Source organism: Psychrobacter sp. NPDC077938, from assembly GCF_044542635.1.
Taxonomy (GTDB): Bacteria; Pseudomonadota; Gammaproteobacteria; order Pseudomonadales; family Moraxellaceae; genus Psychrobacter.
This window is the reverse complement of record NZ_JBITUW010000009.1, coordinates 1-41,286: the sequence shown is the minus strand read 5'-3', so window position 1 is coordinate 41,286 and position 41,286 is coordinate 1. Positions and strand designations below refer to the sequence as shown.

General features: G+C 40.6%; 37 protein-coding genes and 1 pseudogene. 11 read left to right on the top strand and 27 right to left on the bottom strand.

Going from position 1 to position 41,286, the window contains the following annotated elements; all coding sequences use genetic code 11:
- The first annotated feature begins 117 nt into the window (after nucleotides 1-117).
- The 5 genes from parA (at nucleotide 118) to ACIGBM_RS13365 (ending at nucleotide 8,633) form a co-directional block, all read left to right on the top strand.
- Complete coding sequence (gene parA, locus ACIGBM_RS13385) at nucleotides 118-756, top strand: ParA family partition ATPase (RefSeq protein ID WP_114701984.1); 639 nt, start codon at nucleotides 118-120, stop codon at nucleotides 754-756.
- Complete coding sequence (locus tag ACIGBM_RS13380; RefSeq protein WP_114701983.1) at nucleotides 757-969, top strand: plasmid partition protein ParG; 213 nt, start codon at nucleotides 757-759, stop codon at nucleotides 967-969.
- A 231-nt stretch (nucleotides 970-1,200) separates the two neighbouring features.
- Nucleotides 1,201-4,071 (top strand): ATP-dependent helicase, encoded by a 2,871-nt coding sequence (locus ACIGBM_RS13375; RefSeq protein ID WP_397478075.1) that lies wholly within the window; start codon nucleotides 1,201-1,203, stop codon nucleotides 4,069-4,071.
- A gap of 37 nt (nucleotides 4,072-4,108) precedes the next feature.
- Complete coding sequence (locus tag ACIGBM_RS13370; protein WP_397478074.1) at nucleotides 4,109-5,956, top strand: site-specific DNA-methyltransferase; 1,848 nt, start codon at nucleotides 4,109-4,111, stop codon at nucleotides 5,954-5,956.
- Entirely contained in the window at nucleotides 5,949-8,633 is a 2,685-nt protein-coding gene (locus ACIGBM_RS13365; RefSeq protein ID WP_397478073.1) for a type III restriction endonuclease, read from the top strand. Before ACIGBM_RS13370 ends, ACIGBM_RS13365 begins: the two co-directional genes overlap by 8 nt.
- Nucleotides 8,634-8,795: 162 nt before the next feature.
- Here the strand turns inward: ACIGBM_RS13365 and ACIGBM_RS13360 are convergent, their stop codons facing one another.
- The 7 genes from ACIGBM_RS13360 to ACIGBM_RS13330 all read right to left on the bottom strand — a co-directional run bounded on the left by ACIGBM_RS13360 (nucleotide 8,796) and on the right by ACIGBM_RS13330 (nucleotide 12,600).
- Nucleotides 8,796-9,788 carry a DNA-processing protein DprA gene (locus ACIGBM_RS13360; protein ID WP_397478072.1) on the bottom strand — a complete coding sequence of 331 codons (993 nt, stop codon included), beginning with the start codon at nucleotides 9,786-9,788 and terminating at the stop codon, nucleotides 8,796-8,798.
- A gap of 38 nt (nucleotides 9,789-9,826) precedes the next feature.
- Entirely contained in the window at nucleotides 9,827-10,504 is a 678-nt protein-coding gene (locus ACIGBM_RS13355; RefSeq protein WP_397478071.1) for an amidophosphoribosyltransferase, read from the bottom strand.
- A 14-nt stretch (nucleotides 10,505-10,518) separates the two neighbouring features.
- Entirely contained in the window at nucleotides 10,519-11,049 is a 531-nt protein-coding gene (locus tag ACIGBM_RS13350) for an HAD hydrolase-like protein (protein WP_397478070.1), read from the bottom strand.
- Between the two features lie 73 nt (nucleotides 11,050-11,122).
- Complete coding sequence (locus tag ACIGBM_RS13345) at nucleotides 11,123-11,500, bottom strand: hypothetical protein (protein ID WP_397478069.1); 378 nt, start codon at nucleotides 11,498-11,500, stop codon at nucleotides 11,123-11,125.
- Nucleotides 11,501-11,555: 55 nt separating this feature from the next.
- Nucleotides 11,556-12,017, bottom strand: a complete 462-nt coding sequence (locus ACIGBM_RS13340) for a hypothetical protein (RefSeq protein WP_397478068.1) — start codon at nucleotides 12,015-12,017, stop codon at nucleotides 11,556-11,558.
- Between the two features lie 88 nt (nucleotides 12,018-12,105).
- Nucleotides 12,106-12,291 carry a hypothetical protein gene (locus ACIGBM_RS13335; protein WP_397478067.1) on the bottom strand — a complete coding sequence of 62 codons (186 nt, stop codon included), beginning with the start codon at nucleotides 12,289-12,291 and terminating at the stop codon, nucleotides 12,106-12,108.
- A 54-nt stretch (nucleotides 12,292-12,345) separates the two neighbouring features.
- Nucleotides 12,346-12,600, bottom strand: a complete 255-nt coding sequence (locus ACIGBM_RS13330; protein WP_397478066.1) for a hypothetical protein — start codon at nucleotides 12,598-12,600, stop codon at nucleotides 12,346-12,348.
- Nucleotides 12,601-12,902: 302 nt separating this feature from the next.
- On the opposite strand from ACIGBM_RS13330, the gene ACIGBM_RS13325 reads away from it, so the two are divergent.
- Together ACIGBM_RS13325 and ACIGBM_RS13320 are read left to right on the top strand one after the other, a co-directional pair.
- Nucleotides 12,903-13,499 (top strand): recombinase family protein, encoded by a 597-nt coding sequence (locus ACIGBM_RS13325; protein ID WP_114701980.1) that lies wholly within the window; start codon nucleotides 12,903-12,905, stop codon nucleotides 13,497-13,499.
- A 164-nt stretch (nucleotides 13,500-13,663) separates the two neighbouring features.
- Nucleotides 13,664-15,247, top strand: a complete 1,584-nt coding sequence (locus ACIGBM_RS13320; RefSeq protein WP_114701979.1) for a Fic family protein — start codon at nucleotides 13,664-13,666, stop codon at nucleotides 15,245-15,247.
- Between the two features lie 234 nt (nucleotides 15,248-15,481).
- Here ACIGBM_RS13320 and ACIGBM_RS13315 read toward each other — a convergent pair.
- From ACIGBM_RS13315 to ACIGBM_RS13280, 8 genes and pseudogenes are all read right to left on the bottom strand, one after another.
- Nucleotides 15,482-16,173, bottom strand: a pseudogene (locus tag ACIGBM_RS13315) (recombinase family protein).
- Between the two features lie 375 nt (nucleotides 16,174-16,548).
- Nucleotides 16,549-16,911: a DUF3817 domain-containing protein gene (locus ACIGBM_RS13310; protein ID WP_058023733.1), complete on the bottom strand. Its 363-nt coding sequence runs from the start codon at nucleotides 16,909-16,911 to the stop codon at nucleotides 16,549-16,551.
- A gap of 333 nt (nucleotides 16,912-17,244) precedes the next feature.
- The gene (lspA, locus tag ACIGBM_RS13305) at nucleotides 17,245-17,952 is read right to left on the bottom strand and encodes a signal peptidase II (protein WP_037026031.1); all 708 of its coding nucleotides are present in this window, start codon (nucleotides 17,950-17,952) and stop codon (nucleotides 17,245-17,247) included.
- Nucleotides 17,953-18,093: 141 nt separating this feature from the next.
- The gene (gene ccmI / locus ACIGBM_RS13300) at nucleotides 18,094-19,374 is read right to left on the bottom strand and encodes a c-type cytochrome biogenesis protein CcmI (protein WP_025643930.1); all 1,281 of its coding nucleotides are present in this window, start codon (nucleotides 19,372-19,374) and stop codon (nucleotides 18,094-18,096) included.
- Nucleotides 19,371-19,853, bottom strand: coding sequence for a cytochrome c-type biogenesis protein (locus ACIGBM_RS13295; RefSeq protein ID WP_020443538.1), 483 nt, complete (start codon nucleotides 19,851-19,853; stop codon nucleotides 19,371-19,373). The genes ccmI and ACIGBM_RS13295 overlap by 4 nt, the downstream gene beginning before the upstream one ends.
- Before the next feature lie 83 nt (nucleotides 19,854-19,936).
- Complete coding sequence (locus tag ACIGBM_RS13290; RefSeq protein ID WP_379545049.1) at nucleotides 19,937-20,599, bottom strand: DsbE family thiol:disulfide interchange protein; 663 nt, start codon at nucleotides 20,597-20,599, stop codon at nucleotides 19,937-19,939.
- A complete protein-coding gene (locus ACIGBM_RS13285) occupies nucleotides 20,600-22,648 on the bottom strand; it encodes a heme lyase CcmF/NrfE family subunit (protein ID WP_379545051.1) in 2,049 nt (682 codons plus the stop codon).
- A 121-nt stretch (nucleotides 22,649-22,769) separates the two neighbouring features.
- A complete protein-coding gene (locus ACIGBM_RS13280; RefSeq protein WP_102083145.1) occupies nucleotides 22,770-24,971 on the bottom strand; it encodes a heavy metal translocating P-type ATPase in 2,202 nt (733 codons plus the stop codon).
- Between the two features lie 142 nt (nucleotides 24,972-25,113).
- On the opposite strand from ACIGBM_RS13280, the gene cadR reads away from it, so the two are divergent.
- Nucleotides 25,114-25,524 carry a Cd(II)/Pb(II)-responsive transcriptional regulator gene (gene cadR, locus ACIGBM_RS13275; protein WP_007394845.1) on the top strand — a complete coding sequence of 137 codons (411 nt, stop codon included), beginning with the start codon at nucleotides 25,114-25,116 and terminating at the stop codon, nucleotides 25,522-25,524.
- 147 nt (nucleotides 25,525-25,671) lie between these two features.
- Here cadR and ACIGBM_RS13270 read toward each other — a convergent pair whose 3' ends face one another.
- Together ACIGBM_RS13270 and ACIGBM_RS13265 are read right to left on the bottom strand one after the other, a co-directional pair.
- Nucleotides 25,672-26,394, bottom strand: coding sequence for a CHAP domain-containing protein (locus ACIGBM_RS13270; RefSeq protein ID WP_057758750.1), 723 nt, complete (start codon nucleotides 26,392-26,394; stop codon nucleotides 25,672-25,674).
- 796 nt (nucleotides 26,395-27,190) lie between these two features.
- Complete coding sequence (locus ACIGBM_RS13265; protein WP_082787298.1) at nucleotides 27,191-27,835, bottom strand: DUF411 domain-containing protein; 645 nt, start codon at nucleotides 27,833-27,835, stop codon at nucleotides 27,191-27,193.
- A 239-nt stretch (nucleotides 27,836-28,074) separates the two neighbouring features.
- On the opposite strand from ACIGBM_RS13265, the gene lnt reads away from it, so the two are divergent.
- Nucleotides 28,075-29,643 carry an apolipoprotein N-acyltransferase gene (gene lnt / locus ACIGBM_RS13260; RefSeq protein ID WP_068039556.1) on the top strand — a complete coding sequence of 523 codons (1,569 nt, stop codon included), beginning with the start codon at nucleotides 28,075-28,077 and terminating at the stop codon, nucleotides 29,641-29,643.
- Nucleotides 29,644-29,829: 186 nt separating this feature from the next.
- Here lnt and ACIGBM_RS13255 read toward each other — a convergent pair whose 3' ends face one another.
- The 8 genes from ACIGBM_RS13255 to ACIGBM_RS13220 all read right to left on the bottom strand — a co-directional run bounded on the left by ACIGBM_RS13255 (nucleotide 29,830) and on the right by ACIGBM_RS13220 (nucleotide 36,190).
- The gene (locus ACIGBM_RS13255) at nucleotides 29,830-30,756 is read right to left on the bottom strand and encodes a cation diffusion facilitator family transporter (RefSeq protein ID WP_114701933.1); all 927 of its coding nucleotides are present in this window, start codon (nucleotides 30,754-30,756) and stop codon (nucleotides 29,830-29,832) included.
- A gap of 1,429 nt (nucleotides 30,757-32,185) precedes the next feature.
- Nucleotides 32,186-33,187: a DNA-binding protein gene (locus tag ACIGBM_RS13250; protein ID WP_114701934.1), complete on the bottom strand. Its 1,002-nt coding sequence runs from the start codon at nucleotides 33,185-33,187 to the stop codon at nucleotides 32,186-32,188.
- A gap of 258 nt (nucleotides 33,188-33,445) precedes the next feature.
- Nucleotides 33,446-33,610: a hypothetical protein gene (locus ACIGBM_RS13245; protein ID WP_156410068.1), complete on the bottom strand. Its 165-nt coding sequence runs from the start codon at nucleotides 33,608-33,610 to the stop codon at nucleotides 33,446-33,448.
- Nucleotides 33,597-33,860: a BrnT family toxin gene (locus ACIGBM_RS13240; protein ID WP_226949371.1), complete on the bottom strand. Its 264-nt coding sequence runs from the start codon at nucleotides 33,858-33,860 to the stop codon at nucleotides 33,597-33,599. The genes ACIGBM_RS13245 and ACIGBM_RS13240 overlap by 14 nt, the downstream gene beginning before the upstream one ends.
- A gap of 18 nt (nucleotides 33,861-33,878) precedes the next feature.
- Nucleotides 33,879-34,106 carry a type II toxin-antitoxin system RelB/DinJ family antitoxin gene (locus tag ACIGBM_RS13235; protein ID WP_114701935.1) on the bottom strand — a complete coding sequence of 76 codons (228 nt, stop codon included), beginning with the start codon at nucleotides 34,104-34,106 and terminating at the stop codon, nucleotides 33,879-33,881.
- A gap of 83 nt (nucleotides 34,107-34,189) precedes the next feature.
- Complete coding sequence (locus ACIGBM_RS13230) at nucleotides 34,190-35,146, bottom strand: replication initiation protein (protein WP_058368520.1); 957 nt, start codon at nucleotides 35,144-35,146, stop codon at nucleotides 34,190-34,192.
- 327 nt (nucleotides 35,147-35,473) lie between these two features.
- Nucleotides 35,474-35,644, bottom strand: a complete 171-nt coding sequence (locus ACIGBM_RS13225; protein ID WP_162799535.1) for a hypothetical protein — start codon at nucleotides 35,642-35,644, stop codon at nucleotides 35,474-35,476.
- Nucleotides 35,645-35,848: 204 nt separating this feature from the next.
- On the bottom strand, nucleotides 35,849-36,190 hold the full coding sequence (locus ACIGBM_RS13220; RefSeq protein WP_114701936.1) for a hypothetical protein: 342 nt from the start codon (nucleotides 36,188-36,190) through the stop codon (nucleotides 35,849-35,851).
- A gap of 263 nt (nucleotides 36,191-36,453) precedes the next feature.
- Here ACIGBM_RS13220 and ACIGBM_RS13215 point away from each other — a divergent pair, with 263 nt between their 5' ends.
- Nucleotides 36,454-39,090: a MobA/MobL family protein gene (locus ACIGBM_RS13215; RefSeq protein WP_397478065.1), complete on the top strand. Its 2,637-nt coding sequence runs from the start codon at nucleotides 36,454-36,456 to the stop codon at nucleotides 39,088-39,090.
- A gap of 30 nt (nucleotides 39,091-39,120) precedes the next feature.
- A complete protein-coding gene (locus ACIGBM_RS13210) occupies nucleotides 39,121-40,077 on the top strand; it encodes a hypothetical protein (protein ID WP_114701938.1) in 957 nt (318 codons plus the stop codon).
- Between the two features lie 187 nt (nucleotides 40,078-40,264).
- Here ACIGBM_RS13210 and ACIGBM_RS13205 read toward each other — a convergent pair whose 3' ends face one another.
- Both ACIGBM_RS13205 and ACIGBM_RS13200 read right to left on the bottom strand, forming a co-directional pair.
- Entirely contained in the window at nucleotides 40,265-40,540 is a 276-nt protein-coding gene (locus tag ACIGBM_RS13205; RefSeq protein ID WP_095570655.1) for a hypothetical protein, read from the bottom strand.
- Nucleotides 40,541-40,695: 155 nt separating this feature from the next.
- Nucleotides 40,696-40,920 (bottom strand): helix-turn-helix transcriptional regulator, encoded by a 225-nt coding sequence (locus ACIGBM_RS13200; protein ID WP_057758779.1) that lies wholly within the window; start codon nucleotides 40,918-40,920, stop codon nucleotides 40,696-40,698.
- Between the last annotated feature and the right edge of the window lie 366 nt (nucleotides 40,921-41,286).

Genomic DNA, 41,286 nt, shown 5'->3' with positions numbered 1-41,286 from the left:
ACTCAAATACTCAAATACTCAAATACTCAAATACTCAAATACTCAAATACTCAAATACTCAAATACTCAAATACTCAAATACTCAAATACTCAAATACTCAAAATTAGGATTGCTCTATGAAAGTCATTGCTGTGTTGAATCAAAAAGGAGGCAGTGGCAAGACAACTATTGCCACTCAATTAGCTCGTGGCTTGCAGCTGCAAGGACATAGTGTATTGCTAGTAGATAGTGACCAGCAGGGCAGTGCACGTGATTGGCGAGCTGTAGATGAAGATAATCCAGTACCAGTGATAGGTCTCGATAGACCTACGCTTGATAAAGATCTAAAAAATGTCTCTGATAAAGAGTATGTGGTGATTGATGGTTCACCACAAGCAACTAGTTTGGCTTTATCTGCAATTAAAGCAGCTGATTTTGTATTAATTCCTGTACAGCCTAGCCCATACGATGTTTGGGCGACTAGCGATTTAGTAGACTTAGTAAAGCAGCGTATAGAGATGACTGACGGTAAACTAAAAGCAGCCTTTGTAGTGTCTAGGGCAATCCAGAATACTAATATTGGTAAGGAAGTGGCTTCAGTTTTACTAGAGTACGGTCTACCTGTGTTAGATAGTAGAATTATGCAGCGTGTAAGTTATCCAAATAGCGCAGCATTAGGCAAGACCGTATTTGATACTGAGTCAGTGAACAGTAATGCAGTACAAGAAATGACGGTATTGGTTAATGAAGTTAAAACATTTTTTGATAAGGAGTAAATGATGAGCTTAGCAGCAGGTCGTCCCAGTAAGAAGGTAAAAGATGAGTTATCTTTGTCAGACGTGACCGATAGTCCTCAAAAAACGGCACGAGTAAACTTTAACATTGACAAAGATAAGTATATTGCATTCAAAAAGTTTGCGCTTGATAACCGAAAGACAGTGACTGAGCTATTAACTGAAATGATTGATGAGAAAATAGTTGAACGATAAATATCAGAAATGAAAAAATATTGGTTATCGGATTTTAGGGCTAATTTTTTACAACAACTATTCAGCCAGAATTTTTCATAATGACAGACTAATGACGAGTATTTTTATCATTGATCTGTTACTGTTAACCTATACGTATTTAGCGCCTTGCTGGCCTAAAAATTTGGATTAACCGTAGGACGGCGTGCTGGTCATTGTTGCGCTGACTTCATTATGTAGCTGAAGGTAAAAATGCTTGACGTTCATCCATCAAAGAAAAAAGCCATTGAGCACCACCAAGGCCCGCTATTGATCATTGCGGGCCCGGGATCTGGGAAAACTTATACCCTAGTTGAGCGCATCATGAACCTGATTCATGTACATAGTGCAAAACCAGAACAGTTGCTTGTTGTTACTTTTACAGAAAAAGCGGCGCAAGAGCTGAAGACGCGTATTTCTAATCGCTTGTTAGAGTTAGGGGCTTTGTTCAATGTGAACGAGATGTACTTGGGGACATTTCACTCGATATGTTTGCGCATTCTCGAAGAGTATCGCGATTTCACGCGACTTAAGCGCAGTTTTGTGCTTATGGATCAGTTCGATCAGCAGTATTTTTTGTATCAAAGACTACGCGATTTTAAAGATATCGAGGGCATAGAACATATTCAAGGTGAGCACAAGATTCCTGCATGGGCAAAGTCTGAGAATCTGCTTGGTTGGTTGAATAAGGCGTCAGAAGAGGTTCTTGATATCGACCAACTGGTTGCTTCACCAGATGAAGCGATTTCTGCGCTTGGCGAGGCATACAAGGTTTATCAAGGGCTTTTATTGAGTGAGAACGCCTTAGATTTTTCCTGTATTCAACTTGAAACACTCGTGCTTCTACAGCAGCATCCGCATATCTTGGAAGAATTGACTACTAAAATTACTTATTTGATGGTCGATGAATATCAAGATACCAATACCATTCAAGAGCACTTACTGCAGCTATTAATGGGATCCAAGCGTAATTTGTGTGTAGTAGGAGATGACGACCAAGCTCTCTACCGCTTCCGTGGTGCAAGTGTGCGTAATATCCTAGAGTTTCCTGCTCAGTTTGCTCCGAATGAGTGTGAACAAGTAAAACTATCGATTAATTATCGTTCGCACCCTGATATTGTTAGCTTTTACGACTCCTATATGGGAGATAAGCCTTGGCTACGCGAAGGTGTTAATTATCGTTATGCTAAAACAATACGTCCGCGTGAGGGTGAATTTAAAGCAGGGCCTACCGTCGTCAGCGCGATCACACCAGAAGGTGATGATTGGCATGAAGATGTTTATCAAATGCTCATGCATCTAAAACAAAACGGTAGACTGACGGACTGGAATCAAGCGGCATTTTTATTTCGTTCCGTGAAATCAGATAAGGTTCGAGCACTTGCTCAGTCTTTAGAAGAGAAAGGCATTCCGGTTTATTCTCCGCGTGCGAATCTATTTTTCGAGCGAGAAGAAATCTGTTACATGTTAGGTGCGTTTAATTTGGTTTTCCCTATGGTGATGGCCGAGCGTAAGAAAAAAATAGCTGATGGACGTAAGCTCCCTATATGGGATTATTATACCAATCATTGCTTAGCACCGTTTATAGCCAAGTTAAAAGAACCAGAACAAGCAGATTTGCTCAGATGGTGCCAGCAAAAAGCGAAAGCGCACATAGGTCTAACCAAGAATGCTGATTCAGCTTTTCTCGGCCTGTTTTATGAGTTATTGCAGTTTCCTTTATTCTCAAACTACCTTGAACAACACAGCGGCAACGAACGCGCTCAGCGTAACCTTGCTCAGCTAAGTCGAATGCTTGGTAAGTTTGAATATTTGCACCGAGTCAGTGTTCTGAACCCCAAATACTTACTGTCTAACCTAACGTCCTTATTTGATAATTTTCTAAAATTTTTATTTGAAGGGGGGATAGATGAATACGAAGATATGTCCGAATATGCACCATCAGGATGCGTGTCCTTCTTAACCATTCACCAGTCTAAAGGATTAGAATTTCCGATTGTTTTTGTCGGTTCACTTGAAGGTGTTCCGCGCAAACAATACACAGACCTTGATGAGATTATTGAACATCAATACATGGCCAAGCCTCCCTTTGAGCCACTAGATGACACTAAGTATTTCGATTTTTGGCGTTTGTTCTATACTGCTTTTTCGAGGCCGCAAAACTTATTGGTCTTAACAGGGCAAGAAAAATCAGGGCATGGCAAGACACCTTCCAGACATTTCACGGATTACACCACAAAGCTACCTTACTGGCGCGATGTGAAGCACAAGCTTGCTGAAATAGAGTTTGAGCAAGTAAAAGATGTGAACATCAAGCATGAGTATGCCTTTACCTCTCACATTACCTTGTTCGAGACCTGCGCAGAGCAATATCGATTATTCAAAGAGCTCGAGTTCCAACCTGTAAAGGCAAGTCCAATGCTATTCGGTACTTTAATTCATGAGACGCTAGAAGATGTCCATAAGTCGGCGATTCGTGGTGAAACTGAGCTGCTAACGAAAGATAAGATTGAAAGCTGGTTGCTTAATAACTATCAAAACTTAGCCAATCGTGAACGTATGTATTTAGGAGAGTCGACATTAGGCGCGGCACTAAAACATGTGATGCGTTATGTTGAGCGAAAGGATAATGATTGGTCTGATATAAAAGAAACAGAGGTGGATATTTCGTTAGTCAAAGAACGTTATGTGTTAACCGGTAGCGTCGATTTGATTAAAGGGGAAGGAGATAGCGTTGAAATTGTTGATTTCAAATCAGAGCGTAAGCCAAATATGGAAAAAGATCGAGAGCGTATCTTACATCATCAGCGTCAGTTAGAAATTTATGCGCATTTGGTGGAAGCAAACACTGATTACAAAGTCAGTAAGATGCACTTGTATTTTACTGGCGAAACAACCGGCTTACCGACCATTAGCTTTAATAACAATACCTCAGCAATTGGTCATACTATCCAGCAATTTGATAGTATTGTCGACAGAATTGAAAGCAAAGACTTTTCACTTAAAGCGCGACCAGATAAAACCTGTGTAGATTGCAGCGCACGCGTCTATTGCGACCGAAAAAATTGGACATTTTGTGCTTAGTTTTAGCTAAGTAATACGAACATCAAGAGAATAAATCATGTCAAACGACCAGACCAATATAGAACACTACGAATTTGAGCCGATCAAAGGCTATCCTATGCTGAACTGGAAAGGCAAACGCCCTTTCCGTTCAACACAATACTTCCCCGCTCAACTCAAAGAAGCCTATGGCCAAGAAGACGATTCAGGTTGGATTAATAAGATTTTCTGGGGCGACAATCTTCAGGTGATGAGCCATTTGCTTAAAGAGTTTCGAGGTAAAATTGATTTGATTTATATCGATCCGCCTTTTGATTCAAAGGCGGACTATAAAAAGGTTGTTAGTTTAAAAAAGCAAAGAGTTACTAATGATTTAATGTCTTTTGAGGAAAAACAGTATTCTGATATTTGGTCTAATGACGACTATCTTCAATTCATCTATGAACGAATCGTACTGATGAAGGAATTATTGAAAGATGAAGGGATTTTATCTATTCACTGTGACTGGCATAAAGGTCACTATATCAGAGCAATTTTAGATGAGGTATTCGGTCCTCAAAATTTTGTTAATGATATTATTTGGCAAAGAACGGGAGCTCACAACGATGCAGACCGTTTTGGTATTGTCCACGATTATATCTTTGTATATAGCAAGTCTACGAAGCACCCTTTCAACCCTGTTCATGTGCCTCTTTCCGAAGAGCATGTCAGTTCTCGTTTTAAGCTGGAAGATAAAAATGGTAGGCGTTTTTTTGCAGGGCCAATAACAGCCCCAGGGCCTGGGCCAGACCGAATTTTTGATGGAGTCAGTATATCTCCACCTGCAAATAGACACTGGAGTTACTCTCAAGAAAAAATTGATGAACTGATTGTAGAAGAGAGAATTTATTATAGTAGTACTGGTACTCCATACTTAAAGCAATACATGGATGAGTACGTTAAGAAAGGACGTCGAGTTCAGTCGATATGGACTGATATTCTGCCTTCAAAAACTGGTAGCGAGTTAGTGGGTTACCCAACTCAAAAACCAGAGAAGCTTCTTAATAGATTAATTGAAGCATACAGCGAGCCAGGTTGCCTTGTTTTTGATTGCTTTATGGGATCTGGTACAACACTTGCGGTGTCTAGTAAGCTAGATAGGAAATTTATAGGAGCTGACATAAACTTAGGTTCAATTCAATTGACAACAAAAAGACTAGCAAGAATTGGCTCTAATTTTGAAGTGCACAATGTAAATAACTACGAGATTTTCCGTAATCCGGTAGAAGCAAAAGAGTTACTCATAGAAGCGCTAGAAATTCAAAAGCTCGATGCAACTTCAGTCTACGATGGTGAGAAAGACGGTTATAAAGTTAAAATCATGCCGGTTAATCGTATTGCTACTAAAGAAGATTTGAATGAGCTAATCGCAAACTTGCCTTACAGACAATTTGAGTCGCGTAAAGAAGCCAACCCAAACCAACCAGTGGAAGAAATCATGCTGATCTGCATGGGCCATGAGCCAAGTTTAGGTGCCACACTTGAAAATGAGTCAGGATATAAACTTAAGGTTCAAGTGGTCGATATTCTACGCGACAAATCTGACCTAACGTTCAAGTACGATTCAGAAGCTGCCATTAAAATAGAAGGTAACAAGTTGGTTGTTGAAGCCTTCTATCCACGTAACTTGCTTCAAAAGCTTAGCCAACAAAGAGATGATGTGGAAGAGTGGCGCGAGATGGTAGAGTCCATAATGATCGACTGGAACTTCGATGGCGCGGTTATGGAACCCGTAGTAATCGATATCCCACCTAAAGATGAGTTCGTCATCGGTGAATATGATGTCCCAGAAGGGGCTAGCAACATCAAAGTGAAGATCACTGACTTACTTTCGGAATCTTACGAAGAGGTGATCGTTCATGGCTAAGAACGCCCAAGATAACTTCGAGTTAAATAACTCGTTTTACGTCCACTTGCATGAATTCTATAAAATACATCGTGGCACCATACGTAAAAATTACACTCGCCTAAGTAAAGCCTTCTTAGATTTCAATGAGCCATCGCGCCCCGGTAGTTTTTTACGTGTGCCCCAGTTCGAAGCTCTAGAGATCTATGTGTTCCTAAAGGAGTTCTTAGATAACAAACCCGTCTTCCAACTATTTGAAGATTGGTATACAAGCCAAAGTAAATTTGCAGAGCGCGTATCCGGCATCAGCACCGTAGATGGCCAGATTATGCAAGGGGATATGTTCTGGGAGATGTCTGAAAAAGACTACAAAGGCATTTTCAAAAAGATGAAAGCCAGCAACGATGGCCGCCTTTACCCGAACTACATTTTCGCCCTGACCATGGGTACCGGAAAAACCATTCTCATGGCCACTTGTATATTCTATGATTTCTTAGCTGGTAATAAAAAAGGTAAAGATGAGCGTTTTATTCAAAACGCTCTGATTTTTGCCCCAGATAAAACGGTATTACAGTCTTTGCGAGAAATAGAATCCTTCGATCATTCTAAAGTCGTGCCGCCGGAGTACATGCCAATTGTTGCGGAATTCAAATTCCACTATCTCGAAGATGCTGGTGTCTCTCTTAATACCATGGACGGCTCTAAGTTCAATATAATCGTATCGAATAGCCAGAAAATCATTTTACGTCGCGACAGCAAAGGTAAGTCGACGGTAGATAAGCTCTTCAGCTCCGGCAAAGAGATGTACCAAGGTCTTGGTGATGTAGAAGATGAAGCGATGGCAATGCTTGGCCTAGACGATGATTCTATCGCTGCCGCGCCTCAAGATGAAGCAGATCTTGTGACTAACCAACGTTTCGAGAAAATTAAGCGGCTTCCTCAGTTAGGTATCTTTGTTGACGAAGCCCACCACGCATTTGGTGCAAAGCTTGCCAAAGATATGGGTATAAAAGCCGATAATACGGCGAACTCGTTGCGTAAAACCATTGATGAGTTGGCGATAAATTTGAAACAAGCCGGAACTCGAGTGGTGGGTTGTTATAACTACACTGGTACACCTTATGTAGGTAAAGACGTTTTACCAGAAGTGGTCTATGCCTATGGATTGCGCAAGGCGATTGATAACAATTACTTGAAGCAAGTTAAGCTTAATGGCTATAGCAATACGCGCCACGAGGAGTTTTTAGAGATAGCCATCAATGATTTCTTAGCAAAGGCCGATGAGATTGGACGCCCTGAGAATATACTACCGAAGATGGCAATTTTTGGTACGACTGTCGAAGAATTGACGACTGAAATTCGTCCGGCTGTAGAAAAGATACTAGCGAAGCACGGCATATCTTCTGACCGTATATTGATTAACGTCGGTGATGCGAAACATACCACCGATGATGATATCCGCGAATTCAACCGTCTAGATAGCCCGAACTCAGAAAAACAGTTCATCCTGCTGGTCAATAAAGGCCGAGAAGGTTGGAATTGTCGCTCTCTATTTTCAGTTGCGCTTTATCGTGAACCAAAATCTAAGGTGTTCATACTTCAAGCGACTATGCGTTGTTTACGTGCCATAGGTGACAGACAGCATGTTGGCCACATTTATCTTACTAAAGAGAACATGGCACTTTTGGATAAAGAGCTTCAAGCGAACTTCCGTATCTCAACGGATGAACTTAAAGAACCTGATCCGAACAAGGAAACGGTACATGTAAGAGTTGAGCAGCCGAGTATCAAAGTGCCAATCAAACGTGTTCGTCGTCAATTCAAGTTAATTGAAAAAGAAGATTTAAAAGATGGGTATAAGCTAGGGCTTGATGAGGTTGTTCTTGATGACTATCGACTTATCCATGAGACCCAGCAAGGGCTATTAATGCCTGATGATATTGGAACTGTGAAAAATCGTGCTCGAGAAGACCTTTCTTTCCTAAAGGAGCAGCGTACTTTTACCAAACTGTCATTAGTTGCTGATATAGCTCGATATATTAATAAGCCTTGTTTAGAAATTGAAAAAATTATCGCAGCTACAGAAGAAGGCTTTGACGGTATCTTAGAGTTGGTGAACAAGTTCAATGAAGTACTGTACGACCAAGTGATTCCGCGCCTTTTTAAAGCGATGTACGATATAGAATCGGAAAGTGTTACTGAAGAGTTCGAAGTTGACTTAGTAAAAGAGCCACCTATAGACCCTGGGTATTATCCGGTAACCGTCTCTAAAGATAAGATTATTAGAAAATCATCTTTAGCACTTGCAGAATTAACAGGGAAAAGTTTCCATCTAGACAACTATTGTTTCGATTCAAATCCAGAACGTCAATTTTTCTGGGATATGTTACACGATAAACAAGTTGATAAGATTTGGTTTACAGGGATGCTAACGCATGGCCAAAGTGACTTTGTGATTCATTACGTAGACACAGAAACGCAGCGCGTACGTAGTTATTACCCTGACTTCCTGATTAAAAAACAAGATGGTTCTTATGTAATGGTAGAAGTCAAAGGTGAGCACATGATTGACTCTCAAAACGTAAGAGATAAGAAAGACGCCGCAGAACTCATGGGCGTAGCGTCAGGTATTGGCTACGAAATAGTTACGGGTAAATCCGCAGACTCAGGAAGCTATGATCGAGCCTTTTTAAACTAATTTAGATTTTGGCGTTGGGGGTGTAAACCAGCTCCTTAACTTTTCTACAATAAAATTCAACCGTGCAGGATTTTTTAATTAGTATTCATAATACGCAACTAGAACGTTGATCAATAGAGAGAAGTGTCCATATAAGTTGATTACAACCTATATGGACAATGACTAGAAGCCTAGACCTACTTGTTCAGGGGTTGAAAGCCTTCCATTTGATTCTTTCAGGTTACTAGGTAAAGAACTCTCTATATCCTTTGGGTTAATTACTATGGCTTGTGGACCATCTTCCTTTATAATTTGTCGATTTAAATCGTACTTAGGATTGTTCTGATAGTCTTTGTTATATATTACAGCACGCTTAATATCATATTCTTTAGCTTTCTCCATAGCATGACGGGAACCACTGTCTGGTTTAGGATTATTGGGATCGAGGCTTGTTTTACTATAACTCGCACTCAATACCACCAAATCACTGAAAAGTGCTTGCAGACGATCTCTTTTTACATATCTACCCGCTTGTTCTCTAAAATTCGCAGATGAAGGTGACGTTAAATACTCAGTAATTAGCAAACCTTGGTTTTCGACAATTTCACGAGCTAAACCTATATTTTGAGCTGGTAAGATGTTGTTTAGAGGGCTAGGTAAAATGGCCACTGTTCGAGCGTTTAATGCTAGCGCCTTTCTATGCGAGATGCTATCACAGCCATCTGCTAAGCCACTGACAATTGTGGCATCCTGTTTTTTAATGAACTTCTCAACTACTCGGTTTTCATCAACCTCAGTTTCTTTATCCGGATTGAGCACACCAATAACAGCAACATTATAATTATCAGGAGATAGTAAATCCAAATCTCCTTTGTAGAACAAGAAGCTTGGGATATCACCTTTTTTCTTTAGTTCTCGACGAAGAATAGGGTAGCTATCATCGCCTATCGCTACCACACCATCACAACTATCGCCTAAATTCTCAACTAAATGCTCAAGCCTAGCCTTCATTTTTAAAAAAGCTTGCTCTGTTATGCTGGTATCCTTTGCCGAAATGAGTTCTACGATAGCCTCATAAGGAATCTTGGCTGTTAGATTATTATTTAACCATGCCTCTCCTATACCTTTAAAAGTGCGAGCTGTTAAAACATTTAAAGCATGATCTGTTATTTTCATTGAAAGCCTACTTGTAAAAATATATTTATTTCAATAATTTAGTTACGATTTGCAGCAAAAACTATTTCGTCTGGGAGGTCATCTGGAAACGTATAGTGTGGTACACGAGCAATGCTAAAAAAAGTAACGTCCTTCGCACCACAATCTAATAGACATTGAATAGCATCTTCGTCTATATTGACATTTTTTGTATAAATATCATCAATTAATAGTACGTGTTTTCCTCTTACTTTTTCCGAAATATCACAAGTATCTCTAGTAATACCGATATAAGGCATACTGCCACCTCCACCGCCTATTGAACTACGAGATAAGTGAGTGGTACAGGTATCAGTATGACGAACTATAAAGTCGCTACCATCCACTAATTTATTCTTCGAATGTATGACCAACGGAATTATTTCTCTAATAGCTTCAGCAAACTTTAACTGTGTGCCATTGTAGGTATTGAGGTTTTTTGACCTAGGTACGACACATATAGTGACTTCATCATCTTCTATATTAGATAGTATGCTTGAAAGTTCATTTGCAAGATTGAACTTAACTGAGTTTTTAGCAGCTAATAATTTAGATGGGTACTCATTACCAAACGTGTTTTTTAAAATATTAAGATAGTTAGGGTTACTAGGTTTATTAAGCCCATAATATGCACAGCGATAGAATGATTTTATATCTTTGTTCAAATACTCGTTTTTTACGATGGTGTATTGATTCACGTCTTAATCCTCGCTTATAAGCTGATCTTGGTTATGTTTTTATTTGGTATTCCAGCTATATTGGCGTGGAGTACTTCATTCTCATCATCCTCAAAAACGAGAACCTTTGTAGAGCAAATATTGATTTCATTAAGTGCATATTGATACTTATTGTGTATATCCTTGCAAAAAAAGATTTTATCGAACAATTTAGCGCAGTTGTGATGATCAAGAAGCTGAATAACCCTTTCAGGAGAAGCTTTAGTTACTAAACATACCTTAGTAGTGTTCTTATTACTAATTAAGAAATTAATTAGCTCTTTATTAAGGTAGGTATGATCTAAAAACTGTGAGTTATACCCAATCTTTTCTTTTTGGATTTTTTCGGCTAATACCTCATCAGTGCAGTACTTATCAACCACTTCTTTAGTGATTCTTTTTACTACAGGAATTTTTATGTATGGCATGTAGGAATCAATTGCTTTTTTATAAGCTGAATTATTAGCTTGGTCAGTATGAATCAAGGTGCCATCCAAATCGGTTAATATTGCTTGAATATTGTTCAATATATCGTGCCTCATCAATAAGTACAGGCTAGCTTAGTGTATGGTCTATATCTATTCTACGAACTGTACCTACCTACTTTGGAATATCCTGTCTTTTAAGTAATATTGCATCAAAATCAATGTAATTACTAACCTTTAAAATATTTTCACTCTCTAGAACTTCAATACAACTACCTGAAACCATATTTTTTAGTTCGCTATCGTGCTTATCATACTGTTCATCCAATACATGCTTAATGAGGTCTATATTTCTGGAATCTTCAAGCAGGTAGTTTGCTAAATACGAAGATAAGCTACTAGTGAACATATTTATGACTGACTCTTGAGTGACAGTGCTAACGGTTTCTACCATGGACGTTATTTCAGCCGGTGTTCTTACTGAGATAGTTGAGTAGTGCTCGTCGTTAGTGGCTTTTTGTGCCTCATGGAATTTTTCAAATAGTGAAGTCATTAGTGTTTCCTAGTTATTTATAAAATATTTACTTATTACCGACTTTAAAATTAGGTTATCCTTGTTGTATCTTCGCCTTACTTCTATCAAGTAATTCTTTCAGGTTCTTCAAAGACTGTTCTGCTTGGCCTGATTTTAACCCCTCATTCAAGACATGCATTTGGTTTTCCAACAAACTCTCTGGATGGACAATGCTACGACTGATATTCCATAATTCCCACGAGAAATTTTTATTAGATTTAGTACTATTCTTACTTAGAAATTCAGCATATTCAGTTATGAGTAGTGCCTCCTCACTTGAGCACTGTCGCAAAAAATCTTTCAACGTTTCTTCAATAAAATCATTGATGATCTGTGAGCGAGACACGCCATTGCGTTTAGCAATCGCATCAATAATTAACAAATCAAGATTGTTAAACCTCATATTAAACTTTCTAAATTCCGGCTTATCAAAAGCTGTGGTTGACTCTTCCAACTTATCAAAAGCCTCTTCATGAAATTCGATTTTTAAACTCATAGATCTTGCCTTTATATTGATAACAAATAATTATGGGTATTTGAAACTACTACTGTTTTGTATATATTTTATACGGATACATTGGTTGCTAACCTTTTTCGAGTCGCTTCATAAGGTCGAGCAGACTGTTATATAAGCCTTCTACTTCAGCTTTCTTTAAAACGACCTTGTCTGAATTTTTTATATCCGTTCCACAGCTTAATGCTAGAGCAACCACTGGACTAGAAATATTGCGTTGTTTTTGTCGAACTTGGCAATGTTTAGTAGCTTTCATAATAATACTCCTTGGTAGTTTTAATATTTATTCAAATTATTACTTTTATAATAGTTAATAACATACTTTTAACTTACTCATGCCAGGCTTTCTATTCATAGAGTTGTTATGATAGGTTGTGACAATATTATCTTCTGCAACTATCAAAGTAATTCCACCGGTTCTTCTTAAAAATTCAATATCTTTAAGAAGCTTTTTTAGCTTCTTTATTGCCGCCTTGCTTTCCTTTGGTGTCATTCCTTGTATATCCTGCCCTAAACCACTTGCCTTAAGGATTTTATCAGTATATTTCAACGTATTACTATTCATAATAGGACCTATAAATTTCAAGAAGATAGTTTCTATTGATTGAACAACCTATGGATTACAGTATGATACATACTAATATAATAGTCAATATATGAATAAATATAAATTCAAATAATAAATAAATTTTTAAGAGAGCTAGATATCCAACTCTCTGAACCTATCAATAGACTATACCCAAAACATAAAACTTCTAAACGATAACCTATCTATCATTTGACTTTTATTTGATATTAAATGATAGTAATATCTTGCTATTATCAATGAACATCAATTATTAAGTCTAACTGATACAAAGAGGTATTATGACCGTTCGTATTTATGTGAGAGCCAGCACTAAGGATCAAGACGCTACTAGAGCATTAATAGATTTGGTTGCCTTCAGTAGCCGCTATGGTGATAGCTATGTTGATTACGTTGAGCACTTCAGTGGTACAAAGCTCGATAGACCAATCTTAGCTAAGTTGCTAAAGGACGCCGAGCAAGGCGATATTTTATTGGTTGAAAGCGTGGATAGATTAAGCAGACTATCTCAAGATGATTTTTCGATTCTAAAGCAGCGTATTAAAGATAAGGGCTTACGATTGGTGGTGGCTGATCTACCAACCACACATACGATGAGTGACGGTATGACAGGTGAGATCCTAAAAGTGATTAACGATATGCTGATCGATTTATTAGCGACCATGGCAAAGCTTGATAATGACAAGCGTAGAGAGCGCATTAAACAAGGATTGGCCAACAGTGGCTATAAACCCACTGGTAAGAAAGCCAATACCGCAAAACACAATCGTATTAAAGCATTGGCTAGTCAAAACAATATGACAAAAGAAGAGATCGCTAAGGCGGTTGGTGTTGGCGTAGCTACCGTTTATCGTGTCTTAAAGCAGGTCAATAGCTGAGGTATTTTAAATATCGACTCAACGTGACCTTTGGTCTTGATTTAAAGGCATCGCAACGTCATAAGAAAATCGTTTTAATGCAATAAGGCTTTATAATAATCATTATATTGCATTCATAATTGTTTTTGCGCAAAATGGCTTATCTATAATCGCTTGAGCCACTCATGATGAATACCCCTATCTCAGATCCTATTGGCGCAGCATGGCTTGTCCGTTATGCCAGCATAGAGCTGGTTTCGCCTTTATATGTCAGCAGTAGTATCGGTGGGCGCAGACAAACCTATAAAGACGGTGACGTCATTCATAACGCTTATCAGGAAACCGCACGTCCACTGGACACTATCATTGCGCACTTACAGTTTCACATGCGTCATGAAGTACTGAATTTAGAGTTACTGGTTCGTCTATTTGAGCAGATAGGGGCAAATGACGTGCAAGCATGGGTAAACGCTGAGCCGACAGGCAGCTATGCCCGTAGAATGGCTTTCTTGTATGAGTGGCTCATGGATAAGCATTTAGAGGTACCGAGTAATATAGGCGGTAACTATGTGGATGCTTTGGATACCAAGAAGTTGGTTACTTCAAGTCCTTCGCAGGTCATCAAGAACGCTCGCTGGCGTATCAATGACAATCTAGCAGGAACCCGTCATTTCTGTCCGATGCTGGTAAAAACAGAGGCCTTTACGCAAGCAGCTGCACTCGATATTGCCACAATGGTTGACAAACTTAACGATGAATTTGGGCAAGACTTACTGATGCGCGCCTCCGTATGGATGACCCTACGAGAGAGTAAAGCCAGCTTTACTATAGAAGGTGAGGGAAAAGAGTTAAAACGCATTGAACGTTTTGCCGATGTGATGGCACGGCGTACCGGCACCGGTGACATTCCGCTTGATCCTGAATCACTAGCAGAGTTGCAACAAGAGATACTCGGTAGCAAAACGGTTATCCAGCAGTATGGTGTCCGTCAATCACCAGTTTTTGTGTCGCATACTCAGGTCAATGGCTTTAAAGAAATTGTGCATTATATTGCTCCACCAGCTGATGACATTGCTGATAAGTTAGAAGGATTACAGGTATTTATGGAAAAGACTGAGGGACAATCAGCACTGATGCGTAGTGCGGTTGCCTCCTTTGCCTTTGTATATATTCATCCGCTGGCGGATGGCAATGGCCGTGTACATCGCTTTTTAATTAATGACGTCCTCAGGCGAGACCAGGTCATTCATGAGCCGATTATCCTACCTATATCACAAGCCATTGCCGAGCATCCCTCAGACCGGCATGCCTATGATAAGATTTTAGACCGTGTCTCTGTGCCGCTCATGAAGCAAATCCGTGATCATTACAGCTTTGATAAACAGGCAGTTACCTACCCTGATGGTATTCGCTCAAACTTAAATTTTGGAAATACTCACCTGATTCAACCTGCATGGCGCTTCATGGATCTAACGCCTCACGTTCAGTACTTATCAGGACTGATTGCTCATGTTATTGAAAAAGAGATGCATAACGAGTCACAGTACCTAAGAAAGCATGACCATGCACGACTGGCGATAAAAGAGATTGTTGAGATGCCCAACAGCTATGCCGATAGAATCATTCGCAGCATGCTACAAAATAAGGGTGCTAAAAGTAATAAGCTACTGAAGGATTATCCGTTTTTGGCAAATGATGAGGTTTGGGACGATATTTTCTCTATCGTTGTAGAGACCTTTAAAGATGAAGCAGATGGTTTGAATAGTTAGACGAACCCTGCTATACGCAGGAAAGTCTGCCTTGATAATCAAGCTCAAGCTAGTCTCAATATTATCGTTCCAATGATGATTCGTTTGTAAAACGATTCGGCGAAAATACCGTAGCCTGAAAAGTAATCAATATTTTTCTTGACCCTATTCAAGCTAATAAACTACTAAAAATAGAATATGTTAAAGGAACTTTGATAACAGATTACTTTTGTTTGACAAGAATTATTACAGCTCCTAAAATTTGAGTATTTGAGTATTTGAGTATTTGAGTATTTGAGTATTTGAGTATTTGAGTATTTGAGTATTTGAGTATTTGAGTATTTGTTTAGCTATAACAGCTATCAGCTGACGCGAACACTTAGCTGTAGCTTGTATTTCAGAATAGCTATGCCCAGATTTTAGGAGGCTAGCAATAATCTTACGCTTTTCGGTATCTTTCCTACGCCCTAAATATTTACCTTCTGTCTTAGCATGAGCAATACCTTGCACCTGACGGTTATGTCGATCTTTATAGTCCTTTCTAGCAATAGCAGCGAGCATATCAAGCATCATCGAATTAATGGACTGTAATACGCTGCTCATAAATTCAGTGCTGCTCTCAGATTGAGGCGTCATATATGAGGTCGGTAGCTCTTTTGATACTACCCCAGATTCTTTTCTAATAGCATTCTTTTGAGAGTATCCCAATCAGCTTGGTTTAAACGTGCTAAGCGGTCAATCTGCTCTACCAAAATTATATCGCCTTCATAGGCATCATCGATCACTTACATTAACTGTGGACGTATTAAAGTTGCGCCTGATTCGTTTTCGACATAGAAGGCAGCAATTTTGTGGCCATGATCATTGGCAAATGCTATGAGCTCGCTTTTGGCACGCTTAGCATCTTGTTCTTTGGTTGAAGCTCGTAGATACGCTCTAATAAACATAAACACCTAAAATAGTCTGTTATAAGTGGTTCCATTATACCAGTCTGTTTTAAGTGGTCTGTTAATAGGTTTGAAGGGTGAAATAGGTGGTTCCCTTAGGGTATACCCTAGGATAATAGGAAATCCATCGCGGATGACAAAACCTGTTTAGCTTTTAAACAATACGGGTTTGTCGATAGTATGTAAGATAAGTTCGAAAAGTGACTAGAGTGTTAGATTATTCATACTGGGTCTGAATTAAAATTTTATTGTGATTAATTTCTGCTCAATGTTATTCATTTGTCGCCATGATGAGTGATGGCGGCTTGTGATTTAGTTAGGAAAAATAATCTTGAGTAATAAGGTACGTTTGTAGCATTTGCAGCAGGGCTTGTTCTAGGCTTCTTTACTTACACTTTCCTGTAAATTCTTTTTTAGTAAATGATCGAATATAAACGGGCCAAAAGGTAAGAGTGAGCCGAGTACGCCCGCAGGTATTGCCCAAAGAGGCATTTTCATTTTGATAGCTGAGCCTATAAGTATTATGATATAGGTAATAAACAATATACCGTGTGCCATACCGATGTATTTCACACCTTCTGGAATGTCCAGCATATATTTTAGTGGCATGGCGATACAGAGCAATAATAAGAAAGAGGTGCCTTCTAGGTAGCCTATAATGGTAAGGCTTTTTAATGCGGCACTTTGTTTTTTTCTAAGATTATGTATTTGTTTGATAGTTAGCTGAGCATGTGACACTATATTATCCTTTTGTTATTTCAATAAATAATTTAGGCGGTATTCAATGTCTTTATAATAATGGCCCTGTCCAGAGCTTTGAAGTACTGGTTTTTGTCATCTACCACTTAGCACGTCACGCCTTCGTCTAGCCACTTCAAAATCATCCTGCGTTCACTCGCATACAATTATGCATTGGGTTTTGGGATATAGAATGAGAGAGTATTTGTATTAATCATATATCACCTTCCAGTTCGCATTTTTATAAACACACTTGAGTATAAAAAGTATCTTTCCGTATAGAGCAGCTATGACGCTAGTTCTTTTTATTTGTACTGATCAATATTCACTTGTTTATTCATTACGCTTACTTTCCAAAAATATCATATCAATTATAATCAACGCTACACCGACACAGACACCTATATCTGCAACATTGAAAATAGGATAATTCCAGACATCAGCATAATGCACATGGATAAAGTCAACCACTTTGCCAATTCTTAAACGATCGATTAAGTTGCCAATCGCACCGCCAAGCACTAAGGCCAACCCCATAGACAATAGCTTGGCTGTACGTGGCGCTTTGATTAAATAAATCGTTAAAAAGATAGCCATTACAAAAGCTAAGCCTGAGAAAAACCATTTCTGCCAACCGCCAGCGTCGGCTAAAAAGCTAAATGCTGCCCCATAGTTATAAGCGAGTGTCCAGTTGAGAAATGGTTCAATGACCGGTACGGGGTCATTGAACGCTAATTTGGTTTGGGCCAACCACTTAGTCCATTGATCAAGTATTAACACCATTATCGCCAACAAATACCAGATAAAAGCGCGACTGCCATTGGCAACCATTTTTGGCATTTTATCCAACTTACCTTTAGGTGTTATCGAGTTGCCTGAAGTCACGTACATAGCTTTAGGCGTATGATTCATGGTTTTAGAGTCAATCGATTGATGAGTACTACTCACAGCTATAGGTACTTTATTGTCAGCAATATTAGTACTAGCCGATTCAACGCTATTCAATTTAGTACTATCTAATCTGTCGGTAGATTCAGTCATAGTTGTTTTCTTTATCTGTGTTTATACAATGAACAATGTTAAACGTATATGTTTTTGGTATACGACTATTAATCGCGCCACTTTTATAAACGGCTCCACTTACCGCTCTGGTGTTATGAAACTTACGGTAATAATTTTTTATTAGGGAATCTGTTGATTGATTTCAACATTAACCTGAGTCTGTTCAGCGCTAATCACTATAGGATTACCCGATAAGTCGCCTGACTCTGCTATGGCATTACCGCTATGACTAATACGAGCAACGACTGCTAACTGAGTTTTGTCACTACGAGCTGAATTTAACGTACGATCTGGCATCATCGCATCAAGATTGCTTAAGCGGATACTAGCCTCACCTTGCTTGATAATACTAATGGGTAAACGTTTGGCGGCAAACGGTGGACCTCCTTTAACGTCACGTATCGCAACAAACAACACATCATCAGCTTTCACTAACGGTAATAAATTAGCGTTAATTTTCACTGTCACGTCAATACCTTCTAGCGCTTGCTTTTCTTGCGTGCTAACGTAGTTGCTTAACTCATCTAAGCTTGCTAAAGCTTTAGTATGATCACCTGGTTTGGCCACAATGCTGCCTTGTAAGCGTTTAATCCAACCTTGCGCTTGGGCAAAGTTACTACTACGAGTCTCACCCATTGCCATGAGCATTTGAGCCCGTTCATGCTGCGGATTCTTAGCTAATATAGCTTGTAATACACGGCGAATATTGGCGTCTAACTGACCTTCATTAACGAAAAAGCTAGTCTGAGCATAAGTGGTGGCGATTTCTTCATTTTCAGGAGCTAAACGATAGGCACGAGATAAGGCTTCCAGCGCAGAGTCAGTTGCCTCCATAGATAAGAAAAGCTCGGATAGGCGCATCCAGCGATTAGGATCATCAGCATTACGATGAACATTGGTTTGCATGGCGCTAATCAGTTGACGACCATCTTCAAACGCCCATGATGGCGGCTTGTCAATTTTAGCTGTCAATAGGTCGTCAGCCACTTGTCCTACTTTGTCCTCAGCTGTCCACAAATCAAACACGGGCGTACGATTGCCTATTAGTAAATACGCCATTGCAGCCAATATTGGGATCCAAGCTGCGACAATTAAACGGCTTTTGACATCAGGGGTGACCATAGGTGTTATCTGACGCTGCACATCTAATAGCTGACGCTCCAGTTCCAGCTTTTGATTTTGATAATGGCTATTATTAATAGTACCGCTGTCTTTATCTGTTTGTAGCTCAGCTAAACGTTCGCGAAATACTGCAACATTAATATCTAGCAGTTGATTGTCTATTGGTTTGGACTGCAAACGCGGTGCTCGTAGCCATGGCATAATAGCAATCAGCGCAAATATAAGAGCAATCAGCAAGCTTAGAGTTACAAATAAGCCAAAAGTAGAAAATAGAGTCATTTTTTGTCCTCTAGGCTAGTAATGTCGTGGTCGACACTCTCAGCTTGCGATAATAGACGATCAAGCTCAGCCTTTTCCGTAGAGGTCAAGGCAGCAGTACTGTTCACTGTGACGCCGCTTTGACCACGGGCAACAACTTGGCGACGCTTACTTTGCCAAAACCAACCAATAATTAAGACGAGCAATAATAGTGGTGGAAAAAACCATAGGATCCATGTTGATGGTCGCATAGGCGGCTTGTAGCTAATAAAGTCACCGTAGCGCTCTTGCATATAGACGCGTATTTCAGCATCACTACGTCTATCTTTAATTAAATCATAGACTTTTTGCTTTAGATCCTGTGCAATCGGTGCATCAGAGGCTGCAAGGTTTTGATTTTGGCATTTTGGGCAGCGAAACTCTTCTATTAATCCACGATACTGAGCTTCTTGCTGTGGTGAGTCAAAATCGTATACGTCAATAGCTGCGTTTGCCGTCATGTTAAGCAGACACGCTAGTATTAAGCTTGCTAGTTTTAAAACTATATTGGGTTTTAGTTGAGGAGCTCTTATTCGAGTAACGTTCATTTGCACATCTCCTCAACCTGAATGAGATCAGGACTATCGTTGTTCTTATTAGCCTTATTAAGTACTGTCAGGCACGGCTTAACACGCTGTTGCCAATTGGCTTCATTAATCTCACCAACAATATGCTGACGAATGATGCCATCTCCATCCACAACAAAGGTTTCGGGCGCACCAGTTATGCCTAAGTCTAGAGCAAACTGACCCAATGAATCCTGAATAGACATAGAAAATGGATCACCGCCTTGGTTTAAGTAACTGAGCGCATTACCAATCTCATCCTTATAATTCACACCAACGATATCAACGCCGCGCTCTTCTAGTTGCATTAAAAACGGATGCTCAATAACGCAAGTTGGGCACCATGAGCCCCAAACATTAAGTAAAAACGGCTTATCCGGCAAATTATCATTGGTGATAGTACGGGTAGTATCTGCTAATAACGGCAGCTCAAAGGTAGGAACCGGACGCTCAAGAGCGGTATTGGTCACAATGTCTGTTGGTTTACCTAAGCGCATGTACAATATAACTACCAAACCAAAAAAGAGGATAAGCGGAATTAAGAACCATAGCTTCGTCTGCTTTTTTTTCATTGTCTTTGGGTTACGCTGCTTACTGTTTTGGCTATCTTTTTGCTCAGGAGTATTATTCGACATAGTCATTTATTTCTCCTTTAGTGTCGACATCGTCGATGCTGAGATTGCCTGTTCAATAGCTACCTCATTGACTCCATCAGTAGCCAGATCACCAGTAACTAGCAATGGAGCTTTAACTTTTTTGATGCGGTATCGTTTATCAAGCATACTAATTAATCCACCTAGAGCCATGATAATTGCCCCTAACCAAATCCAGCGAATTAATGGTTTTACATAAATCCTTAATGCCCATTGGTTACTACCATCGGCAATAGGTTCGCCCAGTGCGACATAAACATCGCGCATAAGACTGGGGTCAATAGCGGCTTCAGTCGTTGGCATCGTGCTGATAATATAAGTACGCTTTTCTGGAGTCAGTTTCGCCACTTCACGACCGTCTTTGGATACCACGACTTGCGCTTGCGTTGCATCAAAGTTACTACCCTTTATTTCAAAAAATTCAGTTACTTCAAAATCGTAACCTTGAACATTGACTGTATCGCCAATACCCATTGCTACGTCACGCTCAATACTCAGGCTACTAGTAAAGGCTATGCCAATGACAGCAACCAATACGCCAATATGAGCAGTCTGTTGACCCCAATAGCTCAGACGCAACTGCCGCAAACCGTTAAAAAGATTAGGCGCATTCTTAGTTTTATCTTTAAAATCAACTGCCATCCATAGCAGTGCCCAAAAGCTAACGGCTAAAGTCACACCAATATTAAGCATAGACGATGGATTAACAAAGTAAGTAATAATGGCAGCTAATACTAAGCTACTAACGGCGATGACCATGCCTATACCCAGTAGTGGACGGGTGTCTTTTTTCCAGCGAATATTTGAGCCCATACCCATAGCTATTAATAACAGCCACGTTAAAGGTACAAATAATGCATTAAAATAAGGAGGGCCAACGGACACTTGTCCTAAACCAAAGGCATCAGCGATAATAGGGTAAAGGGTGCCGAGCAGCACCACTAAGGTTGCAATCAAAATGATGGCGTTGTTGATCACTAAAAAGGACTCACGTGAAATCAGCTGATATTGACTTTCAACGGTTAAACGCCAACCTCGAACGGCAAACATTAATAGACCACTACCGATGATAATGCCAAGAATAGCTAAGATAACCAAACCACGCGTCGGATCAGCGGCAAACGAATGCACTGAGGTAAGGACTCCAGAGCGTACCAGGAACGTGCCAAGCAAGCTTAAGGCAAAGGCGAAAATAGCCAGCATAATGGTCCATGCTTTAAACACCCCGCGCTTTTCAGTGACTGCTAATGAATGCAGCAATGCTAAGCCGACAAGCCAAGGCATAAACGAGGCATTCTCTACCGGATCCCAAAACCACCAACCGCCCCAGCCAAGCTCGTAGTAGGCCCACCACGAGCCCAGTGCAATACCAATGGTCAAAAACCCCCAAGCCGCGAGCGCCCATGGACGTGACCAGCGTGTCCAAGCAGCATCTAAACGCCCTTCCCACAATGCCGCCATACAAAATGCAAAAGGTACTACCATACCCACATAGCCCATATATAACATGGGCGGATGAATAATCAGACCGAAATCTTGTAGGACAGGATTTAAATCAGCGCCATCGACCGCTAGATTGGGTAAGGTACGCTCAAACGGTGACGAGGTAAATATCAGCATCGTTAGCATCATTAACTGTACACCGGCCAAAATAACTAATACCCGCGCACGCATTGATAACGGCAAGCCGCGACTAAAGTATGATACCAGTGCACACCATGTGGCCATGATGGTCATCCATAGCAGCAAAGAGCCCTCGTGTCCGCCCCATGTCGCCGATAACTTATAGTACCAAGGCAACAGCGTATTGGAATGCTGCGCGACGTAACTGAGGCTAAAATCATTATAATAAAAACCTGCTATCAAAGCGCCAAATGACGTTATCATGGCGGCAAACTGTGCCCAAGCTAAGCTAGGGGCTAGTCGTTGCCAAGCAACTTGGTTATGAATAACACCAATAGTTGGCAGAATTACCTGCAATAACGCCAATACAAAAGCGGTAAGCAAGGCAAAATAGCCCAATTCTGTAATCAACATACGGTCTAACCTTATTTACTCTAATGCGGTTGCAGTTTACTGTGGCGGTGGAATTTTTATTATTAGAACCCACCCCCGAAATCTGCTGCTATCTCTAGTTTTTAATTGATTTCGAAGGGTTTTATTTAACTACTTTAGGCGGATTTACCAGTGGAGGCGCTCCCTTAAAGCGCAGTAAACGTAACGCATTAAGAGTAACGAGCACTGTTGCTCCAGCATCAGCTAGAACCGCAATCCATAGTCCAGTAATGCCGAATACGGTCGTGATCAGAAAGACGCCTTTGAGACCCAAAGCGAAAATGACGTTCTGATGAATGTTGCGCATGGTGGCACGTGAAAGTGCGATGAGATGAGCCATATCCGTAACACGACTTTTTAATAATGCGATATCGGCCGTCTCAATGGCCACATCGGTACCACCACCCATCGCGATGCCAACATCGGCAGTTGCTAGCGCTGGCGCATCGTTAATACCATCACCAACCATCGCTATTTTGCGGTTGTTCTTCATCTCGTTAAGCAGGCGCAGTTTGTCCTCAGGCAACAGCTCAGCTTCCCATTCCACGTCTAAATTACTGGCAAGTGCTTGAGCGGTTAAGCGGTTGTCGCCTGTTAGCATGACGGAGCGCACACCCATCGCTTTGAGCTGAGCCACACCTTCATGAGCGTCGTCTCGTAATTCGTCTCTTAGCGCGATTAATCCAAGCACTTCACGGTTTTGCTCATCGAAAAGAACAGAGACGGTCTTACCCTCATTTTGCAGCGCCTCAATTTGCGCCTGTTGTGTGGATGAAATCAATGCCTCATCGGCTGCGTAAACAGGCGAACCGATAGCTAGCGCGCGCTCCGCGACAGTTGCGTGTACCGCTTTACCCGCAGTAGCAGAAGCTTTGGAAGCCACAGGTATAACAACTTTAGCGGCTTCAGCATGGCTGACAATGGCTTCAGCAAGTGGGTGACTAGAACCAGTCTCCACACTGGCAAAAAGTGCCAATATCTCATCTTGACCTTGAGAATTCTGACCTTGAATACTTGAGTCCTCTTGTGTAAAGGCAACAACATCGGTCACGCGTGGTTTGCCTTCAGTTAAAGTGCCTGTCTTGTCAAAAGCGACCGTCTTCACTTGGCCGATAGTTTCTAAAGCACTACCGCCTTTGATCAGCAAGCCACGGCGCGCACCAACAGCAAGACCAGAGGCGATGGCAGCGGGTGTTGATAGTACAAGAGCACAGGGACAGGCAATCAGCAACAGTGCTAGACCGCGATACAACCAAGTCGACCAATCTCCACCCATGGCTAACGGTGGAATGATAATAATTAGTGCGGCAATAGCCATCACTGCCGGTGTGTAATAGCGACTGAATTTCTCAATAAAACGGGCAGTGGGTGCTTTGGAGGCTTGGGCTTGCTCTACCAGCTCAATAATGCGCGAAATGGTGTTATCGGCGGCTGTCTTTTCTACGCGCACTTGGAGCACACCATCGATGTTAATTGACCCTGCAAATACATTGTCACCCATCGTCTTGGCAACAGGAACAGACTCTCCCGTCACGGGCGAATCATCAAGGCTGGACGCACCTTGAACAATGGAACCATCAGCAGATACCCTATCTCCAGGACGCACCAGCACAAGGTCATTCACTTGTAATGAAGTCGCTGGAACGTTACGCTGCCCACCTTGAGCATCAAGTAAAATTGCACTTTTCGGAACCAGCGATGATAAGGCTCTGATGCCAGCGCGAGCGCGATCAGCAGCGATACTCTCAAACAGTTCACCGATTGAGAACAAAAAGACAACTGCTGCGGCCTCTTCAGCTTCACCAATGATAAGTGCGCCAAGCACGGCGACGGACATCAGCGTTTCAATTGAAAAGAATGAACCTGTTTTAGCCAGTGCTAAGGCTTTGCGCGCAAATGGAAAAACGCCTACAATCACAGCGATGGCAAACACCCATATCCCATAAGCGGGCAACAGTAGTGACAGTGCATAAGCGCTGCCCATCAAAATACCGAGGCCAACAACCTGTTTGCCTTTTTGAGTTTGCCACCATTGCTTATCCTGCGGAGCCATCTGATTGTCGCTGTCAATATCAATAGCCGATACAGTTTGTTGACCAGTATTGGCAGAGATGCCGAACCCTAGGCTTTTGATTGTTTTTTCGATATCACTAGCCTGAGTCGGCGCACCAGGGGCTAAATTTAGCTCTAGCGTTTCTGTAGCGAAATTCAGCTGAACATCAGAAACCCCAGGCATACGTTTCAAAGCTGTTTCAATCTTGCCGATGCAACTGGCACAGTCCATACCTTCAATATGATATTTCATAATAATTTACCCTTTGAATAATGATATTATGAACCCTATAGTGGCTTTAGAGTCAAGGTTATTTATCTACAGTTTCGTAATTTTAATTTCTCTAGCGCTAGTCTTTACAGCCACTTTAATTATTTAAATCATAGAGGTTGTTATGACAATCAAAATTGGTGAGCTCGCTAAACGCACAGGTGCCACAGTAGAAACCATTCGCTATTATGAAAAAGAGCGTTTATTACCCGAGCCTTTTCGTAGCGAAGGGAATTATCGTTTATATAATGAAGAGCACATTGAGCGTCTACAATTTATCCTACATTGCCGTACGCTCGATATGGCTTTAGATGATGTGCGAATCTTACTTGAATACTGGGAGTCGCCTGACAAGGACTGCGGCGATGTGAATAACTTGCTAGATGAGCACATTCATGCTGTGGAAATACGAATGGAAGAACTGATGCACTTAAAGCATCACTTGACCGTTTTGCGCCAGAAATGTGCAAGTAGTGCACCAGCGTCATCATGTGGCATTTTAAACGCGCTTGTCGATAACTCCTGTCATGAGTAATGATATCAGTAGTGTTCATTTCTGACGGATCAAATCATGAAAGGTTAAATACGCCCTGATGTTAAGCACAAAAAAACCCAGCAATGATATTAAGATCACTACTGGGTTGGAGGAAATAACAACTATGTTGTGCTGACTTAGAAAGTCTTATTTATCATTCATAGCAAGGTAGATATTACGATCTGATGCGGATGCGTCATCCACGTATTTTGAATCGCGCCATGTCGTATAAGCATAGACACCACTGTATGGGCTGATGCTGTTCTGACGGAAATCAGAAATCCAATTTTCGCCATCAAATATTTGGATATGGCCATGCGGGCGCTTTGATGAGCGATCATAGACAATAACATCACCTACTTGGGTTGGCATATCATTACTGATTTTGCTAAAACCTGCTTTATCAAGCGTGCCACGAGTGGCGTACTGATAGGCTGAAGGATTGGGTGTAAATTCATAACCAGCTGATTGTAGTGCTTTACGTACGTAACGGGCACAATATCCAGAGCTGCCAGATAAAGCCACTTTTGAGGCGCGAGCAGCAGCGATAGCGGGGGCTGAATTGCTGTCAGGAACCTTATTGACTTGCTGCTGTTGTTTTTCAGCGTATAAGCGGCTGTTTAATGATGAAAGCTGATTCTCTTTTTGCTTGGCCTGCGCACTTAGGTTGCTAATTGCTTGACTAATTTCATCATTATTAGAAACATAAGCACCACTTTTGGTGCTATAGATGTTTTTTGATGAACCGTAGTTTGATGCCACAGAAGTATTGGTGATGGTATTATTTGTTTGAGAGATTGTGATAGCAGCACCACTCGTTTGTGCTATGCCCATACCCAGTACTGACAAAATCAATAAAGCCTGTTTCATAAATCTAATACCTACGGTTAATTCAAAATCGTCTGTTATCAACAACAGCGCAGTCAATTAAATCTCAATAACTCAAGTATATATATGTCATAGTGACTGATACTTCTGCTGCATATTATTCATATAAAAAATGATTATTGGCGATCACAGCTCATTGAAGTCTTACGAAGCTGTTACAAATCAAGCTGCTGACCAAAACACAAAGCCGACTTTAGCATAGGCTGTTTAGCCTGTCATCCCCCTTAAAAACCCCAAAAATACTTTTTTGATGTCGAAAAAATTGCTAATATCCCACATTTTACAATGTAAGTTTGTGTAACATGTACAGAATATAGCTGACTAGATTGACCACAATTTCTACTGTTTTATAAGCAAAAAAACGTCTGAGGGTTAAATCTATAATTTAGATTTAACCCTCAGACGTTTTTCTATTGGATGAAGTAATTACCCTATATAGGGTCTAACTAATTATTAAGATAATATAATAATTTATAATATTAATATAGATGTTAATTCCCTACTGGCTTATGTAATATTACGTAATTGTTTCGATACATCCTGTATATTCTTGTATTAACCCTTAGTTATTTATCTATTTTAAGGGTTAATAACCGATAAATCCGCTTACATTGTCATCAAAAGTTACAAATTCAAAGTTATTTTTAATTTTAAAGTCGCAATAGCTAATGAATTTTTTGATGAAGAATCATTTTATAAGCAATAGAACAGTCTTATACTTGCTTCATTCGCTTTTAACGCTAACACTATAATCAAAGTATTCTTAACTGCTAACACACTATAATTGCTGCTCTACCGATTCAATATCAGCATAAACTTGGGTCGTCCCGTCTTTATTGAGTTGCATAACCTGATAGGGCATGAATTTATTTTGATACTCCATACCCGGGCTACCAACAGGCATGCCAGGTACGGCAAGACCCATAGCTTGTACTGGCGGATTTTCTAAAAACTGCGCCATATATTTAGCGGGTACATGACCTTCAAAGACGTAACCATCAGTAGTGACTACAGTATGGCAAGAACGCATTTCATTTGGAACGCTGTAGCGCTCTTTAAATACGGCTAAGTCCGCAACATCTTGCGCGGTTGCACTTAGACCATTATCTTCTGCATGACTTATCCATTCTTTACAGCAGCCGCAATTGGCATCTTTATAGACAGTGGCTGAGACGTTTTTTAGTAGGTCTGGTTTACTTACTGATGTCATCATAGGAGTATTTATAACGTTTGGTTCAGCTGTCTTCGGAACAGTCACTACATCTTCAGTTGATGCCGATGTTGTGCTTGCATCAGATACGCCACTACTCGGTTGGCTACAAGCAAATAGTGATGAGGCGGCAAGTAATACTAACGTACTACGCAACCCCTTAGACAGATAACGATTGAATATAAGACTGGATTTTATTTTTAAGGGGGTCATAGTGCTCTCTCATGTACTGTAGATATTGTGAGCTATAGAAGGTCAAGTAACACTTCATATCGTTTGGTAATGTAGCATAATAACCCATCAAACGGAGTACGTAAATTTATCCATTGAGCAGTGCGGACTGGTATCATAAGCAGTTTTCATTTTGAAATGCTGCCTGTAGTATTAACAGGTCTATCCGAGTTTTGGATTTTGACTAAAAATTCAAAACTCATAATTTTGGATAATTTGCGATGCGCCTGTCTACTATTAATCTACAAAAGCGTTTGAGTACTCACTCAAATCAATTACCGCTATGGTTTACGCTAGTAGCAGCATGGCTTGCAGGGGCTATTTTTTTATTTGCGCTAGCGCCTCATGGGTTCTGGCCGCTAGCAATAGTGTCACCAGCGATTTTATATGCGCTGTTGGTACCAAATATGAGTGGTCGTCGCGCTTTTATTATCGGTGAAGCTTACGGTATGGGGCTATGGTGCGTCGGCGGCTTTTGGCTCTATACTGCCATCCATGATTATAGCGATACTCCAACGTGGCTCGCATTGATTATGATTGGATTGATGGGTCTCGGTATGGGACTGTTTCATGGATTTTTAGCACTAGTCTTTAACCGTATGGTAGGCAAACAACCCTTTTCATTTGCTGCTCTTTGGGTGCTACAAGAATGGTTAAAAACTTGGTTATTCACAGGCTTTCCGTGGCTGTTTGTTGGTTATGCATTTACTGAAGAGTATTGGTTATCGTCCTTAGCACCCGTTGCTGGTGTTTTTGCCGTCTCTTTTGTTGCCATACTATTGGCTGCAAGTTTAGTAGAGCTACTGCTTCGACGCAGTAGTTATGCCGTCGTTTCTGTACTGTTATTAGCCATTAGCACATCATTATGGCTGGTCAATCCGCAATGGACAAAACCTAAGGGCACACCTGATCTGTCAGTGTCATTGATTCAAGGTAATATTTCACAAGATATAAAGTGGCTGACGCAATATCAAGTAGAAACGCTAAAGATTTATGCGAAGTTAACGCGCACTGAGTGGGGACGTGATGTGGTGGTGTGGCCTGAATCATCTATTCCGATGTTTCAGGATGAGGCTGCGGGCTTTATTAGTGAAATGATAGAAATGGCCAATGCGACCAATACGACATGGATAACTGGTATCCCTTATAAGGATAAAGCGGCATTCAATGCCAGTACGGATAAGTATCCCCCATTTTACAATAGCGTGATTGCTCGAGGTGTAGAAGCGGAAGGCCTATACAAGAAGCAGCGTCTAGTGCCTTTTGGAGAGTATATTCCATTTGAAGGCGTGCTCGATATTTTCCCAAGTTTGGCCGGTAGTCAGGATATTAAGAGCTATAGTCGTGGTAGTGATCAGCAGTCACCGCTAAAGGTGCGTGAACACAATATAGGGACGGCTATCTGTTATGAGGTAGCTTATCCAGATACCACGCGTAAAAATGCCATCGATACTGACTTTTTGTTGACCGTCTCTAACGATGCCTGGTTTGGCACTTCAGCAGGACCATTGCAACATTTGCAAATGGTACAAATGCGCGCGCTTGAGAACGGGCGCTGGTTTATTCGAGCGACCAATACTGGTGTTACCGCTATCATTAACCATAAAGGTCGTATTGTAAAACGCGCACCGCAGTTTGAGCGTACTGTACTACGTGGTGAGATACAGGCACGGGTTGGTAACACGCCCTTTATGCTTATGGGAAATTATCCTATCTTGATAATAATAACCCTGTTATTACTAATAAGCTATTTTGGCAAAGGTCTAACCACACTTAGAAGACGAGGGTAATAGTAAACTTAATCATAATAATTTAATCAGCGTAAGTTTTTTATTTTTTCTAGGTAACGTCCTAACGCACGTAAATATAAAAGTTTTAAACTATTGATCACATAAGAACTGATTGAAAAAATTATGTTGACATAAGGCACGCGCCTCATACTTAAAAAGAGATAGCTATATACGGTCTATCATCTTTTAGTTGATACTTTCATTTAATGCACGCGATTTTTGATTGTCATCTGCCTTAGTACCAAATTCAATAGTTGCATGTTGTATATTCTGATGCGCCAAATCTTCCTTGATGTTTTCTTTCATAGTAATAGTCTCTTCAAACGTTATATCGGTCTTCGGTACAATATGAACTGTAAGAGCATTCTCAGTGGTACTCAAAGCCCAGATATGTAAATGATGAAAGTTTTGAATAAAATTATAGCTCTCTAAGATAGCAGTGATTTTACTGAGATCAACATTTTGAGGTACTCCGTCGATAGCAAGCTTGATACTCTCTTTTAGTAGACCCCAAGTCGATAACAGTATAACGACTGAAATAATCAAGCTAACTAGAGGATCAACGATATTCCAACTTGTATAGTAAATAATAATGCCCGAGATAACGACACCTACAGAGACCAATGCATCTACCATTAGATGCAAGAAAGCACCTTTGACATTAATATCGTCTTTTTGACCTTTGTAGAATGCAAAAGCAGAAACAGTATTTATAAATACACCTATTAGAGCTGTAATAATAATAACTTTTCCTGCAACTTCCGGTATCGTATCAAATCGACCCAAGGCCTCATACGCAATACCTATAACGATTGTAACTAACAATATGGCGTTAATAAGAGACGCCATTATAGAAGCTTTTTTGTAGCCATAGGTATAAAGCGTAGTAGATGCTTTCTGTGCTAATTTCATTCCAATTAACGAGATTATTAAACTGGCAACATCACTTAAGTTGTGGCTAGCGTCTGCGATTAAAGCTAATGAATTAGTTGAGTAGCCCACTATAAACTCGATGAGCGTAAATGCAGAATTTAGACCAATCCCAATATAAAAAGCTTTATTCATATTTTTAGGGTCTGGAGCTTGATGACTGTGGTTATCTGAATTACTCATAATTTACCCTTGTTTAGGTTGCTGCATTTTATTAAAGGTAGAAAATAAGTTTATTGCATATTTTCTATATTGCACAGTCAATATTGCTCTAATACCGTAGACCCACTTATTTTTATCAATAAACTGAGCCACAACTTGATTGTGTGTCCTATCTCTCCTTGGGCGAAAAAAGCGGATTTTACTGTAATCTAACTGGCTTACGTAAGCTTCTTGTTCTCATGTTCAAGCTCTTTAGTATGTGTAGCTTAGTCTTGAATGTTGGTTAGTATAGTTTCATTAGTGTGCTTTTTATGACATGACCACATAAAGGTGTAATCGTTTAATGCTTCAATCAGCATACGAACGGCGCGTTCTTTAATCTCAGGAGTGTAGGTTTGTCTTTTCATTATCGTATTCTCTCAGAAAGATGATTTACCGCTTCTTAACAGCGCGTGTAAAACCTTGCATCTGACGACTAAGCCGGTCTTCATAGTAAACTATCCCAGTATTGTCAGAAACTTAACGTCTTGTGAGGATGTACTAAGTGCTAACTTCAAAATAATTGAAATGCTTACGCTAAATGACGACAAGAAAAGCCTAAGCAATCTAACGAAGAATCAGATATTAAAAACCTAATCTGTATGACAAATAAAAAAATGCCTCTGGGAGTTGACTCCCAGAGGCATTTAGTTTTAAATGTAGATAACGGTTACAGTGTGTTGACGCACCCTGTAACGAACAAATAAGCACACAGACTGCGTTATTTGAACAGCATTAAATGCCCGTATAGGTGCATTTTATCCAAAATCTGCTTTCATATCAACTCTATTTGCTATACATTTTAAAAACTGCTTGTTCGCTCGTTACATTTTCGTGCTGCTCTCTCTGTACCCGTTACCCGTCAAATGGGTGGCAGGCCTCGGTGACGACTGCGTTTGACATAAGGGTGAGCTCCCTACAGGGGTGACTAGACAAAGGATCAGAGCAACGCAATGAGTGGTTACTTGTGCATATCGTAGCGGTATATTGGGCGAACGCCCTTGCTAGCGTATGACAGCACAGTAGCGGTTATGAGCGTGTCTAGGCGGTGCTATCAGCCGTAATCATAACAGCCGTAGCTTGATACAGTGATACGGTCTTGATGACGCGATGGGCGATGAAGTCGGCATGACTAATCACATCAAATTCAAGGAATGCACTAAAGTGTTTGTGAGTATTTTTATTATACTCATAATTGCTTTAGGGTGAGTGTTCCTTGAAATCTGCTCAAGGCTCCAAAATCAGCATAAATTCACTTAGGCTAATTTAAGTAGTATATAGCCCACTAGGCTATATACTATGAGAGTTCAGAGAAAAATTTAGAATATTTATTATACAACCATCATTTATTCAGTGAGTCGATATTGTCATGGTGGATTCATAAGCTTAGTGTGAATAGAACGGGATTGACTTATTTATTGTTAATTGTCTCTCGCATCTTTTCAATCTCTGCAGTCAATGAGCTACTCTTTTCCTGTTCTGATTGATAGTTAATTGAAAGCTCATCATACTGCTCACTCAATGCAGTGTGCTCAGTACTAAGCAAAGTTCTCTCATGATTTAACGTGTCGTGTTGCTTAATCAGTAGCTGATGATCTGCTTCAATCTTAGCTTGCTTTTGAGTAAGCTGCTCATTAATCCCTGATAACTTATCACGTTCAGCGATTATGGCCTTTAACTCTCCTTTCACTTCTGCTGTAAGATTCGTTATCTCGTTGCGCTCAATAACGACTGTCTTTAGCTCATCCTTAGTTGCTGTCAGTTCTGTTTGCAGACGCGCGATCTCTGCTTTATCGCTATTAGCAGTGGCTTCAAGCGTGGCCACCTTCGATATGTTGGCACTCAGCTCTTTTGATTGCTGATCAAAACTGCTACGCAGGTCACCAAGTTGGGCCTGAGCTGCCACTGTTTTAGCTCGTTCAAGTTCTAGCTGGTGCTGAGTATCGCTGAGTGTCTGTGTCAGCACATCCCGTTCAGCAGTCACTTGAGCCGCGGTGATAGCCGTTGCCTCTGCAGTTGCTGTGACCTCATCGAGCTGTTCTAACAAATCAGCCTGCTCACTCTCTAGGGTCTTAACCGCTTCTTGAGCCTCATCTGTCTCAGCTTGCGACTTGGCCTTAATACTCTCTAGAGCCTCCCGTTCTTTAACCAGACGATCATTGGCAATATCAATGGCCGTCTGCCACATATCCGCACCAAGCGTTTGTAAGCGTTCAGTGATACCACTTGGTAGCTCAACCTGTCTTAGCTGCTCTTCTTGTTGGTTATCCTGACGCCAAGACTTCATAGCTTCACTGATGGTCGTGAATGATCCACCACCCAGCGCCTTACGCACTTCGGCTAAAGTAGGTTTGATACCTTGTTCGTGCAGTTGATCAGCAATAGCATGAATTTGCTGTGTAGTAATGGCCATAATTATTGTCCTTAATTTTGTATGAGTAAATATGTAGCGTTTGTAGTATTTTTTATATAGTATAATACAATATACAACATACTACAATATAAGGCTTAAAAAAACCTCAAGTAATCTTGAGGTCACAATCATTAGATTAGGGCTAACGATCAGTTAAGTACTCTTCTAGCGCATTACTATCATTTATTAATGATTAGCGCCTGTTTGCTTGGTTTTATCCTTAAATTTGGCAATGATACTGGCCTCAGTAAAGAACGCTTATGGTTTAATACTGCCACGGCTAACACCTGACCAGTCGGTGACTTCTGGAATGTCTGATAGATCAATGTCGTCATCATTAAGCGTTGCTAAATGCTCTAAATCTACTTGTTGCTTGGCCGTTAGTGGTGGTAGCTCGTCTATTTGATAACTAACTTTGTTCACACTGGCTCCCTTTCATTTTTTTGACACGTCTAGCTGAGATAATGCGTATAACCTCACCATTATCTATTTCTGTTTGCGTATGGGCTACCAATAGGACGGCGGTACCGTCTACTGTACCCAGCGCTTGCCACTGCTTTTCATCATTTTCATACCTGTCTTGCTGACGCAGGCATAAAAGGTCTAGAAAAACTCGGGCGGCTGCCTCAAATAATAAACGGTGCTTACGCTGATTGGTGTTTTTTTTGTTCATCCCATTCAAATCTAATACTTATCTGTTCTCTCTGTCAGTATGCTCTTTATAGATTAGCAATTCATCTTGACTGACAGCTGTTACTTTCTGGTATTCAAAAGATAGCGGTACTTGATTGGTTTGCGCCACTTGGGTCAAGAACAATTTAATCGCTTGAGACGGCGTTAGACCATAGCTTTCAAACACGGCAAAAGCATTTTCTTTTAGCTCTTGATCGAGCCTGATATTATAATTAGTTGTCGTCATGGCATTACAAATGGCTTATCTGTGTACATATAATATAAACCATTTGTATAGACAGTACCAGATTAATCACTCTTTTTTCTTTGCTATGATTTTTGCTTAGGGAACGTATAACCTACCGCCAGCAAATGCTTTTTATGGGTCTTTAAAAAAGCTTCATCTCTTAATTGAGTGTGTAACCAGCTGATCACTTCTTGGGTACTTTTTCCTGAAGGCGCATAGCTACCAAATGGGGCATAGTTAGCCAATAGAGGCGCAAAACGGTCGATCTGTTTGACTGTTAAGGATGGTATATCTCTATTCTCATTATTCTGATTTAAGTCCTCCAGACTTTTTTTCTTGGTGGGCTTAGCTTTTACATTAAATTTTAGTCCTGTGACGGTACGACCACGTTTGACGTTTTCATAGGTGATTTTAATATCTGACTTTTCTGTTATTTCTTCAACGCTTGGGTTGATGACTCGACTTTTTAGGTTGTTAATACGTTCGTAAGATTTAGAAAGAGCTAGCTCCTCTCTAATTTCTTCAAGTGACATTGTCCACGAGCTCATTGCCTCATGTTTTTTGGCCAGATGGTATATATCTATTGAATATTCACCCTTCAGTTTAAGTACATCTTCTTTTTTATATTTAGTGAATGGATTATTTTCATCAAAAACCTTCAACATCAGTAGCACTTCATCTGTAAAACATAGAGACACATAGCCATCTTCATATATTGATCTGATGACCCACTGTACATTGACACGGCTACCGCGTTCATTTCTATAGCTAAAAAATCGCCTCATCATCGTTTCACTAGCATCTTTTAATTGAGTATAAGCAGAATCCACTTGAATGTTGCAAGCCTCTGCAAATGCTTTCGCGGTTATCTCTATAGTGTCTTTTTCAGTGGCATCTATCAAACGCACTACTGAACTAGCAAGCAACAGCAACCGTTTTTCATCAAGTGTCATTTCATAAAACGCTTGTAGAATACGATTTTGCATAACAACCCAATTTGCAGGGTATTTCTTCTCATATAAACCAACTTGGTTAGTCATATCTACGCCTTAATACTCAAATCTATCTAATTGTAGCATAATACCTGCTGATTGTAGCTTTTAACCTAGCTGATTGTAGCTTTTAACCTAGCTGATTGTAGCATTAACCTAGCTGATTGTAGCTTTATAGATCTTGAAGCCCTTAACTGGTAAGGTCTGAGAGCTTCCTAAAAGTCTTTAAAAATCTTTAAAAGTAAAAAATATGTTTTTATATTAAATAATAGGAAAAAAGCTCAAGAACTGACGGATTTGAGATGATAATATGAGCGACCAATCACTTATAGAACTGTTCAGTAGCTCAAAACGCTATGGTCAATTTACTCGGTATCAATCTTTATTCTCATAGTTCGGATTAAGCTTTGATCTTTGAAAATCTTCAAAAGCACGGTCAAAGATATTTTGAATGTCTTCATCTGTCATTCTGGCCAACGCTGTTTTCATACTCTCAGTATCAGTCTCATTTTTTGTAGATAACTTGTCTTCATTTTCAATAGTCATTATCGACACCTCTGTAAACACATCTTAAAGCATTGCTAAAACGCATAAAAAATACTCTTATATGCGTTCTACGCTCTGTTCGATACGATGGTAGCTAAAGCTATTTTAAAACGCTTAAAACAGCTAAAAATCGTCTTCTAGCATTTCGCTAATTAGAAGACGATTCAGTTGTACTGATGAATAGGCTATTGCTAACAGTAACAGTTATTGAGCTGCTGAATCGTCATCAAACAATGAACCGTACTCACTATCTTGATTGTCTTCATGTGAAGTAAAACTGCTTGATACCATCTTAGCCTCACCTTGCATCTTATGAGCAATTGACTTTAAAAACTCACGGTGCTTTTTCAAACGGACATATTTTTCATTATCGTGTGCATCTAAAAAAATAGCTTGCAGTTCATGATTGTCATCATCGTCTAATGCGTTGGCCAACCACTCCCCCAATATTTTATGTGCTTCAAGCCTGTCCTGATCAATCTCTTTTTTAAGAGCCTGTAATTGCTTAATCTTATTTGCAAATAAATCATCTGATATTACTGACATTACCTCATCCTTTTTTTAGCCAACTATGATAGAGTTGATCCTAGCAGTACATATACAGGTATGCAAGGTAGTAAAATACACAAGACCACTTCGTTTCGTGGGCGCAGTAGTATTTTAACCCTCTGTTAAGAGCGAACTTAGGAGTTTATGTAAAAAAGGCCCACAAGGGGCGCTATTTTTTTTACATAAACTCCGTCGTCCGGCAGGGGGCGAACCCCCTACAACCCCCAAAAAATCATCACTCAATATTGGGTTTTTTTGCTATGAATAATAAAGGGTTTCATCTGTCAGTTAGCGCCGTTAGTAAGGCGAGAAATCATAGCGTGGTGGCAAAGTCGGCTTATAATTCTGGCTCAAAACTGGCTGATGGGCAGTCAGGAGTCGTCCACGATTACACCAGTAAAGCTAAAGACAAAATCTTAAATTTAGTGGACAGTGATGGTACTAAATACACGCAAGTTATTGAGAAAAATGTGATGCATACGGCGTTGATAACGCCAACTCTTGCTGGGGATCTAGCAGTGACACGTGAGGGTTTTTGGAATGATATCGAACGCATTGAGACTCGTAAAAACGCTCAATTAGGTACTGAGATTGATGTGATGTTTCCTGATGGGATCACCGCTGATCAGCGTATAGTTTTGGCCGAGCGCTACGCTCAAACCTTATCTGATCGCTATAACGTGCTTGTCGATGTGGCCATTCATCGGCCACACAGTCACGAGAAACATGTGGGGGAGGTTGAAGTGGTTGAGCTGACCAGTCGTAACTTTCATGCCCATATTTTACTCTCAAGCCGTGAGATAGTAGCGGATGTTGAGGGTTATGCTTTATCAGCACGCAAGAATTGGTTGCAGTGGTCAACGGAGGAGCGTTTATCTAAGGGGTTAAACGGGCGCGGCGATGAGCTTAAATATCAACGCACCCTTTGGGCGGATATGGCCAATGAGCTACTGCCTGAGAATAAAACCATTAGTGAGAAATCCTACCGTGAGCTGGGCATCAGTCGTTTACCAAAAATGAAACTGGGTAAGTCACTATATAAGGATATTCTCAAAGGCAATCGTTCAGTGATTCATGAGTACAACGAGACGATTGATGAGATCAATGCTTACATTGAAAAAAATGGTCTGGTAATTGAGTATGACGACAAGGGACGTATTGACCTAGAAAGCAATGAACAAGAGGTTAACGGCGTCACAATACATTATAAAAAGCGTAAACCCTTTGCGCGAATTGAGCTCAGTAATATCCGCTTTGTAGATCCTGCCGCTGAACTTGAACCCGCTATTCCTAAAAATAACAGTCAGACGCATAGTGATGCGGCCAATGATCACGCACTTGATGAGCTTTTAGCAATCTCAGCCAACTTTGTGAGTCAAAAAAAGATGGTACGCAGCGCCTTATTTTCAACCATTGATGCGCTGCATGAAGAGTTAGCGCACCAGTCTAAACAGATTATTACCATTGATAAAAACATTAAGAGTACCCAGCGGTTCACCGAGGAGGTGGGACAGGATTTTAGCGAGCCCCGCCAAAAAATGATTGAGCTTGCCCAGAAAATACATACGACAGAGCAAAGTGAGGCACTGAAAACGGCTTTAGTGTTGGTTGATCAATTTAGACAAGATGACACCCTACAAACAGGCCGCGCTGTTAGCCGCCTTGAAGAGCGGCTGTCACAGATTGATAAAACGATGCTGAACAATAAAACGGTTTTAAAAGAGCTTATTCCCCTTAACAATCGAGTTATTGATGATCATAAGGCGCTTAAGGCCACCCTAAAACCGTTTGCCGCAACGCTGAATAAGCTGGCTACTGACTTTAAATCGCTTGATGAGATTGATGTTGAAAAAACTGAGCTGCAGCAGCACTGGCGCGAGGCGTTTGAGGATTTGCAGGCGATCGAGGTAACGAGCAACCTTGACACCTATCATAAGTTCGCGGCACTGGCAGATCTTGATGTTGAGCATTTTAAAGCGCTTGAGCAAGAGCGTGAGGCGCTGCGTGCTCTTAAAGCGGTAGAGATAGATGATACCGCTGAGGCACGTTTGCAGATGCTTGTATCTGATGTAAAGACATTTAAAACCGCCAATAATGAAGACATCAAACAATTAAAGCTGCAAATCAATACCAGTCAAAAAACCTATCAGCGCCTATCGCCGTTTTATGAGCAGCGTATTGCCCTTCTTGATCAAAGTGAAGCGGTGATTGTGCAAGATGATAACTTATACGATGAGATTACCCGTACCAAGACCACTCAATTGAACGCAGATCGGCTTGATGACTGGCGTACTCGTACCATGGCGCTCCAATACCAGCTCAACAAAGCGCGTGAGCAAGCCGAAACTGAGAACAAAGCTAGGCGTGAGCGAGAGGAAGCAGAGAAGCGGCGGCAAGAAAAACAACAAAAAGAGCAAGATGCTACTGCCCTTGCGCGTACCCGACAGGCAGAAGTCAAGGCGTATCAGAGCAGGTTTGATAATATGCTGGTACGGGTTAAAGACCGTATTGATAAGATCGACTTTAAAGCGATTGATACTACTGCCACTGTGATAGAGGCGGCTGAAAAGTTAGCTGCTGAGGCCCTCGTTTTAAAAACGCTTCAGCATACTGATAATGTCACCGCGTTGCAAAAGCGTTTGCGAGACACGGATGCAGAACGGGTGATGATAGACAGAGATACGTCGGTACAGACACTATTACAAGCGCTCGGCACGCTTTCTAGCGACCGTCATAAAATTGATACTATAAACGCGCTTAATGAGCGTTTTGAGCAGATTCCTGACATCCGCGTGGGCACGCAAAATTTAGCGCAAATCTTGGCCGCACAAGTGCTGGATATAGACAAGGCTATTCAAGAAAAAGCGCGCCATTACTCGTCACCACGCCCATTTTAGTTGTGATGATTACAATAATGAGTACTTACTATGAATAAAAATGACCGCACTGAGCAAGACATACACGATCAACTTGTTAACCTAGTGACTTCATTGACTCCGGTCATTGGGGCCTTGCGTGAGCTGATTAAGCGAGCCGATGATGCGGTAGCGAGGCGGCTTGAGCGTTCGCTTAGCGGTATTGATAGCAAGGTGAATGAGGTGTCTTCTGCCATTGAAGAATTAGGTAGTAGCGCAAGCACGACTTCGCAGGCATTGAGTCAGTATCAAGAACTCGTGTTAAAGCAGCTACAAGCGGCAGTGACTGCTTTTACTGACAATGATATGCCGCGTCGTTATGATGACAAAATAGCAGGCATCATCACCGATATGAAACAGCAGATTGATACGGCTGTAGAGTCGGTCGTCACTGCTAAAAACGACAGCATAGAGGTACAAGTGAGTACCATGCAAGCGGTGGCTGACAAGCTTGGCGCAGGCGCTGACAATCTAGCCCTATTCACCAATCAGTACCAAGCTGGTCATAAGCAGATTATTGAAGATATTGAGACCTTTGAGACCACCACCAAAACGCGGATTGAACAGGTTGAGGGTAGAGCTAGTAAAGACTTGGACAAAATTCATAAGTCCATTGAGACTATGAGTATTAAAAGGATTGCAGCCGCTGTCGCAGCGGGTACGATGGCTGTGATAATAAGTTTGGTGGCCCTGGTATTTTGGTATGTGCCAAGCTTTGATGAGATTGCAGAGATGAGATACCAGCAAGCAGAGCTACAGCGCGGCATCGATGAGCTTGAAACGGGGTGGAAGCAGGCATTTGATAACGCTCAAAGTCAGCAGATTATTTTGGCTTGTGATGTTAATGAAGCGCAGCCTGATGCAATCAGCTGGTGCGTTAGAGCAGACAGTAAGAGTGTTTTGAGAGATGAGAGAGGCTTTGTTTATTATAAAATAGCTGGGGTGCCGCGTGCAGAGCCGACTGAGTAAAGGCATATGGTAATAGTAAGCCATATTGCCCAAAAGTGCGTCTTCTGAGACATATAAGACTGAAAAAAGCTTGTTTGATTGTCGTTATCTTTGTCTATATCAAAAAGCCAGATAATGACACTTTATCTGGCTTTAAGGGTTATTGTTTCTTGTTAAACAAGTTGTCTGTAAATATAAGCTAAAGCCATTACGCTGCTTGGTCAGTGTGAGCTGTGACCAACTCTATAAAAGCAGTTTCAAGGGTGCTTAACGCATGATCGTCAACGATAAGACCGTCATCTAGCTGTCGTTGCACCCAGACATAAACCGCTTCATCATTATAAAGAATGGGGTCAACACCAAGTAGGGTTGCCAGCTGTACGCCTTGCTGTATTTGTAAGCTTAATAACAGCTGAGAGGCTAACGTTTTAGTCTGTTCACTAAACCATGTGCAGCTATTGAGCCGAGATAGATTGTTATTCATTGGTATTCTCCTATAGACCATTATATACATATAATAAATAAAATGACTTACTACAGGTCAAATTATACCTATATTTTAATCTATTGCAAGAGAAAATAACCTTCTGTAGGTCTTTTTATTCGTTTAAAGACAATCACAGCTCATGACAACGTTATTTATGCTGGTGACTCACTGCTGTCCTCATTTATGATTTCGTATAAATCACCAACATTGATTCTAAGATAAGTACATAAAGACTCGATGACATCTAGATCAACGCGGGTGGCTTCTTCATGATACATGCGAGTAATGGTGCCACGATTGATGCCAGTATCTCTTGAGATATCGGCAATTTTAAGGCGTCTTTCACCCATGATGGTCGATAAGTGACACTTCACCATAGTGGTTCCCTCATTCATATTAGTGGTTTTTGATTGGTGAGCGGATTATAACGAATATGAGCGGCTAAAGTATTGCTTTTAGTAGCTCATATTGATACTTGATAGCTACACTTTATATGTTAGCAGTCAGTTTACTGGGGCATCTCAGTCTTTGACAAATTTATGCAGTTTTATGAATATTATTCACATAGAAATTCAGTCGATATCAAAGATATAGTTATTTTTTAAAAATGTTGCTATTCATCTAACTATTGAGTAAAGTCTTAATAATACTCAAATACTCAAATACTCAAATACTCAAATACTCAAATACTCAAATACTCAAATACTCAAATACTCAAATACTCAAATACTCAAATACTCAAA

Bases quoted from the DNA above. Each gene is read 5' to 3' on its own strand.
- lspA (WP_037026031.1), bottom strand. From the start codon at position 17,952: ATGACTGAATCTACCGACAGATTAGATAGTACTAAATTGAATAGCGTT.
- ACIGBM_RS13250 (WP_114701934.1), bottom strand. From the start codon at position 33,187: ATGGCCATTACTACACAGCAAATTCATGCTATTGCTGATCAACTGCAC.
- ACIGBM_RS13340 (WP_397478068.1), bottom strand. From the start codon at position 12,017: ATGAGTTTAAAAATCGAATTTCATGAAGAGGCTTTTGATAAGTTGGAA.
- ACIGBM_RS13210 (WP_114701938.1), top strand. From the start codon at position 39,121: ATGAATAAAAATGACCGCACTGAGCAAGACATACACGATCAACTTGTT.
- ACIGBM_RS13345 (WP_397478069.1), bottom strand. From the start codon at position 11,500: ATGACTTCACTATTTGAAAAATTCCATGAGGCACAAAAAGCCACTAAC.
- ACIGBM_RS13320 (WP_114701979.1), top strand. From the start codon at position 13,664: ATGATGAATACCCCTATCTCAGATCCTATTGGCGCAGCATGGCTTGTC.
- ACIGBM_RS13255 (WP_114701933.1), bottom strand. From the start codon at position 30,756: ATGAGTAATTCAGATAACCACAGTCATCAAGCTCCAGACCCTAAAAAT.
- ACIGBM_RS13205 (WP_095570655.1), bottom strand. From the start codon at position 40,540: ATGAATAACAATCTATCTCGGCTCAATAGCTGCACATGGTTTAGTGAA.
- ACIGBM_RS13265 (WP_082787298.1), bottom strand. From the start codon at position 27,835: ATGACCCCCTTAAAAATAAAATCCAGTCTTATATTCAATCGTTATCTG.
- ACIGBM_RS13380 (WP_114701983.1), top strand. From the start codon at position 757: ATGATGAGCTTAGCAGCAGGTCGTCCCAGTAAGAAGGTAAAAGATGAG.
- ACIGBM_RS13215 (WP_397478065.1), top strand. From the start codon at position 36,454: ATGAATAATAAAGGGTTTCATCTGTCAGTTAGCGCCGTTAGTAAGGCG.
- lnt (WP_068039556.1), top strand. From the start codon at position 28,075: ATGCGCCTGTCTACTATTAATCTACAAAAGCGTTTGAGTACTCACTCA.
- cadR (WP_007394845.1), top strand. From the start codon at position 25,114: ATGACAATCAAAATTGGTGAGCTCGCTAAACGCACAGGTGCCACAGTA.
- ACIGBM_RS13220 (WP_114701936.1), bottom strand. From the start codon at position 36,190: ATGTCAGTAATATCAGATGATTTATTTGCAAATAAGATTAAGCAATTA.
- ACIGBM_RS13335 (WP_397478067.1), bottom strand. From the start codon at position 12,291: ATGAAAGCTACTAAACATTGCCAAGTTCGACAAAAACAACGCAATATT.
- ACIGBM_RS13235 (WP_114701935.1), bottom strand. From the start codon at position 34,106: ATGACGACAACTAATTATAATATCAGGCTCGATCAAGAGCTAAAAGAA.
- ACIGBM_RS13225 (WP_162799535.1), bottom strand. From the start codon at position 35,644: ATGACTATTGAAAATGAAGACAAGTTATCTACAAAAAATGAGACTGAT.
- ACIGBM_RS13280 (WP_102083145.1), bottom strand. From the start codon at position 24,971: ATGAAATATCATATTGAAGGTATGGACTGTGCCAGTTGCATCGGCAAG.
- ACIGBM_RS13330 (WP_397478066.1), bottom strand. From the start codon at position 12,600: ATGAATAGTAATACGTTGAAATATACTGATAAAATCCTTAAGGCAAGT.
- ACIGBM_RS13360 (WP_397478072.1), bottom strand. From the start codon at position 9,788: ATGAAAATAACAGATCATGCTTTAAATGTTTTAACAGCTCGCACTTTT.
- ACIGBM_RS13200 (WP_057758779.1), bottom strand. From the start codon at position 40,920: ATGGTGAAGTGTCACTTATCGACCATCATGGGTGAAAGACGCCTTAAA.
- ACIGBM_RS13285 (WP_379545051.1), bottom strand. From the start codon at position 22,648: ATGTTGATTACAGAATTGGGCTATTTTGCCTTGCTTACCGCTTTTGTA.
- ACIGBM_RS13370 (WP_397478074.1), top strand. From the start codon at position 4,109: ATGTCAAACGACCAGACCAATATAGAACACTACGAATTTGAGCCGATC.
- ACIGBM_RS13295 (WP_020443538.1), bottom strand. From the start codon at position 19,853: ATGACGGCAAACGCAGCTATTGACGTATACGATTTTGACTCACCACAG.
- ACIGBM_RS13290 (WP_379545049.1), bottom strand. From the start codon at position 20,599: ATGACTATGTCGAATAATACTCCTGAGCAAAAAGATAGCCAAAACAGT.
- ACIGBM_RS13365 (WP_397478073.1), top strand. From the start codon at position 5,949: ATGGCTAAGAACGCCCAAGATAACTTCGAGTTAAATAACTCGTTTTAC.
- ACIGBM_RS13230 (WP_058368520.1), bottom strand. From the start codon at position 35,146: ATGACTAACCAAGTTGGTTTATATGAGAAGAAATACCCTGCAAATTGG.
- ACIGBM_RS13270 (WP_057758750.1), bottom strand. From the start codon at position 26,394: ATGAAACAGGCTTTATTGATTTTGTCAGTACTGGGTATGGGCATAGCA.
- ACIGBM_RS13375 (WP_397478075.1), top strand. From the start codon at position 1,201: ATGCTTGACGTTCATCCATCAAAGAAAAAAGCCATTGAGCACCACCAA.
- ccmI (WP_025643930.1), bottom strand. From the start codon at position 19,374: ATGACTCTATTTTCTACTTTTGGCTTATTTGTAACTCTAAGCTTGCTG.
- ACIGBM_RS13325 (WP_114701980.1), top strand. From the start codon at position 12,903: ATGACCGTTCGTATTTATGTGAGAGCCAGCACTAAGGATCAAGACGCT.
- parA (WP_114701984.1), top strand. From the start codon at position 118: ATGAAAGTCATTGCTGTGTTGAATCAAAAAGGAGGCAGTGGCAAGACA.
- ACIGBM_RS13240 (WP_226949371.1), bottom strand. From the start codon at position 33,860: ATGAACAAAAAAAACACCAATCAGCGTAAGCACCGTTTATTATTTGAG.